The 57,671-nt window shown below is 41.5% G+C and carries 51 protein-coding genes and 1 tRNA gene (2 of these 52 cut by a window edge); 22 read left to right on the top strand and 30 right to left on the bottom strand.

Annotation, left to right across the window (positions count from 1 at the left end):
• From AB0756_RS36360 to AB0756_RS36345, 4 genes are all read left to right on the top strand, one after another.
• Window positions 1-533 carry the 3' portion of a Uma2 family endonuclease gene (locus AB0756_RS36360; RefSeq protein ID WP_038088780.1) on the top strand. It extends 46 nt beyond the left edge of the window, so 533 of the gene's 579 nt are visible here — the last part of the coding sequence; the start codon falls outside the window, past its left edge; its stop codon occupies window positions 531-533.
• Between the two features lie 103 nt (window positions 534-636).
• The gene (locus tag AB0756_RS36355) at window positions 637-1,479 is read left to right on the top strand and encodes a Uma2 family endonuclease (RefSeq protein ID WP_038088782.1); all 843 of its coding nucleotides are present in this window, start codon (window positions 637-639) and stop codon (window positions 1,477-1,479) included.
• 48 nt (window positions 1,480-1,527) lie between these two features.
• The gene (locus tag AB0756_RS36350) at window positions 1,528-2,355 is read left to right on the top strand and encodes a class I SAM-dependent methyltransferase (RefSeq protein WP_038088784.1); all 828 of its coding nucleotides are present in this window, start codon (window positions 1,528-1,530) and stop codon (window positions 2,353-2,355) included.
• A gap of 409 nt (window positions 2,356-2,764) precedes the next feature.
• Window positions 2,765-4,681, top strand: coding sequence for a transketolase C-terminal domain-containing protein (locus tag AB0756_RS36345; RefSeq protein WP_038088787.1), 1,917 nt, complete (start codon window positions 2,765-2,767; stop codon window positions 4,679-4,681).
• A 97-nt stretch (window positions 4,682-4,778) separates the two neighbouring features.
• Here AB0756_RS36345 and AB0756_RS36340 read toward each other — a convergent pair whose 3' ends face one another.
• Complete coding sequence (locus tag AB0756_RS36340) at window positions 4,779-5,042, bottom strand: UPF0175 family protein (RefSeq protein WP_038088790.1); 264 nt, start codon at window positions 5,040-5,042, stop codon at window positions 4,779-4,781.
• 704 nt (window positions 5,043-5,746) lie between these two features.
• A complete protein-coding gene (locus tag AB0756_RS36335) occupies window positions 5,747-6,664 on the bottom strand; it encodes a transposase family protein (protein WP_038093450.1) in 918 nt (305 codons plus the stop codon).
• Between the two features lie 116 nt (window positions 6,665-6,780).
• Between AB0756_RS36335 and AB0756_RS36330 the strand changes: the two genes are divergently transcribed.
• Entirely contained in the window at window positions 6,781-7,206 is a 426-nt protein-coding gene (locus tag AB0756_RS36330; protein ID WP_038081744.1) for an MAPEG family protein, read from the top strand.
• Between the two features lie 27 nt (window positions 7,207-7,233).
• On the opposite strand, the gene AB0756_RS36325 is transcribed toward AB0756_RS36330, so the two are convergent.
• From AB0756_RS36325 to AB0756_RS36315, 3 genes are all read right to left on the bottom strand, one after another.
• Complete coding sequence (locus AB0756_RS36325) at window positions 7,234-7,665, bottom strand: archease (protein ID WP_038081746.1); 432 nt, start codon at window positions 7,663-7,665, stop codon at window positions 7,234-7,236.
• 140 nt (window positions 7,666-7,805) lie between these two features.
• Window positions 7,806-8,690, bottom strand: a complete 885-nt coding sequence (locus AB0756_RS36320; RefSeq protein ID WP_038081748.1) for a CobW family GTP-binding protein — start codon at window positions 8,688-8,690, stop codon at window positions 7,806-7,808.
• Window positions 8,691-8,805: 115 nt separating this feature from the next.
• The gene (locus AB0756_RS36315; RefSeq protein WP_038081749.1) at window positions 8,806-10,266 is read right to left on the bottom strand and encodes an RtcB family protein; all 1,461 of its coding nucleotides are present in this window, start codon (window positions 10,264-10,266) and stop codon (window positions 8,806-8,808) included.
• A 373-nt stretch (window positions 10,267-10,639) separates the two neighbouring features.
• Between AB0756_RS36315 and AB0756_RS36310 the strand changes: the two genes are divergently transcribed.
• The 4 genes from AB0756_RS36310 to AB0756_RS36295 all read left to right on the top strand — a co-directional run bounded on the left by AB0756_RS36310 (window position 10,640) and on the right by AB0756_RS36295 (window position 14,331).
• Window positions 10,640-11,647: a hypothetical protein gene (locus AB0756_RS36310; protein WP_038081751.1), complete on the top strand. Its 1,008-nt coding sequence runs from the start codon at window positions 10,640-10,642 to the stop codon at window positions 11,645-11,647.
• 135 nt (window positions 11,648-11,782) lie between these two features.
• Window positions 11,783-12,019 (top strand): hypothetical protein, encoded by a 237-nt coding sequence (locus AB0756_RS36305; protein ID WP_038081752.1) that lies wholly within the window; start codon window positions 11,783-11,785, stop codon window positions 12,017-12,019.
• 45 nt (window positions 12,020-12,064) lie between these two features.
• Window positions 12,065-13,657: a polyamine aminopropyltransferase gene (locus AB0756_RS36300; RefSeq protein ID WP_038081753.1), complete on the top strand. Its 1,593-nt coding sequence runs from the start codon at window positions 12,065-12,067 to the stop codon at window positions 13,655-13,657.
• 83 nt (window positions 13,658-13,740) lie between these two features.
• A complete protein-coding gene (locus tag AB0756_RS36295) occupies window positions 13,741-14,331 on the top strand; it encodes a DUF4178 domain-containing protein (protein ID WP_050045296.1) in 591 nt (196 codons plus the stop codon).
• A gap of 616 nt (window positions 14,332-14,947) precedes the next feature.
• Here the strand turns inward: AB0756_RS36295 and AB0756_RS36290 are convergent.
• From AB0756_RS36290 to AB0756_RS36280, 3 genes are all read right to left on the bottom strand, one after another.
• On the bottom strand, window positions 14,948-15,082 hold the full coding sequence (locus AB0756_RS36290) for a hypothetical protein (RefSeq protein ID WP_272899754.1): 135 nt from the start codon (window positions 15,080-15,082) through the stop codon (window positions 14,948-14,950).
• A gap of 59 nt (window positions 15,083-15,141) precedes the next feature.
• Complete coding sequence (locus AB0756_RS36285) at window positions 15,142-16,161, bottom strand: NADP-dependent oxidoreductase (protein ID WP_038093120.1); 1,020 nt, start codon at window positions 16,159-16,161, stop codon at window positions 15,142-15,144.
• A gap of 389 nt (window positions 16,162-16,550) precedes the next feature.
• A complete protein-coding gene (locus AB0756_RS36280) occupies window positions 16,551-18,794 on the bottom strand; it encodes an NHLP family bacteriocin export ABC transporter peptidase/permease/ATPase subunit (protein ID WP_082051609.1) in 2,244 nt (747 codons plus the stop codon).
• Window positions 18,795-19,731: 937 nt separating this feature from the next.
• Between AB0756_RS36280 and AB0756_RS36275 the strand changes: the two genes are divergently transcribed.
• Together AB0756_RS36275 and AB0756_RS36270 are read left to right on the top strand one after the other, a co-directional pair.
• On the top strand, window positions 19,732-19,944 hold the full coding sequence (locus tag AB0756_RS36275; RefSeq protein WP_038093123.1) for a hypothetical protein: 213 nt from the start codon (window positions 19,732-19,734) through the stop codon (window positions 19,942-19,944).
• 687 nt (window positions 19,945-20,631) lie between these two features.
• A complete protein-coding gene (locus AB0756_RS36270; protein WP_038093125.1) occupies window positions 20,632-20,934 on the top strand; it encodes a hypothetical protein in 303 nt (100 codons plus the stop codon).
• 109 nt (window positions 20,935-21,043) lie between these two features.
• Here AB0756_RS36270 and AB0756_RS36265 read toward each other — a convergent pair whose 3' ends face one another.
• Window positions 21,044-22,651: an NHLP bacteriocin system secretion protein gene (locus AB0756_RS36265; protein WP_038093128.1), complete on the bottom strand. Its 1,608-nt coding sequence runs from the start codon at window positions 22,649-22,651 to the stop codon at window positions 21,044-21,046.
• 178 nt (window positions 22,652-22,829) lie between these two features.
• Window positions 22,830-25,562 (bottom strand): NHLP bacteriocin export ABC transporter permease/ATPase subunit, encoded by a 2,733-nt coding sequence (locus AB0756_RS36260; RefSeq protein WP_038093131.1) that lies wholly within the window; start codon window positions 25,560-25,562, stop codon window positions 22,830-22,832.
• A gap of 393 nt (window positions 25,563-25,955) precedes the next feature.
• Between AB0756_RS36260 and AB0756_RS36255 the strand changes: the two genes are divergently transcribed.
• The 3 genes from AB0756_RS36255 to AB0756_RS36245 all read left to right on the top strand — a co-directional run bounded on the left by AB0756_RS36255 (window position 25,956) and on the right by AB0756_RS36245 (window position 26,874).
• Window positions 25,956-26,231 (top strand): type II toxin-antitoxin system prevent-host-death family antitoxin, encoded by a 276-nt coding sequence (locus AB0756_RS36255; protein ID WP_038093134.1) that lies wholly within the window; start codon window positions 25,956-25,958, stop codon window positions 26,229-26,231.
• Between the two features lie 278 nt (window positions 26,232-26,509).
• On the top strand, window positions 26,510-26,647 hold the full coding sequence (locus AB0756_RS36250) for a hypothetical protein (RefSeq protein ID WP_336604379.1): 138 nt from the start codon (window positions 26,510-26,512) through the stop codon (window positions 26,645-26,647).
• Entirely contained in the window at window positions 26,644-26,874 is a 231-nt protein-coding gene (locus AB0756_RS36245) for a type II toxin-antitoxin system HicB family antitoxin (RefSeq protein WP_038093137.1), read from the top strand. The genes AB0756_RS36250 and AB0756_RS36245 overlap by 4 nt, the downstream gene beginning before the upstream one ends.
• 248 nt (window positions 26,875-27,122) lie before the next feature.
• Here the strand turns inward: AB0756_RS36245 and AB0756_RS36240 are convergent, their stop codons facing one another.
• Window positions 27,123-28,409: a dihydrolipoamide acetyltransferase family protein gene (locus AB0756_RS36240; RefSeq protein WP_038093199.1), complete on the bottom strand. Its 1,287-nt coding sequence runs from the start codon at window positions 28,407-28,409 to the stop codon at window positions 27,123-27,125.
• Window positions 28,410-28,674: 265 nt separating this feature from the next.
• Between AB0756_RS36240 and AB0756_RS36235 the strand changes: the two genes are divergently transcribed.
• Window positions 28,675-29,184, top strand: a complete 510-nt coding sequence (locus AB0756_RS36235; RefSeq protein ID WP_038093141.1) for a hypothetical protein — start codon at window positions 28,675-28,677, stop codon at window positions 29,182-29,184.
• A gap of 84 nt (window positions 29,185-29,268) precedes the next feature.
• Here AB0756_RS36235 and AB0756_RS36230 read toward each other — a convergent pair whose 3' ends face one another.
• From AB0756_RS36230 to AB0756_RS36210, 5 genes are all read right to left on the bottom strand, one after another.
• Window positions 29,269-29,718: a YlqD family protein gene (locus tag AB0756_RS36230; protein WP_038093144.1), complete on the bottom strand. Its 450-nt coding sequence runs from the start codon at window positions 29,716-29,718 to the stop codon at window positions 29,269-29,271.
• Window positions 29,719-29,759: 41 nt separating this feature from the next.
• Complete coding sequence (locus AB0756_RS36225; RefSeq protein WP_038093147.1) at window positions 29,760-31,748, bottom strand: AMP-dependent synthetase/ligase; 1,989 nt, start codon at window positions 31,746-31,748, stop codon at window positions 29,760-29,762.
• Between the two features lie 769 nt (window positions 31,749-32,517).
• Window positions 32,518-34,128, bottom strand: coding sequence for a glycosyltransferase family 39 protein (locus tag AB0756_RS36220; protein ID WP_038093151.1), 1,611 nt, complete (start codon window positions 34,126-34,128; stop codon window positions 32,518-32,520).
• Between the two features lie 4 nt (window positions 34,129-34,132).
• Window positions 34,133-35,509 (bottom strand): RNA-guided endonuclease IscB, encoded by a 1,377-nt coding sequence (iscB, locus tag AB0756_RS36215; RefSeq protein ID WP_237265923.1) that lies wholly within the window; start codon window positions 35,507-35,509, stop codon window positions 34,133-34,135.
• A gap of 262 nt (window positions 35,510-35,771) precedes the next feature.
• Window positions 35,772-37,373: a glycosyltransferase family 39 protein gene (locus AB0756_RS36210; RefSeq protein WP_038093154.1), complete on the bottom strand. Its 1,602-nt coding sequence runs from the start codon at window positions 37,371-37,373 to the stop codon at window positions 35,772-35,774.
• A gap of 612 nt (window positions 37,374-37,985) precedes the next feature.
• On the opposite strand from AB0756_RS36210, the gene AB0756_RS36205 reads away from it, so the two are divergent.
• The gene (locus AB0756_RS36205) at window positions 37,986-38,315 is read left to right on the top strand and encodes a hypothetical protein (protein ID WP_038093158.1); all 330 of its coding nucleotides are present in this window, start codon (window positions 37,986-37,988) and stop codon (window positions 38,313-38,315) included.
• 211 nt (window positions 38,316-38,526) lie between these two features.
• Here the strand turns inward: AB0756_RS36205 and urtE are convergent, their stop codons facing one another.
• From urtE to AB0756_RS36135, 14 genes are all read right to left on the bottom strand, one after another.
• Window positions 38,527-39,225 carry an urea ABC transporter ATP-binding subunit UrtE gene (gene urtE, locus AB0756_RS36200; protein WP_038093161.1) on the bottom strand — a complete coding sequence of 233 codons (699 nt, stop codon included), beginning with the start codon at window positions 39,223-39,225 and terminating at the stop codon, window positions 38,527-38,529.
• 40 nt (window positions 39,226-39,265) lie between these two features.
• A complete protein-coding gene (gene urtD / locus AB0756_RS36195) occupies window positions 39,266-40,015 on the bottom strand; it encodes an urea ABC transporter ATP-binding protein UrtD (protein WP_038093163.1) in 750 nt (249 codons plus the stop codon).
• Window positions 39,990-41,111 carry an urea ABC transporter permease subunit UrtC gene (gene urtC / locus AB0756_RS36190; protein ID WP_050045367.1) on the bottom strand — a complete coding sequence of 374 codons (1,122 nt, stop codon included), beginning with the start codon at window positions 41,109-41,111 and terminating at the stop codon, window positions 39,990-39,992. Before urtC ends, urtD begins: the two co-directional genes overlap by 26 nt.
• Window positions 41,112-41,180: 69 nt before the next feature.
• Window positions 41,181-42,341: an ABC transporter permease subunit gene (locus AB0756_RS36185; RefSeq protein WP_038093167.1), complete on the bottom strand. Its 1,161-nt coding sequence runs from the start codon at window positions 42,339-42,341 to the stop codon at window positions 41,181-41,183.
• 65 nt (window positions 42,342-42,406) lie between these two features.
• Window positions 42,407-43,723, bottom strand: coding sequence for an urea ABC transporter substrate-binding protein (gene urtA / locus AB0756_RS36180; RefSeq protein ID WP_038093170.1), 1,317 nt, complete (start codon window positions 43,721-43,723; stop codon window positions 42,407-42,409).
• Between the two features lie 582 nt (window positions 43,724-44,305).
• Window positions 44,306-45,229 (bottom strand): NAD(+) kinase, encoded by a 924-nt coding sequence (locus tag AB0756_RS36175; RefSeq protein ID WP_038093173.1) that lies wholly within the window; start codon window positions 45,227-45,229, stop codon window positions 44,306-44,308.
• A 4-nt stretch (window positions 45,230-45,233) separates the two neighbouring features.
• Window positions 45,234-45,539 (bottom strand): NADH-quinone oxidoreductase subunit NuoK, encoded by a 306-nt coding sequence (gene nuoK, locus AB0756_RS36170; protein WP_038093176.1) that lies wholly within the window; start codon window positions 45,537-45,539, stop codon window positions 45,234-45,236.
• 102 nt (window positions 45,540-45,641) lie between these two features.
• Window positions 45,642-46,253 carry an NADH-quinone oxidoreductase subunit J gene (locus tag AB0756_RS36165; RefSeq protein WP_038093180.1) on the bottom strand — a complete coding sequence of 204 codons (612 nt, stop codon included), beginning with the start codon at window positions 46,251-46,253 and terminating at the stop codon, window positions 45,642-45,644.
• 90 nt (window positions 46,254-46,343) lie between these two features.
• A complete protein-coding gene (gene ndhI / locus AB0756_RS36160; protein ID WP_038093183.1) occupies window positions 46,344-46,925 on the bottom strand; it encodes an NAD(P)H-quinone oxidoreductase subunit I in 582 nt (193 codons plus the stop codon).
• Window positions 46,926-47,020: 95 nt separating this feature from the next.
• Window positions 47,021-48,139, bottom strand: coding sequence for an NADH-quinone oxidoreductase subunit NuoH (gene nuoH / locus AB0756_RS36155; RefSeq protein WP_038093186.1), 1,119 nt, complete (start codon window positions 48,137-48,139; stop codon window positions 47,021-47,023).
• Window positions 48,140-48,507: 368 nt separating this feature from the next.
• Window positions 48,508-49,644: a citrate synthase gene (locus AB0756_RS36150; RefSeq protein WP_038093189.1), complete on the bottom strand. Its 1,137-nt coding sequence runs from the start codon at window positions 49,642-49,644 to the stop codon at window positions 48,508-48,510.
• A 113-nt stretch (window positions 49,645-49,757) separates the two neighbouring features.
• The gene (gene sixA / locus AB0756_RS36145; protein WP_038093192.1) at window positions 49,758-50,255 is read right to left on the bottom strand and encodes a phosphohistidine phosphatase SixA; all 498 of its coding nucleotides are present in this window, start codon (window positions 50,253-50,255) and stop codon (window positions 49,758-49,760) included.
• A 52-nt stretch (window positions 50,256-50,307) separates the two neighbouring features.
• Window positions 50,308-51,600 carry a DHH family phosphoesterase gene (locus AB0756_RS36140; RefSeq protein WP_050045292.1) on the bottom strand — a complete coding sequence of 431 codons (1,293 nt, stop codon included), beginning with the start codon at window positions 51,598-51,600 and terminating at the stop codon, window positions 50,308-50,310.
• 426 nt (window positions 51,601-52,026) lie between these two features.
• On the bottom strand, window positions 52,027-52,524 hold the full coding sequence (locus AB0756_RS36135; RefSeq protein ID WP_038108409.1) for an HNH endonuclease: 498 nt from the start codon (window positions 52,522-52,524) through the stop codon (window positions 52,027-52,029).
• Between the two features lie 400 nt (window positions 52,525-52,924).
• On the opposite strand from AB0756_RS36135, the gene alr reads away from it, so the two are divergent.
• From alr to AB0756_RS36105, 6 genes are all read left to right on the top strand, one after another.
• Window positions 52,925-54,115 (top strand): alanine racemase, encoded by a 1,191-nt coding sequence (gene alr / locus AB0756_RS36130; protein ID WP_038108408.1) that lies wholly within the window; start codon window positions 52,925-52,927, stop codon window positions 54,113-54,115.
• A 283-nt stretch (window positions 54,116-54,398) separates the two neighbouring features.
• A tRNA-Leu gene (locus tag AB0756_RS36125) sits at window positions 54,399-54,480 on the top strand.
• An 854-nt stretch (window positions 54,481-55,334) separates the two neighbouring features.
• On the top strand, window positions 55,335-56,411 hold the full coding sequence (locus tag AB0756_RS36120; protein WP_038089364.1) for a response regulator: 1,077 nt from the start codon (window positions 55,335-55,337) through the stop codon (window positions 56,409-56,411).
• Window positions 56,412-56,454: 43 nt separating this feature from the next.
• On the top strand, window positions 56,455-56,832 hold the full coding sequence (locus AB0756_RS36115) for a response regulator (protein ID WP_038089367.1): 378 nt from the start codon (window positions 56,455-56,457) through the stop codon (window positions 56,830-56,832).
• Window positions 56,833-56,837: 5 nt separating this feature from the next.
• Window positions 56,838-57,335 (top strand): chemotaxis protein CheW, encoded by a 498-nt coding sequence (locus AB0756_RS36110; RefSeq protein ID WP_038089370.1) that lies wholly within the window; start codon window positions 56,838-56,840, stop codon window positions 57,333-57,335.
• Between the two features lie 61 nt (window positions 57,336-57,396).
• A protein-coding gene (locus AB0756_RS36105) for a methyl-accepting chemotaxis protein (protein WP_038089371.1) crosses the window boundary here: on the top strand, window positions 57,397-57,671 show its beginning. The gene runs 2,557 nt beyond the window's last position; 275 of the gene's 2,832 nt are visible here — the first part of the coding sequence; the start codon lies at window positions 57,397-57,399; its stop codon lies off the right edge, out of view.

Here is a 57,671-nt window from a genome sequence, read left to right as displayed (position 1 = left end):
AACTGCCAGAAACAAAACCTGCAAGTGAGTACATTGATGGTGAAATTCTTCAAAAACCTATGCCCCAAGGCAAGCACAGCAAGTTACAAAGTAAACTAGTCACTACCATTAATAACATAGTAGAGGAGCAGAAAATTGCGCTTGCCTTACCAGAATTAAGATGTACCTTTGGTGGGCGAGCGATCGTTCCAGATGTAGTGGTATTTGCTTGGGAAAGAATTCCCCTTGATGAAAATGGGGATATTGCTAATGTATTCGCAGCTGCACCAGACTGGGTGATTGAGATTCTCTCACCAGAGCAAAGCCAAACTAAAGTGACTGGAAAGATATTACACTGCTTAAAATATGGCAGCAAATTAGGTTGGCTGGTCGATCCTGTTGAAAAGTCAGTGCTAGTTTATCCCCCAGGACAGCAACCGGAACTCTTAGAGCAACCAGAGGATGTTTTACCTGTTCCAGATTTAATGAAAGATGTCCACTTAACAGTGGGAAATCTGTTCGGATGGTTGAAATTAGACAAAGCTATTGCATAGTAGCTTGCAACTGTTTTACAGTTTCCGCTTTATCTTGGAGGAAGTACCTTCTAAGTTCGATGGTTGAATCCTTAAAATATAATGCAGGATATACATTAAGAATATGAGTGAAATATTTACTGAAATTGATATACCACCTCAGTTTCCCGATCATACTCAATTACCGGAGTCGGATGGTACGTTTGTGAAAAATTTCCAAGAACATCCTCAATGTCTGATTTTGACTGACTCCATAGCTCCTGTTCTGCAACAACTGCACCCAGATGGACAGTACTGCATTGGTCAAGACTGTGGTATATATTGGCGAGAGACTGAACCACCCGAAAAAGGAGCAGAAGCACCAGATTGGTTTTACGTACCCGGTGTACCGCCAATGCTTGATGGCATAATTCGTCGTTCCTACGTTTTATGGAGAGAATACATCCCCCCACTTATTGCGATAGAACTAGCGAGTGGCAATGGCGATGAGGAACGAGATACAACTCCTCTACTCCTCGCTCGTCAAGAAGGTACAAAGCCGGGTAAATTCTGGGTATATCAACAAATTATCAGAATTCCTTACTACGCTATTTATGAAATCAATAATGCCAAGCTGGAGGTTTATCACTTGGTAGATTTTTCATACCAAAAGCTGCAACCTAACGAGCAAGGAAGATACTTAATTCAACCTTTGGGGGTGGAACTGGGGTTATGGCGGGGAGTTTACCTGAATAATCCAGAGCAATTCTGGTTGCGCTGGTGGGAGACAAATGGTAACCTGTTGCTAATTGGTAATGAAGCTGCTGAGCAAGAAAGGCAGAGGACTGAGCAAGAAAGACAGAGGGCTGAGCAAGAAAGACAGAGGGCTGAGCAAGAAAGACAAAGATCTCTTGCTGCAGAGCGAAGAGCAGCACAACTTGCAGAACGGTTACGAGCAATGGGTATTGACCCAGATGAGGTAGGGTAAATTTAAAATTTAGCTGAAAATTTACAGGCAATTTGGAGAATTTTGCCAATGCTTGATAATACACAGTTAAATAAATACAAGCAGCAATTGGTTGCTGACTTCAATTCTCGAACTGATTATGACCGAGGTAGGTTCTATGCTCCTGTTGCCGATCGCTTGATTGAATTTGCCCGAGTTCAATCGGGACAAACTGTCTTGGATGTAGCCACGGGAACTGGTTTAGTTGCACTGGCTGCTGCTAAAAAAGTAGGTATTGAAGGGAAAGTCATTGGTGTGGATATTTCCACTGGAATGCTAGAGCAAGCAAGACAAAAGCAAATTAATTTGGGTTTACAAAATGTAGAATTTCTGGAAGCAGATGTAGAAATTGTAGAATTTAGCGATCGCTGTTTTGATGTTATATTTTGTTCTTTAGCAATTTGTTATTTAACTGACATTTCTGCTGCTTTAGAAAAATGGCACAGTTGGCTTAAACTCAATGGAACTTTAGCATTGAATGTTTGGGCTGAAAAAGCTTTTCCCCCATCAGTTTTGTTTAGAGAAGTCGCCAAAAGATATGGTATAAAAATTGCCAACCCTAACGAACCTCTTGGAACGCTAAAAAAGTGCTATTATTTCCTACATAAAGCGGGATTTCAAAATATTGAAGTGATACAAGAGCAGTTTGGTTGGTACTTCACCCCTGACTCTAACGCGGCTGAAGAATTATGGCAAATTAATTCCAAGAATGTTTTTGGCTATCAAGTTTTTGAACTTTCAGCAGATGAGTTAAATCGGTGCAAGGCGGAATATATTGCGGAAGTTCAGGCATTACCGACGACAGAACAAGGTACTTGGTGTGATGCTTCTATCTTTTTTGTCACAGCTATTCCCTAGAGCACAAGATTGAGGTACAATAGCATTCGCTCTACACAAGTTACAGGCAATTGCTGTGTTGAAGAACACAAATTTAAATTTTTTTTGCCATAGCTCTTGCCTATAATACAAATAAGCATTTATACTTATTTATAAATCGTTGCCATTCCATAGAAAAAGCTTTGCAGTGCTTAATGCTATTTAAAGCAGTCTTAAGATTGCTAACAATGGCTGAAGTTCTGTTGCAAAATATCAATGTGAGGAGCGAATTCCGAGAGTGTATTCGCGGTACACTCAAATAGGTTTCTTTGAGAGCAATCGCGAATAAAATTTTACCAAAATCCATCATAAACGTACTGTTCTCTTTCGCGGCGAACTGCGATCGATAACGGTTGCTTGTGTGAGTCACTAAAATTCAGGAATATTAACCATGACTACTGCTGTAGCTGCTAGCTTTCCCGTTAATCTTAGCGCGTACAAAAAAATAGCACTAGACCCAAGCAATCCTACCCTGACTGGCGAGCAACGAGAAACACTCAAAGCTAACATTCAGCTTTGTCGCGATGCAATTGTTTTCTTCACTGCTACAGGTGCTGCTAGAGGTGTAGGCGGACACACAGGTGGTGCTTACGATACAGTACCAGAAGTAGTCATTCTTGATGCCTTCTTCCGAGGCGCACCTGATAAATTTGTCCCTATCTTCTTTGATGAAGCAGGACACCGCGTTGCTACCCAATATCTGATGGCGGTTTTGCACGGCGAGTTGGATGCGGAAAGCCTCGTTCATTATCGCGAAGCTCATTCAAAATTGCCCGGACACCCCGAACTTGGCTTAACACCTGGTGTTAAATTTAGTTCCGGACGTTTGGGACACGTTTGGCCTTACATTAATGGTGTGGCATTAGCTAATCCCAACAAAGTTGTCGTCTGCTTGGGTTCAGATGGTTCGCAGCAGGAAGGCAATGATGCAGAAGCAGCACGTTTGGCAGTAGCTCAAAATCTGAACGTCAAACTCATTATTGATGATAATGATGTCACCATTGCCGGACATCCTTCAGATTATCTACCTGGTTTTAGCGTTGCTAAAACACTTGAAGGTCACGGCTTGAGTGTCAATGAGGGTGATGGGGAAGACTTAGACGATCTGTACCGCCGCCTTTGTGCAGCAGTAACACAGTCGGGACCTGTTGCTTTAGTCAACAAGCGGAAGATGGCAGTGGGAATTGAAGGTATCGAAGGCTCAACCCACGGTCATGATGTGATTCCTGTAGATAAAGCGATCGCGTACTTAGAAAAGCGTGGATTAACTGAAGCAGTCAACTACCTCAAGAGCATACCCAAGCCCAAGCAAAGCTACACATTCCTTGGAGTCAGCGACAAATGGGGTTCCAACCGGAACGTATTTGGTGAAGCAGTCGTTTCCGTTCTCAGCCGCTTGAGTGAAACTGAACGTAAGGAAAAGGTATTGTGTATCGATAGCGACCTTGAAGGTTCCTGCGGCTTGAAGAAGATTCACGATACATACCCAGAAATCTTCGTCAGTTCTGGAATTATGGAAAGAGGAAACTTCTCCGCCGCCGCCGGATTTGGGATGGCAAAAGGAAAGCAAGGTATCTTCGGTACCTTCAGCGCCTTTTTAGAAATGTGTATTTCCGAAATCACAATGGCGCGGTTGAACTATTCCAATGTTTTGTGTCACTTCTCCCACTCCGGAATCGATGACATGGCAGATAATACCTGTCACTTCGGCTTAAACAATATGTTTGCCGATAATGGATTGGATGATGGTTACGAAACACGACTTTACTTCCCTGCAGATGCTGCTCAAATGACGGCGTGTGTTAATGCAGTCTTTTTCGATCCGGGTTTGCGGTTTATCTTCTCCACCCGTTCCAAAGTTCCCCACATTCTTGATGCTAATGGCAAAGAGTTGTTTGGCGAAGGTTACACCTTTGTTCCTGGCAAAGATGAAGTTGTACGGGAAGGAACTGCAGGTTATATCGTCAGCTATGGCGATGGATTGTATCGCTCTCTTGATGCAGTGGAACGTCTCAAGCAGCAAGGAATTGATGTTGGTTTAATCAACAAACCCACACTCAATGTTGTAGATGAAGAAACCCTGGCAAAAATCGGTGCAGCACCTTTTGTACTGGTTGTAGAATCCATGAGCCGTCGCAACGGGTTGGGTATCCGCTTTGGAACTTGGTTGCTTGAGCGTGGATTTACACCCAAGTTCGCTCACCTCGGAACTCATCATGAGGGTTGCGGTGGTCTTTGGGAACAGTTCCCCCATCAAGGAATTGACCCCGATGGCATTATCAGTAAGGTCAAGTCATTGATAGGCTAAGTTTATACTTTTCACTTATGAAAAGTACTAATTTCTTTTGTGGGACGGGTATCTTGCCCGTCCCTTATTATACTATTTTGGCTTGAGAAAGCTGTGCTTAGACTGAACGTGACGCGAGTTTTACTTTTATCTCAAGATCTTGAGCTAAATCTGCTTCATTGTAATGACGTTCAATTTTGTTTTGGCCCAAAAGTTTCTGAAATTCCCATACAGACAAGTTAGCTAACTGACGTGCTTGACTGAAGGTAAAGATATTCTGTACGTACAGTTGTAAAGCTAATTCCTGGCGAATAGCTTGTTCGCCTTGATTTAACGAACTAGGTGATATTTGCAAGTTTATTGGTTGAATAAATTGACTCATTGATAATCAAACCTAAATAAATTTCAAAGCTTATACCATTTCTGTATAAAGATGCATCTAATTAGTCCTTGCCCAGCGTTTTTATAGTCCCACATTTCCAATGTGAGGGAATTTCAAGCGCAACCTCATATAGAATTGGTATCACACATTATTATAAGATTCTTATTTGGTTTTTGAAATACACATAGAGTAGGCATTGACCGCCATATAAGACTTTTGACTGGCAATGCTTAACGCCACGCCATACAATTGCAGGGGAAGCTGCTCGCGAGGGTTACTTCCCATACAGTCGTGAAAATTTTTTACAAATCATCTATAGTTCCTATAATACCAATTCTCCTTTTATATTTTCAATGGCAGTCAACGAGGGATTGCTCGTTTAGGTCTGTTGCGATCGCATATCGTGTTCGCTATGAGTTTCGTTGATAGCTTTAAAAAGAAGCTTTAAGAAACTTCTCATAGATTGATCCGTCCAAGTGTACCCGTTCGAGGTCTACAAGCATGGAAATGTCTAGTTTACATTATCTTTTACCTCACAAACAACTAGACATCTCCAAAAACTGCCCAAGTATCTCTATGACTAACTTATAGGGTGCGATCTCCAGTTTCGCAAGCCAGCTAGTTTATACGATAGAATAAGGTTTTGAGATATTTGTTGTTAATAATCAAACCAAAAAACGTAGTTAGGTGCATTCATTTTTAAATCAGGCGATCGCATATATTTCTGTTGGTAATACGAGGGCCCCAATTCGGAATCTTACTAGTCCACAAATTGTCAAAATTACTTGCTCATACTTTTTAGGATTTAACCGAAATCTTTCTTGGACAACTCGGAATATTTTTACCGAACGAATTCTGTGTTCAACAAATATTCTTTTGGAGGAAAACTCCTGGTTTTCTTTTTTCTGAGAAATAGTTAACTTTCCATTTCTCGGTGTTTTAATAGGTGTGTCAATTAAATCTTCTCCTTGATATCCTAAATCTCCCTTAAATTTTTGTTTTTGGTCAAAGTTATCACGATTTTCTCGAAACAAAGTTATATCACTTTTCGGTCCAGGTTCGCCAGCTACAACATCAACGATATCCCTTGCATCTGGCAAAATAATCATCTGACTTTTAAATGTATGTTTACTTGCCTTGCCAGAGTAATATTTTTCTTGCTCCTTATTGTCTTTAGGTCTTTCCCTCACTTGTTCATAGCTGTCTACAATTAATTCGTAATCTGTGAGAATTTCTTGAACTACCATCAAATCAGATTCGTTTTTTTTTACTTGTTCAATTAAACTGGATGGCAACAATTCCCTAAGTATTGGCAACCAATAATTAAATGTATCATTTGCTGTAGACTCACTCACTCCAAACTGGATGCCCAAAAGTTGAAAGGTTGTCAGATGCCTGAGATAGACCAAGGTTAAAATTATTTCTTCTTTCATGGATAGTTTGGGTTTACGACCTCCACCACTAGCAATAATTCTCACTTTTGTAGATTCTAATAACTCTTGTTTTTCGTGGTGTAATCTTTCGGCATTTTGAATTAATTGTTGTAACTGTTCGTACTCTAGACCAATTAACCGCTTTGTTTCTTTAGGATTCTCTTCAATATGGTTCAGTATATTGCTCATATTTCTGTGTCAGAAAAGCTCTCTAATGTTCTTATATCACAGAATATAACTATTTTGGAGATGTCTACTTGACTCGACAACAAGTTCAAAAATCTAATTCAGTTTGATTTGTAAAAATGACGCAAGATGCAATTTTCAGTCCATTCTTTGCAACAGTGTTTCTGACACTCTTCGTCTGGGTGTATATGTACATCCGTCGTATCAATTTTATCACCAGTAACAAGCTCAGTCAGAAGGAGCTTGCTACACCTAACACACTGGCGCAAATCTCCCCACCAAATGTATCCAATCCATCGGATAACTTAAAGAACCTGTTCGAGATTCCGGTACTTTTTTATGCGCTTGTCCTATACCTCTTCGTTACAAAGCAGGTGGATACAGTGTATGTGAACGCCGCGTGGATCTTCGTTGTGTTTCGCGTATTGCATAGTATTGTCCATTGCACATTCAATCTCATTATTCTTCGGTTCTACCTTTACCTATTTGCCACACTCGCGGTGTGGTTCATCGCAATCCGCGCCGCTCTCATGCACTTCACATAGAGTAGATAGACAGTTCTTTACGTCTCATTAAATATCCAAAATGACCATAGCAGTCCAGCCATCATTGGTTTTTTCCAATTGAAACCGATGTAATGTGACTGCTTTAACATCCACTCGCTGTTCGTGGCGATCGCGATCTAGTGTTTCTCCTTGAGTGACTGCAGTTAACTGATATTTATCATCTTTCTCTTCAAAGTCAATTTGCTGCGCTCGCAACAGCAGTAGCTCGCTATCTTTGTAGTAAACAAATTCTTGAAGAAAATTAAATAGTAAAAGGTCTAATGCGTCATCTTCTAAATGAAAGGTTCTTGTTTCCTTACGTTCTATGGAATCTAAATCTTCAATCATAGTATTGATTGTTGCATCACCGGCTGCTTTAAATACCTCCTGTAAATCTTTTCCCCAAGCACGAAAGGCAATATCAGCCGTAGCAATATCCTCAAGAAATTCATAAGGCATAGGATAAATATATCTCCAGTTCAAGTGTATTTTCAGTCTCCGTTAATTCGCAAGACATCATCCTTTAACTGTTGTCAAGGCTTTCTGGTACTCTTCTTCTGTTGTTATTGTTTTATTTAAATTGTAATGAAACATAACATTTACTGCTCGCATTTTTTCAAAAGTTCGATAATTTCTAATTTTTGTTCTTTTACCTGTTTGCCAATAAAAACTAACTCCGTTGCTTCTTGTTCAAAGCGTTCTAAATCCCATCTCCCAGCTACAAAATTAAATAAATAAATCCCGTCTGAAAACCGGACAAATCCTTTAGCTCTGTAAACATTTGGTTCCAAACTATTGACAAATTCCTCAAAACACGGACGATTGATAGTAGCAGAAGTGTTGTAACTAAACGATTCAAATTCCGGTTGATGAACGTGATGTGGGGGCGGTTGTACGCGCTCTCGACCGATACCAAAAAGCAGATCTAAATCTACCTTTCCCCGATGGCTACGTAAAATCGAGGCAATTTCATTGATGGAGTGTAACTTGTCCTCTACAACCTCTAACTCTTTTTCTGAAATCAAATCAATCTTGTTAAGAAGAATAATATCTGCTGCTTCTATTTGGATTCGGGTTGTGTGACCAACAGAAGGATATTTCACCAATGAATCGGCATCAATAACAGTAACAACCCCATCCAATCGCACTTTTGGTAAACTTTCTTGAATATCAAAAACCAGTGCATCTGGTTCTGCAACTCCTGTTGTTTCCACTATAAGATGTTCGGGGTCAACAGAAGCGATGATTTCATCAACGGCTGCTTCAAACTCACCAAGCAAGGAACAACATACGCAACCGCCACCCAAATCTGCTATTTGAACATTTTTGCCTTGAATGATTTTGGCATCAATCGCTATTTCTCCAAACTCATTCATGAGAATCGCAATTTTTTTAGGCACTGTTTCAAGAATATGACGCAACAGAGTTGTTTTGCCACTTCCAAGAGGTCCCGTGATAACCGTAAGCGGTGTGCGGATTTGCATATTATTTTGTGCGCTCAAATTTTTGAGTGACAATAGCTACTTTATGATTTAAATACAACAGTTGCAAACAAAGCTATGCGTCTATCTTAAGAATGAAGCCGGATTTTCATATCAATTATCCTTTAATATTCCCAATGGGAGTTAAACGTACTACCCGTTTGCTAATCCCAGCTAATTCAGCAGCTTCAATCACATCATCAATATCTTTATAAGCCGCACCTGCTTCTTCAGCTAACCCTGAGTAAGAGGTACTTCTCACATAAATACCCCGCTTTTGCATATCTTTTTGTAGTTGTTCTCCACGATAAATTTTTCTGGCTTTTGCCCGACTCATCGTGCGTCCGCTGCCATGAGCGGTACTGAAGAAAGTTTGGTCGCCAGTGGGTACTCCTACTAATAAATAAGAGCCAGTTTCCATACTGCCACCAATAATCACTGGCTGACCGATATCTTTATATTTTTCAGGAACATCTTGCATCTGCGGACCAAAAGCACGAGTGGCTCCCTTACGATGCACGAGGAGCGATCGCTCTTTTCCATCAACTATATGGCTTTCTAATTTAGCAGTATTGTGGGCAACATCATAAACCACGTGCATACCCATTTCTTCTGGCGAGTTCCCAAGAACTTCCGAAAATACCTCTCGAATGCGGTGCAGGATAACTTGACGGTTGGCAAAAGACATATTAATACCGCATTTCATTGCTGAAAAATAAGCCTGACCTTCAGGAGAATGAAAAGGCGCACAGGCTAATTCTCTGTCTAAAATTTTGATACCGTACTTGCTCTCCATGACTTTAAGAAAGACTTGCAGGTAGTCAGTAGCAACTTGATGACCGAATCCGCGACTGCCACAATGGAACATGACTACCACTTGATTGGGAATGGTAATTCCCATACGTGCAGCTAGCTCCTTATCGAAAATATTTTCCGGTCGAACCACTTGAATTTCTAAATAATGGTTACCAGAACCTAAAGTGCCAATTTGATTAAAACCTCGGTCAATTGCTTTGTCACTGATTTTGGAAGAGTCAGCGCCTTTCATACACCCTTGCTCTTCCATAAGTTCCAAGTCTTCTTCCCATCCGTAACCATTGCGAACGCACCACCGTGCGCCTTGCTCGACAACTTCACGAAATTCACTGCGTGAGAGTTTGACAAAGCCAGTACTTCCCACTCCTGCAGGAACTTTTTGATAAAGCTTATCTACTAGCTTTTTGATATCGTATTTTACTTCATCGTAGGTCAGGTTTGTAACCATCAAGCGCATCCCGCAATTGATATCAAAACCGATACCACCAGGAGAAATCACACCCCCTTCCTCTACATCCATCGCCGCTACGCCACCAATGGGAAAACCATAGCCAAAGTGTCCGTCAGGCATACATAAAGCATATTTACTTACCCCAGGAAGTGTTGCTACATTAGTGACCTGGTCGTAAACGGCTTCATCTAATTCCCGAATTAACTTCTCTGTTGCATATATTCGAGCAGGAACCCGCATCCCTTCTTTGTAGGACACGGGTATTTCCCACACTGTATCAGAAATCTTGTTTAAAAACTCTTTGATAGTCATTTTTACCGTATGTTTTTTTTGTAAAAATATCCATATACGATAAAAGCCTTTGTTTGTTACAACTTCTTCCTAAAGAAACGTTTTGCTGTTTCAGTTCTAAAGAGGGAAAGACTAACAAATACTTAACAAAACCTTTTCTGGAATCAGTTTGTAGGATAGTGATTTTACTTAAGTCGTTTCAATTAACTCGCTTAACAGAAAGGTTATGTGCAAAGTTAATGGCAAGGTAGACAGCAGAATTAAAATAATTCTCAATCTTATAGCCGTAGATGTATTGCAATTTATTGAAAATCAGTATAGCTCTCCTTGTCAAATATTCGAGTGAGGTTAATATATCAATCATACAGTTGTAAAAGTTACTCCAAAAACACTTATGCCAGTGACTGTTGATACTCAACGTACAGGGCGTTTTGTCCATTGGTGGCCTTACGTTGCTCTTGGTGCTTCTGCACTCGTATTTTTATCGTTAATAACCGCTCCATTTTTTAAGCAAACCCTTGTTCGTAAAGATGTACAAGTTAAACAAGAGGAGCCTTTCAAAATCAAATCACTCCAATTGGCACCTCAGCTAATAGGTGCATTGCGCGTTGATGTCAATGCGATCGTACCCGATAATCGTTGGGTGACCTACGAAATTCAGCTTTTGGACAAACAAGGCAAGGTTTTGGCGTCCGGAATTAAAGAAGCTTGGAAGGAATCAGGTTTTTGGTCTGAAGACGGAGAAACGGGGACGTGGTCTGAAGAAGACTTGACAGCTGGTTTAGATGTTCGGGCAAAGAAAAACGAAGAAGTCACTCTTGCCTTAGCAGTGTTGGGCTATGGAGAAACCAGTGGAAAAGAACTAGCTGAAGCTGTTCCTTTTACAATGACTGTCGAAAATGGAGTCATTGATACACGCCATCTTTGGCCTGGTTTAATTTGGTCTACTTTTTTCTCTGTCATGGCATTATTTGCCACACGCCGCATTGGTAAAAAAGCAATTACCGCAAAAATTCTCGACAGCGATCCAAATGGTCGCGAAACAGTTGGTGGAGCTAATCGTCTCGTGCGCGTTAATGTAGATATCCAATCTGATGAAACATCTCCCCCAGAACTAGAAGTCAACCTGTCTATTAATGATGCCTATGGCGAACAAGTTTATGCAGGCTCTTTTCCCGTAAAACTCTCCTTTACAAAAGAGAAAGGGAAAATTACAAAGGTGACAGGAAAGTTACAGAAATTTTTTATACTGAACGAGCGTGCTTCTTACGGTTTTCATGTAGAAGTTTTTCCCGATGAACCAGTCGATCGGACATCACTGATTGTTCGAGATGGTGCTCGTACCTTAAAACCAGTAGAGGTGATACACATCAGCGCTAACACGGCGACCAGCGACAAGTAAAAAAATTACCATTTCATGAGATTGAACTGGTACTAAAAAACTGACTGTTGTAAAGAATTCGCTGATTATCCGAACTTGGTATGGATAGTTGAGCACTCTAAATCTAAAGTTCAAAATCCAAAATCCTAGAGGCTTATGTTTGCAAAAATTTTTACCGGAATAGCAGTCTTACTTGCTCTCATTTCCATACTTGATAGCTACAGTCAAAAGTCAGCTTTTGTGCTGAGAGAAGAAAAACAAGAAAACTATTCTCCCCGATATGAAACTCAATTATCGGGTTCCTACGACAATCGGGGAGTTTGGATATATACCTCTACAACCCGAAGTTACTACAGTGACTTTCAAGGTGGAGGTCCTGGTAGTGGAAAGTAAAAATATTTCCACACTTAAGGCTGAACAATCAATGGTTAACAATAAATGGAACAAGAAATAGGAACATCTCTAGATTCACTAGATGCGGAAAATACTGAACATAATGGCAATTTCTTAAGCAGCAAGCAGCGCAAACTCTTGCTAGCAGCAGCAGCAATCTCTTCTGCATGCGGATTAGCTGTAGAACTTTTACTTGGAACCCTTGCAAGTTACTTAGTTGGGAACCAAGCCCTGTCCTACGGTATTGCGGTGGGGGGCTTTTTAGCAGCAATGGGTGCTGGTTCTTACTTGAGCAGATTTGTTGCAGCAAAAACAAAAGGGCGCTTTCTTCAAAATCAGTTACTACTTGCTTTTGTACAGGTGGAGTTGGCGATCGCACCACTCACAGCCCTGTTACCTTTAGGATTATTTGCCCTATTTGTGCTTGATGGTTCCATTTGGTTGGGATTAGTTCTCGTCACTCTTTTGCTGGGATTGCTAGCAGGTTTAGAAGTCCCACTCTTAACACGACTTGTAGAATCATCAGAAGGAGTTAGAGAAGCCCTAGCAGGAGTTTTAGCACTGGACTATCTAGGCGCACTTATTGGTTCACTCCTGTTTCCAGTACTCCTGTTACCCTGGTTGGGCATGTTTCCCACAGCTTTCATATTGGGTGCATTTCCCGCTTTTATGGTCTTCGCGATTGGAAAATCTTTTCCCCAACTGCGACGCTGGGCTTATTTAGGGTTAATGGTAGGCGTGCTGCTCTGTACCTTGGCACCAATTTCTCTACCTATTAGCAATAATCTAGAGAATAACTTATATAAAGCACCTGTTATTCAGCGTATTCAAACACCCTATCAACGTATTGTCCTGACAAGACAAGGGCAAGACGTGCGGCTGTTCCTGAATGGCGATCTACAATTTTCTACAATAGATGAATATCGCTATCACGAAGCACTCGTGCATCCAGCAATGAGTGCAACTCCTAACAGAAAACGAGTCCTCGTGTTGGGAGCTGGAGATGGTATGGCGGTGCGGGAAGTGTTGAAGTGGCGAGAGGTTGAGAAAGTCGTACTGATTGAACTCGACCCAGCAGTTGTTAAGTTAGCTACTCGTCATCCGCAACTCGTGCAAGTTAACAATAAAGCTTTAACAGACCCCCGCGTTGAAGTCATCAACGCTGATGCTTTTACCACAGCCCCAGGTCTGAAAGAAACCTTTGATGTTATTATCGCGGACTTTCCCGATCCAGATCAAGAAATCCTTGCCAAACTGTACTCAGATGGTTTTTACCGACGTTTGATGGGACGACTTGCAGACAGTGGGGTGTTAGTGACCCAAGCATCCAGTCCATTTTTTGCCCCCAAAGTGCTGAGTTGTATTACTGAAACTATTGCCCACACTGGGCTAAAAGTACATCCTTACGTAGTCGATGTTCCCAGTTTTGGTCCGTGGGGTTTTGTAATGGCTTCGCGGGCTGCTATTGAATCAGATAAACTTGAGCTTCCCGTATCAACACGCTTTCTGACTCCAAATATTCTGCATCATTTATTTGAATTACCTAAAGATGTGCTACTAGGAAATACTAAGGTGAACCGCTTATCCGATCCCGTAATTGTTCGTTACCAATTGGATTCTCGCTGGGTTTCATATTAATAATGGCTAATAGCTAATGGCTAATGGCTAATAGTGCAATTAGCCATTAGCCATTAGCTATTAGCAATTTCAAGAGGTTTGTTATGACATTCATTTGGCTGGGAATTTTTGTTGTTGGAACTGCTGCTGTTGTTTTGTTCGTACTTCAACAGCAAGGAAAAATTTTAATTGGTAGCAATCGCAAGGAACTACCATCGCTACACCGCACGGTATTTAATTTACAAATTGGCGATATCGTGCAACATATGGGTATTGACTGGGTTGTTGAAGGTCACCTAATTTACACTGTTGGTGAATTTACTTGGTCTGAATATATGTTGCAGGATGGCGATCGCATTCATTGGTTGTCTGTGGAGGAAGACGATCGCGTGGAGGTTGCCTTGTTAGAACCTACAAATCAATTAGATATTAGCGACGAACCGCCAAAGCAGTTAAACTTTGCGGGCGAAACTTTTCGATGTGTTGACTCCGGTACAGCTAGAATGACTCGCAAAGGTACAATTAGAAAACCTGTAGCTTCCCGTTGTCAATATTTTGACTATCAAGGTTCAAATAACAAAGTGCTTTCAGTAGAAATTTGGGATGGAGAGGTGGAAGTGACTGTTGGAGAACTTATTAATCCTAGGTCGTTGTTGATACTACCAGGTGATGGAAAGAGAGTTTATAATGAGTAAATCGCTTTTGCCTATTTTTTAGTTGCTACAATTGAAATAGGCATTCATGTATTTACTCATTCATTGGCAGGCGGATAAAAAACTCACTGCCTTGACCTAATTGAGATTGTACCTCCAGGCTACCATGATGTTTATCGACCAGCCATGACTCTGCAAGAACGGTAAACTGTTTTGACTCTCAAAATCATTAATTTGCCTTGCTCGGCTCTAGAGTTGAGAAGAGTTTGCGTTGCTAAACTCAAAATCTTGATAGCGCTTCAAATCACCAATAACCACATCTTAATTCTCAAATTTTATGAGTATCAATAAACTCAAAAATCACCAAGCCTTTTTAAAGATTGATGGCGCTTTCAGGAGAAAGAAACTAGCTTCACCTCTCCTAAGTGTTTTAAAAGTTGAACGGCAGCCTCTTCCAAGTTGCTCTGTTTGTGAAGCTTAGAAATGCGATCGCAAACTATATTGGTGTGGAAGAAGGGTAAGGAGACATATATAACTTTTAGAGAAATAAGTATTTTTATTTACTAATTCCTTGAATCTGCAATTTAAGAAAACTCTTGCGATCGCTCTTTCGCCTGAGAACTCATAAAGCGATCTGCAAATAACACAAGGGAACTATTCATTGCGGTTCTTCCCGACCAATACCAAGGAAGAGTAATTTACTTTTCAAGTCTTGCGGTTCAGTTCCACAGTAATAATACCTTTTATAAGGTTGCAGCATTGTACGGGTATTAAAAGCGATCGCATCTATCATTGCTGATTCTAATTGTCAGTCTCTTGCCTGTCTTCGGGCAACTTGTTTGTAAAGCAGACTTATCGTGTTGGATCGTCACTGACTTTAACAATCAGCTTGCCGAAGTTTTTCCCTTGTAGTAAACCTATAAAGGCATGCGGGGCTCGATCCAATCTCTCTACAACATCTTCCTTATACTTGAGTTTACCTTCTCGCAACCACTCAGAAACATCTTTGACGAATTCTGCCTGACGATGCTGGTAATCTCCAACAAGAAAACCCTGAATGAGAGCGCGTTTAACCAACAGTGGCATTAAATTAGGACCGGGAGGGGCATTTTCTGCATTATATTGCGAGATTAAACCAACCAATGGTATTCTTGCCCCAAGATTAATCTGCTGCAACACGGCTTCTAAAATTGGACCTGCCGTATTGTCAAAGTAAACATCAATTCCGTCAGGACAAGCAGCTTTTAGGTCCGAACTCAGGTCTTGAGTTTTACGGTTAATACAAGCATCAAACCCTAATTCTTTCACCACGTAATCGCATTTGCTATCGCTCCCTGCAACTCCCACCACCCGACAGCCTTTGATTTTAGCAATTTGACCTGCTACAGAACCGACCGCACCAGAAGCAGCAGAAACAACAACCGTTTCGCCTGCCTTAGGTTGACCAATATCAAGCAAAGCAAAATACGCAGTCATACCGGGCATTCCCGTTACGCCCAACGCATAGGAGATAGGAGCTTGCTTGGGGTCAAGCTTACGCAACGTTTCGCCTTTTGATATGCCATAAGTTTGCCAACCATCATAACCGAGTACAAAATCTCCGGTTGAGAATTGGGGATGGTTAGATTTTATGACTTGGCTAACTGTACCACCTACCATCACAGACCCTAACTCCACCGGAGCAGCATAAGACTCGCGATCGCTCATGCGACCGCGCATATAGGGGTCGAGGGACAGGTAGATCGTGCGGTTGAGGATTTCGCCTTCCCCTGGTTCTGGGATTGGAGTTTCAACAAAGACAAAATCGCGCTCTTTTGGTTCTCCAACCGGACGGCTTTTAAGTAAGATTTGTTGATTAATCGGATCAGTCATAGCTTACACACATCAAATATAGTAGATGCTACGCTCTGTTGGGATAGCTTAATAATAGCTAATAGCTAATAGCTAATGGCTAATAGCTAATGGCTAATGGAAGACTGGTGAGTCCAGAGAAAGCACGCGGTGAGACCAGTGCTGTAGGCGGGTTTCCCACACCCTGGCAACTGGCGTATAGCCAGCCCTGGCGGGCATAGCCCAAAGGCATCGCGGAGCGTGTGCCTTACACATAGCATCTGTGCTCCTGAGATACAAGGGAGGGCTAATGGCTCATAGTCAAAACACAATTAGCAATTAGCAATTAGCAATTAGCAATTAGCAATTAGCAATTTAAAGAGAGAGTTAGTCAATTAAGCGCAGACTCGTATTCAGAACTCAAAAAATTATTAACTTTCCGTGCGGAGTAAGGTAGTATATTTACCCCCTGAGAGCCACAACTCCTCATGCGTACCCCTCTGCACCACTTTCCCTTGCTCCAGTACAATAATTTCATCACAATCGCGAATCGTACTGAGTCGGTGAGCAATAATAATACAAGAGCAACCGCGTCGCCGCAAATTCCTATCAATAATCAATTCTGTTTGAGCATCCAACGCAGAAGTCGCTTCATCCATAACTAATACTGAGGGATTCCTGACTAAAGCACGGGCAATTTCTAATCGTTGGCGCTGTCCGCCACTCATGTTCATTCCCCCTTCAATCAACTTGGCATCATATCCCCCAGGCATAGAAACAATCAAATTATGAATGTCGGCGTCAGAGCAAGCCTGCACTAAGTCGGTTTGTGGTACTGTCGAATCCCATAAAGTAACATTTTCCCGAACTGTCCCAGCAAATAGAAAAATATCCTGTTCTACCATTGCCAAAAAGTTTGCCAAAACAGTGCGAGGAATCTGAGTTCTGGGTACACCATCAAAGCAAATTTCCCCTTGCCAAGGTTTGTATAAACCGCAAACTAGTTTCGCAATTGTAGACTTACCAGAACCACTCCCTCCTACTATTGCTACTCGTTGTCCCGGCTTGAGACACAGGTTAAAGTTCTCAATTAAGGGATTTTCCACTCGGCTGTAGCCAAAAGTGATATTTCGTAACTCAACGTAGCCCTGTAGTTGGACGGGAATTGAGAATTGGGTATGGGGCATAGGGTATGGAGCATTGGCTATTTTCTCAAGCTCCATGCTCCTCTGTGCTTCTGCATCCACAGAATTCTGTAATACGTCATCTAAACGGTTGAAGTCAGCTTCTAAATCTTGCAGCGTACTACCGAAATTGACTAGACTGCCGATCGGTTCTAAGAAACTGGCTGTTAAACTCTGATACGCAACCAGCATCCCAATACTAAGGCTACCATTCATTACCCGAAAACTGCCGATAATTAAAATAGCAGTTGTAGTGAGTGCTGTTAAAAGGGTGGGTAATATTGTGAGAATTTGAGTTTGTAAAGCTAGCTCCTGCTGGGCGTTGAGCGCTTTGGCATAATACCCAGCGAATTTAGCAAATGAATCAGACTCAAGCCCGTTCGCTTTGATTGTTTCTATAGTTTGAATGCCTGCGATCGCCACTCCATTGACCTTACCAGATTCGATCGCCAGCTTCATATTGGCATCAACACGAGTCTGCGATAGAAACTGGAGGGCAAAAAAGTTGAGCGCGGCAAAACTAATAGCGATCGCACTCAGTACAAGGTCGTATTGAACCATAATTAAAAAGTAAAAGACCATCATCACTGTGTCGATAACGGTGGTTGCAAGGCGACCTGAGAGTATCTCTGCTACTTTATCGTTAAGTAACATCCGACTGCTGATTTCACCTGCAAAGCGTTGGGCATAAAATCCAATTGGCAACCGGAGAATATGCCAAAGAAACTGCCCTGACATCGTAACTGACAACTTCAGCATCAGCAAGCGCAGGTAGGTAAGCCGCAGTCTGGCAACTAGTGCTCGCAGTACACTAGTTATAGCCATTCCTAATACCAACGGTCGTATCCACTCTTGCCGATCGGTAATGAGAATTTCATCAACAAATATTTGAGTAAAACCGGGCACTGCTAACCGAGCAATTGTCAGTAATAGTCCTGCAAAAAAGCAGAACAAAATGGTATTGCGTGAGTGTTGCAAACGCGAGGCTAAAGCAGTAAAAATGTTACTTTTTTGACCACTAGTTTGAAATTCCGGTCCTGGTTCCATCACCAAGACGACGCCTGTATAAGCACGATTAAACTCTTCTAGGGAAACTGTCCGGCGTCCTGTAGCGGGATCGTTGAGGTAGACGCGGTTTTTGCCGAACCCCTCCACCACTAAAAAATGGTTGAAATTCCAAAAGACAATGTAGGGAGGACTCAAAGTGTTGAGGTTTTCCAACAACCTCTTCAAACCTTTGGCGTTTAAGCCATAGTTCCGGGCTGCTTTAACGATATTAAAAGCGCTGCTCCCATCTCGGGAAACACCGCACTCGCGCCGCAGTTCTGCTAACGGGACAATGCGCGAGTAATAGCCGAGAATAATTCCGAGGGCAGCAGCGCCGCATTCGGTTGCTTCAATTTGCAGCAGTGTGGGGGTTCTGACACGAGTCGTGTGTGCTGGCTGTAGAATACTTCTAATAAAAGTAAGTGGCTTAACCTTAAAAAACATTAAATCTACCTTAACAAGTCAAAGATTGCGAGGAGCAGCACTGGTATTCAGAATGCAAAAACCATATAGAGTTCTTGCTTCTTGTAACAAAATATGCTTTTTAAGTATTAGATAAACAAATATATCTAACTATTTATATACCTCTAATGATGCAGAGATGAAAATAGATACCGAAAAAAACATCAAAAATTCCCAAATATCGGAATGACGTGGAGTATTTTGATATGTTACTTCTCATTGATTTAAGTCTTTCTCAAACAAAGATACGTGAGTATCTTAATACTCTTTCCACAAAATAGTTATCACAGAGTGAGGAGTGATAAAACTATAGATTTTCATATTTCTCCCCTTTCTAAGGAGAGGCTAAGAGGAGACTAAGGGGGCAAATCTAACCTATGTGTACAAGCAGTAGCTAAAAGGGGCGAAATACTCTTAACGCCATCTTTTTTACGGAGATTTGGAGGGAGTTAAAGTTATAAATACCTCAGTCACCACTGTTAAAATACCCTCTTAGCTACGTATACGTACAATATTTAATTATTTTTCTTACAAGCTTATAAGGAAAATTTTAAATATAAGATAAACAAATATACTATACTACAGACATACGTCTAATTGCATAGAAGCAGTAAAAAGACTAAAAAATTAATCAAACTTTTCAAAAAAAAAGAAAATACTTAAAGTAATTTTAGTATCTTAACTTCTCTTATCAATCTTATTCTATGTGAAATAAAAATACGAGAATATCTCAAAACCCTTGCTAAAAGCCAATTACGAGAGATGAAGAATTGGTAAATTGCTTGATAATTTTTTTTTATATGGATGATTGCTAGCTTATTTGCAACATCGAACACGTGTATCTAAAGATATATATACAAAAATTTGTAAACCTTTTATAAAAATAAGTGTAATCACTCAATAGAAAGAGAAAAGCGAAATGATTAATAATGAAGCTGTAACCAAAGTTACTCAAGAAGTAAAGGAATGGGAAGGAGAACTGGATGATGCTGATTTAGCAGCTATATCTGGTGGTGGACCTGTAGGACAACTCGTTGGGGGCGTAGTACAAGTTGTCGGTGGTACAGTAGGGGTTGTAGGGGGAGCAGTAGCGGCTGCAGGCGGGTATATTGCTGAAAATCTTCCTCTGTAGAGGTATTGCTAGGCAATGTAGGTTTTCAAGTTACAGGTTTCTGCGAACAGGTGAATAAACTTGTGCTTTAATTGCACTCACAATATCACTGAATTTTGGTGAATTTTTGTACCATCTCTGGTACTTTAGGCACTCCGATACTTAACTCTCTTCAATCGATTTGGAAAGAGGAAAACGCTATAACCTCTTTTGAATAATAGACATAATCAAGCTTTAAGCGCTTTTATCCCCTTCATTATTATTTGACTCTCTTTGTTGTGAAAGTTCATAGTGGTAATAGTGGTAGATTATACTCCAACAAAAGAGATAAAAGAGAACTAAAAATACTTAGCTAAGTATCAAGGAATGCAATAAGTATTCACGCATTGCTTAATTTACCATAGCTTTTTGTGCAGCTAGCAAGTTGTACTCCTCCTGTTTTGCACCATTGCCGTACTGCAAAAATAAAAGCTCGGAAATCTGATTATTTGCTGGGGTGGGCAGCGCCCACCTTACCCCTCTACTTGAAGGCGCAAGATGTCAGCCTCCGACTAGCCGTGAAAATCGCCGCTAGTAATATATGAAAGACGCACATTTTTTTCATTTTCTGAAAGCCTTGCTATATAAGGGTTATAAAATGTGCATCTTAGGAGATACTGTGAGCATCGCTTCAAACAGTGAAAACACGAAAAATTAGGGTAGTGAAAAATGGAAGCACATCAAACAAACGTACCTAAAACAGCAGTCAACATCTCAGTATCCAAAGAACAAAAATTAAACAATACAAATTTTGGGGATTGGGAATTGTCAGACGAACTAGACGATGCTGATTTAGAAGCAATTCGTGGAGGGTTTTTGTTGAACGGACCTTTATTTAGTATTGGAGAGATTAATATACTGAGTGGAATTGGAAGCCAGAATGGAGGTTATAATACAACCTCTAATACCCAAACTGCGTATACTTCAGTCAACAATACAAATACTAATAATACAAATACAATCGGGAACTAAATAAGGTCAATTTTAGGTATAAGAAGGAACTGTTGCACGATCGCCTGCACTTGATATGACTAAAGTATCTGTGTGGATGGTTATACGTGCAATAGCCTTAACCACCAAATTAATAAATACCAGTCAAAGAGCGGAATAGAGGAATAACGTAGGAGATAGGTGCTACTTCTCCTATTTTGACCCGGACCTCCGCAGTCGTACCGGATGAAATTTGTAATTCTGGACCTTTGGAAGAAGACCATTTGTAACCACTGATAGTGGAAGGATCTTTTTCCAGTTGGATCTGAACTTGCACGCGAGCTGCGTTACTATTGGCAAGGCTACGAGCTAAGTCTTCGTTACCAACTTGCGCTATAATATCCTGGGTCGTCACGGGAAAGGGAGAAACGTTCGTTACTACTCCAATAATTCCACCAAAGCGATCGCGCTTGACAACGCTGGGTGTTACTTGTACTGTCATGCCTGGTTTTATCTGTTTACCATCCTTATCAGCAAAGTAAACAAGACTTGACAGTTTTGTGTTAGGGTCTTCAACTTCAATCGTTGCAATCCGGGTACCGGAGCTAACAACTTGACCGGGGAGTGTACCAACTGACAAGACGCGACCATCAAATTTGCTAACAATTTGGCTCGACTGATTTAATTGCAGTTTTAACGAGGAAATTTTGCGTCGTACTTCCTGAATTTGATTTAATTTGTTGACTGACTTTTCCAAATCTTGTTGAATGAGTTTGGTTTTTTGAGCTTCAATATCTTTAATTTTAGTTTTAATGTCGTCAAGTTTATTCAGATTTTGCAGGTAATCCCGGTTTGCATTAGTTTTTTGAACTTGAATTTCTTGAATATTATTTTTGATATCATCAATTCTGCTCAGGTTTTGTAGGTATTCCCGTTCGCTCGACGTTTTTTGAACATCAAGGTCTTTAAGTTGTGTTTGAATATCGTCAAGTTGCGTCTGTTGGTTCAACAAGTCCTGCTGGGCTTGAAGCACTACATCCTGGCTAATAACTTTTTCCTGAAATAAACTCCGACGAGCTTCAACTCGTTGTTGTAAAGTTTGCAATAATGAGCTAATTTTTTGCTTTCTCTCTAAAAGACTTTTACGTTTTTCTGCTATTGCGGTAAGAGTTTGGTTGTACAGTGTGGGTACGACTTGTTGTCTTAACAGGCTTTGCTCCAAGCTTTGTCGTTTTTGCTCTAACGCTTTTAAAGTTTCAGAGTGTAGCGTTGGTGCTACTGATTCTCGACGCAGGCTTTCTTCAAGGTCTTTTTGCTGCTGCTCCAATGTTCTTTGTGACAAGGCGATCTGTTGTTTTTGCAGTCTCTCAGTGTCCCGGTTTTGCTCTTGCAACTGGATAAATTTCGCGTTTTCTTGCTGTAGTTGTTGCTTAATATTAGATTGATCTACGATCGCGAGTATTTGATTCTGCCTAACGACATCTCCTGGCTTGATGTTCAAGGCTAACAATTGACCGCCACCAAGTGACTGAATTTGTACCACATGACGGGGTCGGATCAACACGCCAGAACCCGTAACTGTGAGTGGAATTCGCCCAACTATACTCCAAGTACCAGCAACGAAGACCAAAAAGCCCATAGAAACTAAGGGTAGCCAAGCTTGGCGGCTTGTTAAGAGCATCAGTTTGTCAAGTTGCTCTGGAGAGTTTAAGCGTAAGAGCGCTTCTTCACGGAAGAGTTTTTTCGCGTTATTGGGCATCTTGTATATTTTTCTTTTGAATTTACTCTACACTCAGACAGAATGCCGTGCCAGACATATACTGTTGCGTTTCCAGGCTTGACACTTATATCATATTATACTTTAAAATTGCTCGTTTTTGAACAAAAAAGTTTCGCCCAGTCCCCACCTAAAAATATTATGAGTTTGTCTCTTTTTATTAATTTGATTCCATTTGTCGGGCTACTAGTTGAGCAAATAACCCCTCAGTATTAACCAGTTTCTCAAATGTACCTACTTGCACCACGCGACCCGCTTCGATGGCATAAATTCGGTCAGCATTGCGAATTGTGCTCAGTCGATGAGCAATAACTATCCGAGTCGCATTCAACTTTTCTAAACTCTGAGAAACGATCGCTTGGGTACGGTTATCCAAAGAACTGGTAGCCTCATCCATCAAGATAATTTTTGGCTGATTCACAAGCGCTCTTGCAATTAACAATCTCTGGCGTTGTCCCCCTGAAAGATTAGTACCGCCTTCACTGACAATTGTATGCAATCCCATAGGCATTTGTGCGATATCATCAGCCAAACCTGCCATTTGCGCCGCTTCTTGAGCTTGAGCTTGGGAAATTAATCCTCCGGCAGCGATATTCTGAAAAATTGAACCCGTGCCAATGCGACCATTCTGTAGCACTACTCCCAATTGCCTCCGCACCGCTTCAAGATTGAGTTCTGCTAAGTCAAAGCGATCGTAGAACACCGTTCCCGATTGTGGAGTTTCAAACCCCAACAACAACCTCAATATGGTTGATTTCCCACTGCCGGAAGGTCCCACTATCGCTACAAATTCCCCAGGTTCTGCATGGAGACTCACCCGGTCGAGAATCGGCAACCCATCGTCACGGTAGCGAAAGGTAACGTTGTCTAAAGCTACGCGACCCATCAAGTCGCCTGGGTTTGCCTTGGTAGGATCGTACTCCGGCTGTGCTTGCAAAATTGGTTTTGCCCTCTCCCACAAAGGCACAATTGCCAAAATATCAGTCAGTGTGTTGCTCAGGCTAGTTACACCTCCAATAAAAATCCCCAACGCAGCATTAAAAGCCAAAAACTTACCAGCAGTCAGCCCGTCGCCTGTTGTCTGAGCCATCTGTATCGATGAAATCGCAAACCAATATAACAGCGCTGAAGTCACAAGCGGTAGAACCTCGTTAAACACAGAAACCCGATCTACAATTCGTTGGAAACTAGCCTTGAGCATCATTTGCTGGCTGTACTGCTCCGCCCAAGCAGCAAATGCGCGATCTTCCGCCATCGCCACCCGCAGCTTAGCTACCCCGTTAATGAGTTGTACTGTCAGTCCATTAATCTCGCCAATCAGTTGTTGCTGGCGGCGCAATTTGCGTATTAATACCAAGCTAGCAACAGTAGTGACAACAGTTGTTAGAAGGGCTATACCTACACCCACTAGAGCGAGTTGCCAACTGTAAACAAACATCAGTACCAAGTTTAGTAGAGCAAACAGTGCGCTTAAAAGAGTGCGTTGCGTTCCTCCTGACAATTTCTGACGAATTTGGTTCACCGATAAAACGCGGTTTACCAAGTCACCAGAGGAATAGTTGCGAAAAAATGCCGGACTTAATCTCAGCAGTCGATCCCAAATTGCAGGCTGCAATGCGCTATCAGCAGCGTTTTCGATTCGCAGCGAAATTATGCCTTGGGACATAGCAAATACTGTTCTTCCCATAAGAAGTGCAAACAACGCTAGCCCTATTTGCCCTAACAAGCCGCGATCGCTATCTGGAATGGCATTATCGAGCAACAGCGCTGTTGCCTGTGGCACAACCATTCCTAGCGCCGAGGCAACAACCCCAGTTGCCAAAACTAAAATTATGTCTTTTTGATAACCCTTGACGCCAAACTGAAACAATTGTATTGCATTGTTGACGACGTTGGGTAATGGTCGGTAAAATTGGTGAGCCTGTGTTGCAAGTGTTGCCGCTACTCTTTGATTTACAACAGTGCGAGTCTGCGTTGTGGGGTCAAACAAAATATAACGGTTGCCCGCTGGTAACAAAGCTACTGGAAGGTTTTCTTCTTGGGTGTAAGCTAATAACGGACCATGCTCGTGAAGCCACCAGTTATCCTCAAGCACTACGCAACGGGTGCGAATTTGGGAGGAGCGTGCTAGAGCTTCTATCGGCTCTTGAACTCGACTGAGATCCTCTGACTGCGTCGGCGGACTAATCGTTATACCCATTGCTCGTGCAACTGCTCCCGCTGCTACCAGCAACGGCGTTCCTGGCTGATGAAAAAATGCAGTTTCTTGCTGCGGTTGCACTACAGCAGCTAACTTAGAAAGTGCAGAGCTAACTACCTGATGATTGAGTTGCTCTCGTTCCATAAAAGAGCGGCTCGCTGCTTCTGTTTCCTTTATTAACAAATTCAAAGAATGGAAGAAATCAGTATGTAAATCAGCTAGAATATTTGGCAGTTTGGTTGCTAATTCTTGCTCGGTCAATAATTTGTAGCGCTCTTTATTTGTCGTTCTATTGGCGTTAGTGAATATGCGATCGAGATGATTTACCCAATTTTCTACCAAGGCTATTGTACTAGCTTTTCCTAAAGCTATTTGTGCTGCTAAATCCGTTATTGTAATTTGAAATAATTCTGTTGGCTCAATTGCTACCGCTAAAAAGGATTTTGGATTATCGATTGCTGCACCAAACAACGCTTCACCAGATCTTGTATTGAACAGATAGCGATGATGTTTGGCAAAATCTTGCCCTACCTCTACGCGCAAAGCGGCTTGTCTCGCTCGCTCGCTTAAATCATCCTCATCTCTGACTTCTGTTACAAACAATGACATGGCACCAGATTTAATAATCCATACCTTTTCTGGGTCATTCAGCAGTAATGATTCATTTCCTTGGAGGCGATACAAGACTTCCATATTACGCAATACACAACAGTCAATGCCAACGATTTTAATGAATCGCTACTGCCTTTGGGAGTGTGGCAGTTTGTAAACGCTTAGCGATCGTTTGTTTTTTTATACTTATATACTTAACAGTATTATTCCGTAGTTTTGTTTCAAAGTCAAAAAATAATTATACTTCATACGAAAGTTTCTATTAACTGGGTGAGTATTTGTGCTGAACTTAACTCAAGCTAATTTCATAACCAGCTAGCAGCTTGCTTCCCCCGTGTAAGACTTACTAGCAAATTTTCCCACATGGTGAAAAACCTTTACTGCCAGTGAATTTACTTAGTCTGAATGTATGTTACAGGATGGCGATCGCATAATAGTAAAATGTAGTTAAAAGTCATTGGAAAAGTTGAAACAATGCAGCGTTTTTCTGTTACAGAGATCCAAAATACTCATACTGAGGTTTTAAACCAAGCCTCTGTCGAGCCTGTTTTGCTGACAGAGGAATCACAACCTAACTATGTCATTATGTCAATTGAAAACTACGAGCAATTGATGAATCGACTAACTCGATTGGAAGATTCGATCGTAGGTCAACAAGCAGAAGCTGCACTCTCCAAGTCGCGGATGGTTGGTACAGAAACTTTTACAGCAGAACTCAAGCGGTTGGTAACGCTTGATGATAACAGCTGATTGTATGGCAAAACTTGATGGTCTTGAGACGGTTCTTGATTTTCTCAAAGGTTACAGCCTAATGCGGATTTGGTTGAGGTAATTTTGGTGGGAAAGCGTAATGATGACGAAGTATATAAGCAAATGAAGCGTTTACTAGTCTGAGAGAATAACACTTAAGTTAGCGGTAAGAGGTAATGCCAAAGAAAATCAGAGAACTGAAGGCAATGGTAGCAAAAGTAGGATATGTTCTTCAACCAGGTCGAGGGAAAGGCAGTCATAGTTATTAGAAACATCCTTTGCTACCTGAAGAACCGCTAACTATCCCAGGAAAAGATGGAGATGATTCTCCGTTATATTTAGAAAGAAATATTCAACGAGTGCTGAAAAAGTTAGAAGAACTAGAAAAACTGGAAAACAAGGAAGGCGAAGAATGAGCTACCACTACAGCATGGTGATTCAATGGTCTCAAGAAGATCGACTTTTCTTAGTTCACTTGCCTGAGTTTCCCTGGCAGCAGTTTCATACACATGGTAGAACTTATGAAGAAGCAGCCAAAAATGGTCAGGAAGTGATTGAGGCTTTCGTTGAGATGCTGACTGAAGAAGATAAACCACTACCAGAACCTAGAATGCTTCCCACAAAGCCGTTGTTGATTGCTTAAGGTTCCACTCATAGCCAAATCACGCCAAAGAACGGGCGAGGACACCCATCCCACAAGATGGATAATTGATTTCTTGGAAATCCCCTAAATCGGTTTCATGCTTGCGACATTACCAACCAATGTAACCGTTTCACCAATTATCGACTACTCGCATTTACTTGATAGCTCAAATGATAATCTGATGATAATAATTAAACCTCGTTCCCAAGCTCTGCTTGAGAACGAGCAGTCAAGAGAAACTAGAGTTTTTACAGCACCAAGGAATCAGCCTTAGTTTCGATTAACTGTGCCAATTCTTGCAAGAATGCTGCAGCATGAGCACCGTAAATAATCCGATGGTCGGAAGTAATATTCACCTGCATTTGTTGTTTGATACCAAACAAACCGTCTTTTGTTGCAACGACTTGCGGGCGGGATGCGCCAATTGCCAAAATCGAACCCTGTCCGGGAGGCAAAATCGCGTCAAATTTATCGACACCAAACATTCCCAAGTTGGATACTGTGAAAGTTCCACTGTTATACTCTTCTGGTTGCAATTGTTTTGCTCTAGCACGATCCACCAAAGATTTCCAATTGCGTGACAGAGAATAAATATCCACAGAGTCGGCATTTTGTAAGACTGGTGTAATCAATCCTCCATCATCCATTGCGACTGCAACAGCAATGTTAATGCTGGAATGGTACACAATACCCTGTTCCGAGTAGCTGGCATTCAGTAGCGGATGTTTTTTTAATGTTACAGCCACGGCTTTTGCAAGCAGGGCTGTCATTGTTACGCCTTTAGACTTAATTTGTTTGTATAATTTGTCGAGGGCATCAGTGGTAATTGTGTAACCAACATGGAATACGGGTACCGCAAGGCTGGCTTCCATATTCCGCACCACAGCTTTTTGCAACGTTGTCAAAGGTGTGATTTGACCGGGAACGGCTGCAACAACTGGCGCGGGTACAGGCGCAGTGGGTCTTGCTGGTGTGGGTGCTGCTACAGTCGGTGTTGGTACTGATGGAATTTGTGTAACGGGGGTAACTTTTGTCGGTGGAGTACTAGATCTTCCCACCGCTGCTTCAACATCTTCAGCGACAATACGACCGTAGGGACCACTACCAGAAATACCACTTAAATCAACTTTGAGTTCCTTCGCTAACTTCCGGGCGCGAGGAGATGCAACAGTCCGTCCATTCTGGCGAGCAGGGCTGCCATTTTGTGATTCGGTTGCTCTTTCGGCAACACTCGTTGCCTCTGCAAGTTGTTTGCTGGATAAGGTAGCAGCTACAACTTCTTTGCTTTGAGTACCGGAAGATTGGGCTTGAGCAATGGCAGTTTCGATTTCAGCTTCGGTTTCTGCTAACAGGGCAATCGCTGCTCCTACGGGAGCGGCGTCACCAGCTTGCACTATGATATGAGCCAGATACCCTTCGTAAAAGGATTCCACATCCATATCAGCCTTATCTGACTCGACAACCACCACTGTTTCGCCTTTTTCCACTTTGTCACCTGGTGATTTTACCCAAGAGACGATCTTTCCCTCGGTCATGGTGGAACTAAGCGCCGGCATGAATACTTCGTGAATGCTCATAGGTGAGGTTTGGCGAGTTTAAACTAGCTTGTGCCAGATCGAATTGTAACTTGACCTCGGACGTGAGGAACTATATTAAGCCCAATATGTCTATTAATTTGTATTTCTCATCACGGCTGGGAAAAATCCCAATCTCTACTCAAAAGCTAGAAGAGGAATAGTGACACCTCAATTTAAAATTCAGAATTGACGACTAACTTGAGTTTAATTCACTTTAAATTTTATGTCGGCAAAGTTAAAATTGTTACTCATTGTGGTTTTCAGTATCTTTGCCACTGCTGCTACTGGCATCTACATTACCCAACGCCAGCCATCAGCAGCAGTTTCTAAAACGAGCAACGAGCAACCACAGCGTTTCGTTACCACTAGCCAACAGGGGATAGTAGGGCACCCCGAACGGGCTAATTATCAAGAAATTCCTTTAGAAAGTCTCAACTCATCCCTCAAAGGGAGTGACCCTACCGATCTTGCTCTCAATGCCTTCGAGCGAGACCTTGCATTACGCAAAGGAGCCAAAAAGATAGAGGTCTCTTACCCGCAACCGAATCGGGTACTGGTCACAATTACACAAACCAAGCAGGAAAACAATTCAGCCAAAACTGCCAAATACCGAGTTGAACTGACTACTTTTGGCCGATCGCTTTTTGTCAGTTCACCTCAGATGTGGCAAATTGTTTGGGCTGGTTCGCAAGAATGTTTTGCTAACAGTTCTCAGAAGAACTGCCATAGCTAATGGCTAATAGCTAATGGCTAATAGCTAATGGAAATAACAATTAGCTTTTTAGCGATTAACAATTAGCAATTAGCTTTTTAGCAATTAAATATCACCGCGAATTTCTTCGACAACTCCGTCACGCAAGACGACTTCAACTTGCAACTTGCTAATCAGGTTATCCCCTGGTTCCACGCGGAAAAAACCTTCCATTTGAAATTGGTTGACTTCCTGATCTAATTCTAAAAACTGGACCTGTTGGAGGTTTTGTAAACTCTGATTTTTCTGTTCTAAGAGCTCGCTCTTCTTTTGGTTAATCTGACCCTGAATATTATCGATTTGTTGCAGTGTCTGAGGACCGGGAGGTTGTAGACTCTGCTTTTGAATTTCGGCGACCGCTCTTTGTCCTTGAACGTCCAACTGTTGCAACTGCTGGTCAATTTGATTGATTTGGGTTTGCAGTTGCTGCTGAACTTCGTCTTTCCAAAGGGGGGTCACAATGGCTTTGACGTTGATAACGCGTTTTAGAAGCAATTGAGGTTTGGAGACATCCATAAATGTTTCACGTTCACTCTAGTCATTTTTACTGGGAATTATCAGGCAAACATCCCGTCAATAATATCGCGATAGTGTTCCATCACGACGTGTCGTTTCGTTTTTAGTGTTTGCGTCATCATTCCGTTTTCTGTTGAAAACGGTTCTAGAATCAGCTTGAATGGACCAATACGGTCATCAGCTCGGTAGCCAGGACGGTTTTGCACTTCCCGATTCAATTCTTGCCGAAATAAATCCTGAACCATTTTACTCTCTAGATCTACTTCCGCAGCCACTGTATTACTGAGGGTTTCGGCGGTGGCTTCTCCCGGTAGAGACAGAAGGAGATTTTGAGAATGTGCCCATTTCTGCAAGGTTTCTAGATTGGGAACAATCAAAGCACCGATACTGCGTTGGTCTTGTCCTACAAGCATAATTTGATCTATGTAGGGCGATCGCAAACAAGCATCTTCTATCGGTTGCGGCTCGATATTTTCTCCATTTGTTAATACGATAGTATCTTTGGCTCGTCCGGTGAGTACCAAATCATTTTGTGGTGTTAGCCAACCCAAATCCCCACTATCAAACCAACCTTCAGTATCTATTGCTTTGGCTGTGGCTTCAGGATTTTGATAGTAACCTTCCATCACTTGCGGTCCCCGCAGCAACACCAATCCTCTTTCCCCCGTAGGTAATGGCTTGCGAGTTTCTGGATCGACTATTTTTGTTTCTGTTCCGGGTATTGCTTGACCTGCTGAACCCCGTAAATTACGCCAAGGACGTCGCGCATGGGTTACGGGTGCAGTTTCTGTTAACCCGTAACCTACCAAAATTTCCACACCGATAATCTCAAAAAAGTCGTCGATATGCTTGGGTAGCGCACCACCACCGCTAATCATTTGCTTGATTTTACCTCCTGTTGCTTCCCTTACCTTGGAATAAACGATTCGTTCTCCTAGAGCATGAAGGGGATACAAAGCTGAAGCTTGGGCGCTGGCTGCTAGTTGCTCAAATCTTGAAGGTTTTAAATTTTCCAAATCTAACCCTTGAGCAATTCGCCTTGCTTTAATAAATTTTTCGCTGATTTCAAGAAAGAAATTAATCAGACGTTGCTTGTTCTCTGGTTGTTCGCGAAACTGTTTCTGCACTGCTTCATAAATCGATTCCCACAACCGGGGTACGCCGATTGTAAATCGGGGTTGGAATTTTTTTAAATCCCGTTTGATCGACCGGAGGTTGGTATAAACTTGCGTACAGCCCTGAGAAAGTAAAAAGTATTCGCCACTGCGTTCGTAACTGTGCCAGGTAGGCAAAATACTCAGTACAGTGTCCTCCGGTTGTGGTTGCACCACTGACCTCAGCACTAAAACTTGATGTAGTAAATTACCGTGAGTTAGCATTACCCCTTTCGGTTTACCTGTGGTTCCAGAGGTGTAAATTAAAGTTGCTAGAGTTTCCCTCGTTCGTTTTATGGGTGTGAGCGTATGCTTTGCTCCAATTTCCATCAATTGGGAAAAGTTCAAGACCTTCAAGTTGTTGTTGGCTGGTGGTGTTTCCTCTGTCAGCAAAACAATGAGTTGAATTGGTAACTCCAAAAGACGTGCTTGCAGCTTATTGAGTGTCTTTAGATCTTCAACCACTAGAGCCGTGCTGCCGCTATTTGCTATTATGTATAAAACTTCTTCCCGTTCTGCTTGGGAACTACGCACTGCATTAGCAGCCCCAGCGGTCATAATCCCTTGGTCTGCAATTAACCACCGGGGACAATTATCTGCAATCAGCGAGACGCGATCGCCTTCTTTCACACCCAATGCTTGCAAACCCGCAGCAAATTGTTGAATCTGTTGTGATAGTTGAGTATAAGTGATAACTTCTTCTGGTTGCGAGTGTGGGTTATGCAGGGCAACAGTACTACCAAATTCCTTTGCTGCCAACGGCCAAATTTCTGGTATTGACTCTATATTGGAATAATTAACGATGGAATTTAATGCCTGACGCTCTCGCTCGGTAATATTAAATAGGTAAGAAGAGTTCTCGTATTTTTTTGACATAGCACCTCATCCATAAAAAATCCATTGTACTTAACTACAGAATATACAGTGACCGATGAATCTCTGTACTTCAATGTAGGGGATTTGAACACTCAATTAATTGTCTTGTTTTTTCATATTCGATCCAAGCACAGCTTGAGAAGTTCTCAGTATTTACATTAATTTATTGTTATTATTAAGTAGTGTGAATAAATCTAAATAGATTGGATTTCGATTTCTTTAAAGATGCTGTTGGCGAATTATGGGTTTGACTTTCACGTCGTTCCCAGTCAAAAGCTTGGAACAAGAGACGAAAGATGGGAAAATGAAAGGTGTTAATACCATAGATAGGTTGTATTCTTCAAGAAGTTAGAAATTTCAAATCAATCATTCTTTCTATAGCAAGAGTCAGAAACTTCTATATTTAATTTATCTTATGTATGTAAAAAGAAATTTAAATTCTTATTTTAAGTCATAAGAGAAATTTTGCTTCACAATAGTATTTTATGGTCTCATAATAAAAAGGAACATTCCCTATGAGCTTAATAGATGGTTTGCTTCTAACTCTTGTGAATACAATCGCTTGTCTTGTTTTTCCGAAGCTAGTGTCTGTAATTCTTGTAAAGAAAACTAAATCCACTGCATCCACTCCAGCTAATGCAGCTGCAAATGGAACAAGTTCCGAAGTACCTAGTTTTTCTTAGGTATCTTAAAACAGTAAATTGTTCCATATGCGCCCAATAATTTCAATTCAACTAGTGACCGGATGCATTTGCTTCTTACCTATCGGTCACTGGTTCTTTAGCTTCCACAGTCTTCCTGGTTTCAAGGCTTCTACTAACTGACTTTGCTCTGGCTTGAGGGTTTTGATAAATTGACCGGAGGGTCGAAACACAAAAGGTTCTGTGTTTCCCGATAGTAGAGATTTGACATTTTCCAATTGCGGGGGTTGACTCAATAGCACCAGCGATACATCTTCTTTCAATAAATAGCTTAAAGAAATTAAGTCACCTGTATTTGTGAAATCATCGCCAATCTCGCTGATAACTTTTGGAGAAGACGAAGCGTTAACATATCGCGCAACTTCAGCGTTATGGTAGCTTAAGTCTTTGTTCCACCATGTATCAGAATAAGAACTGACCGTACAGGATGCGATCGCACCCGCACTCAGAAGTACCAGAATACCCCGCCACAGCTTGTGTCCTTGTAAAATCTGAGTCCCCAATAAGTATGCAACCGCGAGTTGTATTCCAGGGTAGCAAGAAATGAGGTAGCGGCTAACAGCAGAACGTTTTCCGCCTAATAGTAAATCTGGTAGAACCAATAGCAAGAAAGGTACAAAAATTGTAGTGATGATAAATAACCAAGTTGCTTTGGGAGTCCGACAGCAAACTTGATAAATTCCTACACCAGTAATGGCAATAACGATCGCTCTAGTTATGTAAGTCCAAACATTATCAAATCCAAAGTCTAAGTCTAGCAATAACGAACTAAAACTAAGAATCCAAAGTTTAACTAGGTAGAGAAACTCTACTTGAGCTTTAGTCCAATCTGTCGTAGCAGCCGCACGTTGGTAATTAGAGAGCAACACGACTATCCAAGGACTAAATAACACTAGAGAGCAGGCGATCGCAAGGAAAAATTGTCTAATACTTTTGTAGTCTACACGATAGAACTTCCTTTCTTCTGATGAAGAACTCTGAGGTGATTTCTGAAACGATACTTTTAGTAACAATACATAAACTGCGTGAGCAACAGTTGTTAACCCAAAAAAGGGATGAGTGTAAAAGCCCAGCGCACTAGATAAAGCGTACAGACCCCAATTGACTCGTGTTGGTAAGCGCAAAGCTTGTAGAAGTGTAAAACTACTACCAATAACAAGAGTTGTTAGCAAACTGTATTGTCTGGCTGTTTGAGCAAACAGTACATCAAAAGGGGATAGAGCCAACAGTACTGTTGCTAGTATTGCCACTATTGGTGAGGCAAAAAGTTCTAGACCTAAAGCATACATCAAAGGTAATCCTATCAAGCTAAATAGCACTGGTAAAACACGCGAAGCTGTTAAGGAACTACCAAAAATTTGCATCCAAAACCGGGCTATCAAAAAGTATAAGGGGGGATGCTGCGGGTCTTCAATTGCTAGAGATTTAATTGTGTCTTCTGCGGTACTTTCTAATTTAGGGCGTTGATACTTCTGCAAGTCTACAGCCCGAAGTATGCGATTTTGAAAAAGTTCTTTGTCAATTTCATCACGAGTGAAGCCAGCAGCCCTCATGGACGTATAAACTTCATCATGCCAGTAAACTTTCTTATGAAGATTAAAAAAGTGGAAGAAAACACCCACCACCAACATGGCGATCGCAAAAAACTTCAACCATTTTGGAGTTGTATGATTTGTCATACCATTAGATAGGCTTTAAACGTAGTAAATCTTGGTCAATCGTAGTAAAACTGTATTCATAACCATCGGAGCGATGAATAAGTTTAATATGTTGTTGGTCAATTGCAATCCGATGCCCGCTAATTAGTACCTCTACTCCTCTATTTGTAGGCGTTTTGACTCTAGCACGATAAATTCCCGCTAAAGTATGTTTGCGATCTTTGAGCAGATTACAAATCACATAATCACCAGCCCTGAGGTGAGTATATTTTTGATTTTTGGCTACTAACTTAACTTCTTTTTTACCAGTTACGGGATTCTTTTTGATGCTAGCGATTGCAGGAAAGCCACTGGCATTAACTCTTTGGACTTGTCTTGTCCCGTGTCCCTTACAGGTAACACGCAATGGTTGACAGATACGCAATTTAACAATTTGGTCTGTTCCTACACAAGCACTATCAATCCAGTGTGCTTTTGGCAATCCGCTTTGAATACGAATCATTTTAGTAGATGCACCGTTTCCACTGATTACTCTTAATCCGAAGTGTTGTGCCATTTGAAATATAGCTTTCCGGGTAGAGTTAACAGCAGCTGCATCACTTAATGATTCCTTTTGGTGTGCTTTAATTTTTTGGAGAATTTCGCCTTTGTTTTTGAGAAATTGCTCTACTGGCTTATTCCCTTTTTTCTGATTGCATTTTTCACAAGATAAAGTGAGATTTGAGAATCGGTCACTACCTCCCTTGCTACGTGCATTAATGTGCTCAATCTGTAAGGGGACATCCGTTTGACCGCAATACACACACTCTCTTCCCCAGTGTTCTAAGAGTGCTTCACGTAGAGTATAGCCGAATAACGTACCTTGCTGATATTCAATACCTTCGATATCAGGTGTCTCCATCTTTTGCAAGTCAAATTTCACCGATTCAATTGCAATTGATTTAATTGGTGCTATTTTCAGCAATCGTTTGATCCAGCTTTCAGTAGTTAACAGACGATGGCGTAAACTAGGTGCTAACCAACCATCTGGCTTTTTGCGGTCAAATCTCTTTTTTCGGTAACGAAGTCTTCTGGATCTCCTAGCGCGTCGAACACTTGCTCTAGTAATCATCTCCATCTTAATTGCTAATCCCCGATGCTCTAATTCCATTGCCCAGACGGCTTCATTCTTATTTAAATCCACTAGACAAATCCCTGTATAGCGGCTTCCGGGGTCAATTCTCATTTCTAAATACGGTTCTATATTTTCGTCAACGTCCTTATCCAGAATTAAAGTAAATGGGAATAACTTGAGTTTTTTAGCTTTGCCAACAGACTGTAAAATCCTCGCTCTAGCTGGTGTTGTTGGTTTTAGGATTAAGCCATTCTTATTTAAAACAAATACTGAGTTGGTAATCATCATTTGATGAATCTCCCGATTGGGGTATGGTTTGCCTCGACACTGCTTTTAAACTTCTCAAAAAGGTTCGGTGTTGCACTGGTGCAAAGCAGCCATGTTCCTCCCTCGACGCTTGAGACTGGCTAATCTCCCGCACGTCATGATTTAAAAGCGGACTTAAACTCTTGCGAGTAACGTAGAATAAACAGTTCTACGCTCTTGTCTGGTGAAGTCAATAGATCGAATTACTCCGATTTACTCCGGATTTCTCCGTTTTGCATACTTCTCATCTGTCGTTAAATTTCGATAATTTCCAAAATGTGTAAGATTTATAGCTATATAATTTACGAGTTTTGGTATTATACTTTTTTTCTATTGCCTTACGTAAGCTTGTTGAAGGATTGAGCAAAAAAATATCAGTAAATCCTTTAGGCTGTTTGGGAAGAGCTTTACCTCTTACCAACAGAAAGCGGACTTTTGGTTGAACGAGATAGCTCAGAGAAAAGGTATTTCCGGAATGACTGCTAGAAGCATGGCTGATTAACAGCGGACGATAAGATTGATTAATAATTTTAGCAATTTGTAGATTACCATAACTTACACTTTTACTCCATAAAGTTTCTTTTTGAGAAATGACCGCACAGGAGATCGCACCACTCAAAATAACTACAATCAAAATCATTTCCCATATTTTCCGGCGTAAAATATTGCCATTGTAAAGTTGAGTAGCCAACGCATATGCAACAGCTAGCTCTATACCCAAGTAAGAAGGCATGAAATATTGTTCCCCAGTTGACCGTATTCCTCCAAACATTAAGTCTGGAAGTATGAGGGGTATTGCTGGTACAGCAATTAACAGTACAATAAATAACCAGATTTTTGGATGGGTTGTCAGACAAAGAAGATAAATTGAGTATCCTGTTCCTATTAAAAATATTAAAGCGCTCAAATAAGTGAATGGATTTTCGATTTCAAAACCTAAATCAAAAAAAATCCGACTCAATTGAATGAGCCAAGCTTGGAAGAGAGCAAACAGAGGTAATTTAGATGATGTCCCATTTGTTGTTTGATGAAATTGAAAGAAATTTGTAAGTATAATTAATATCCAAGGAATAAAGCTGCAAAATCCTGCTAGCGATGCAAGGGTGTAGGCTTTGACTGTTTTATTCCAACGAAAATCTGCTGTTGCAGTGACATAAATTCCATGAGCAACTGCAAGAAATCCACTTAACAAAGATGTATAAAAGCTAAGTGTTAAGGTGACTGTATAGATTCCCCAGACATAAATGCGATCTTCCTTGTGTTCTCCTGTAGTTTCCAGTCGCAAAGCTCTCAGTAGCGCTCCACTAGATATTACAATTGTGACCAGCCATAAAATATATTCTTGTGCTTCTTGAGCGTACACAAGATGAATTGGGGAAATGGTTGTGAGTGCGATCGCAACGTAGGGAACCGATAGCGGTACAATAAATAATTCCCGGCAAAGCCAATAAAGACTGGGAAAGACTAGTAAACTCACGATCGCAGAAAAACTTCGGATTGCTGTTACCGAAGTGCCAAAAAGTTGAACCCATATTCGTATGAGTAAGTAATACAAGGGCGGGCGTTGAGGGTCTTCGATTGCTAAAGACATAAGTGTATCCCCCAAGCCTTTTTCATAATTGAGGCTTTGAAACTTATCAAAAGCTTCCTTTTTGAGGGTACGACTGTTAAAAATTTGTCGTTGAACTTCTAGAGATGTGTATCCAGAAATACGTAATGACGTATGGGTTTCATCCTGAGAGTAAACCTTGGTATCAAGATTATAGAAACGAAAGAATACACCAAGCGCAAACACTGTAATAATTAGAAACCGCAACCAATAAGGAGCAAGTTTGATTTGCCGCATAAACAGCTTCTTGATGAATTTGCGTAATGTGATGAGAGTGAAAAATCCGAGTAAATTGCAATTGTCATAAGCTAGGTACAGCTTGCGCCGAAGCGATCGACAAAGCTTAACGGAAGACAGTCGTATCGCCAATACTACTTTTAAAATATGTAGATATGGTAATTTGACGATAGTTGTTTCACTATTATCTTTATAAAGATTTTTGCAAAGTTTTGTAAAAATCCTAACTCAATCTTTAGACTTAAGCTTTGCATGAGCTTTTAGGGGTTTGCACCTTTTACTTCAACGCTCATAAAAATCTGAAATACCTCGATCCGACACGGTAACTTTTAAGTTCGGAGATGATTGAGCGAAAGACTCAAGAAGCCATTGATTTGATTTTGGCTGGAATCAAAGCTTAATGCAACACTAGATAAGTTTAAAATACAGATGCCTTCAAAATTCATTCATGGTATATTACACTTCCCCGATCTGGTAACAGAACATTAAACCTGCATAACTATGACAAGATTAGAATTAAAATTCGTTAACTTTGGCAAGATTTAACTGAAATATTAGAAAATTTAGATGTTAAGATTCCCGAAAATTTAAGTTTTCTTGAAATAATTTTATATGTTTGAATGTCAAGTAGAGCTTCTTTCCCTTATAGAAGAGGATGGAGAAACAATTTATTTTTTGGTAGGTCAGTACAGTTTCGATCCAGGATTACAAATTGGTGAAGAAGTTTGGATTAATTGTGAAGTAGGAGGTGAAATTTTTTCTCTCAAAACTAAAGTAAGAGAACGCAAAAAAGAAATTTATCCCAAGGGTTCTCATTCACGAAATATCAATGAAAGTCTTTTTTTGCTAAGAATTTTTGTTGAAGCCGAAGATAGGGAAAGAATACTTGCGATTCAAGACTTTTTAGAACGTGTTTGCGAATTTACAACTAGAGGTGAATAGATATTTCACTGAAATGTTGATGGAGCTAACTTTCACGATCTCTTAAGGAAATAGATAAAAATCTATTTCTGAATATTTGAGAATATGCTCCCAGCAGAAATGTCGTTCGGAAAAATTTGATAAAAATAGCCCAAAATATGTTAATACAGAATATTTCTATTAACATACTGATTTGACAGACAACACTTTCTTAAGGTAAGGCATTGTTCCATCAAACAGCTAAAAACCTTTGAATCACATCCTGACTCAATTCATTAGTAAAACCCGAAGCAACGATACCGCCTTTTTGCATTGCGTAATAGTAATCGGCTTGGCGGACAAAATGTAAGTGTTGCTCTACTAACAAAACAGAAATACCAGTGGTAGCAACTATACCACGAACTGCTGCTTCAATTTCCAAGATAATTGAAGGTTGAATACCTTCAGTAGGTTCATCTAATAAAAGTAATTGGGGTTGACCCATTAAAGCACGAGCAATAGCTAGTTGTTGTTGCTGTCCGCCACTCAAGTCACCGCCCATTCGTGAAAGCATTGATTTCAACACGGGAAATAGGCTAAAAATTTCTTCAGGAATTTCTTGATTTTTTCTCCTGGCGGGTCTCGCTTCTAATCCCAGCAAGAGATTTTCTTTGACTGTCAGACGGGGAATAATTTCTCGTCCTTGGGGAACGTAACCAATTCCGAGCTTTGCTCTTCGATCTGGAGATTTTGAATTTATTAATTCTCCTGCAAAAGTGACTGTACCATTGCGGGGTTTGAGTAACCCTATAATTGTTTTCAGGAGGGTTGTTTTACCTACACCGTTACGTCCAATTAAGCAAACCATTTGCCCCATTGGTACGCTTAAATCTACATTACGTAGAATGTGGCTTTCACCGTAATAAACATCAAGATTAGAGATTTGTAACATTAAAAAGATTTGTGTATTGTGTTTGTTAATAAAATTTATGTCAATTTAGGATAACCTGTCCTAAATAAACTTCAATAACACGCTTGTCATTTTGTACTTCTTCGATAGTACCTTCACATAACACTGACCCTTCGTGCAAGACCGTTACTTTCCGAGCAATTTGACGTACAAATTCCATGTCATGTTCAATGACTAAAATTGAATGACTTTGTGATAGTGCTAAAAGAAGTTCTCCTATATTATATGTTTCTTCGTCTGTTAAACCAGCGACAGGTTCGTCAACAAGTAAGAGATCCGGAGATTGTGCGACTAACATCCCAATTTCTAAGCGTTGCTTTTCTCCGTGAGACAGAGAACTCGCTCGTCTGTCTGCTTTATCAGCTAAACCTATGGTTTCCAATAACCCTATAATGGTCTTCCTTTCAGCAGTAGTGGGATACTCGAACAAAGTAGAAAACACATTTTTATTGCGGTTACTGCTCAGTTCCAAGTTCTCGTAAGGTGTTAGGTTGAGATAGATGCGAGGAGTTTGGAATTTACGTCCGATTCCCCGTCTAGATATTTGATGTTCTGATAAAGAATACAAACTTTTGCCTTTGAAAAAAACTCTTCCCTCGGTTGGTTTCACTTTACCTGTAATAACATCAAGAAATGTCGTTTTTCCAGCGCCGTTGGGACCAATAACGACCCGTAATTCACCCGCCTCCATGCTAAAGTTTAGCTGATTGAGTGCCTTAAAGCCGTCAAAACTAACTGTGAGGTTTTTAGTTTCTAAAATTTTGGCGTTCATGCTGCACCTCAGAATTTTCTTCTATGCTGGGATAAGTGGCAATTTGCTGACGGCGTTGGAAAAGCTGAATTCCTTGAGTGCGAAACCACCCTACTACCCCATCAGGAAGAACAGTGACAACTATCAAAAATAACGCCCCTTGGAAAAGCAACCAAATTTCGGCAAATTGTTCGCTTAAAAAAGCACGAGCATAGTTGACTAACAAAGCTCCTAAAATGGCTCCGATTAAAGTAGCACGTCCTCCTACTGCTACCCAAATCACCATTTCAATGGAAAAGGCAATGTCCATTGCTCTCGGTGAGACAGAACCGCTTTGCAAAGCGTACAATGCTCCAGCTATACCCGCGATCGCTCCCGAAACTGCAAATACTAAAACTTTAAAATCTATTGGATTGTAACCAGAAAAACGCACTCGACTTTCATCATCACGAATTGCTATTAATAATCTTCCAAAGCGTCCGCTTGTCAACCAACGACAGAGTGCATAGCTAGCTGCAAGAAACAATACCGTGAGGCTGTAGAAAACAAATTGGGTGTTTGTATCGCTAACGGTTGCTCCAAATAAAGTTGTAAAATCGATCAACCCATTTGTACCGTTAAATAGCCCTTGCTGACCGTTAAAGAAGTTAAAAAATATAATTGTTGCGGCTTGAGTCAATATAGAAAAATACACTCCGCGAATTCGATTGCGAAATACCAAGTATCCGAGTAATCCTGCAAGTATTGCGGGAACCATCGCAACAGCTATAACTGCAAAAGGGAATGAGTAGAAAGGAGTCCAAAACCAGGGGAGTTCCGTAACACCATAAAGCTCCATGAAATCAGGTAACTCCCCTGGAGGAACTTGCAATTTCAGATGCATGGCAATTGCATAGCCACCCAAACCAAAGAAAATTCCGTGTCCCAAACTGAGTAACCCGGTGTAACCCCAAATCAAATCAATCCCCAAAGCAACAATAGCTAGGGACAAAAACCGCCCCAACAAATTCAGCCGAAACCCTGAAAGCAGGACTGGTACGATCGAGATGAGGATGAGAGCGATCGCCACTACCACCCCCACCTCAATTAAAATTAACCTTCTTCCCTTCCACCTCATCAAGTTGCGTTCATACATTGTACTTTCCCCCTTGTCTCCGTTGTCTCCCCCCTCTCCCTTGTCTCCCTATTACACATCAACACTACGACCTTTTTGAGGAAAAATTCCTCCAGGCTTTACCTGTAAAAACACGATAATCAGCGCAAACACCGTTGCTTTTGCCATACTCGTTGTTGCAAAGAACGCGAATAAATCAGCCAGGGGTTTAACAGGAGTCAACAACGAAGCCAAAGTTGCAGAACCAATCAAGTAATTCGCCGTACCAATTCCCAATGCAGCCACAATAGTTCCCACCAGATTACCCACACCACCTACAACAACAACCATAAAAGTATCGATAATGTAGTTTTGCCCTGTATTTGGTCCCACCGAACCGAGTAAAGCGATCGCACAACCAGCTACGCCAGCCAATCCCGAACCCAGTGCAAAAGTGATTGCATCAACTTTTTGAGTCGGGATGCCCAAACAAGCACTCATGTTTCGATTTTGCGTGACAGCGCGAATTCTTAATCCCCAATGAGAGCGTTGCAAAAATAGGTAAATGCCCGTTACGCATAGAATTGTTAAAGCAATAATAAATAATCTGGGGTAAGGCAATTGGACACCTGCTAAAGATATGCCATCTTGCAACCAACTAGGAGCAGTGACATCCAAATTTTGAGCGCCAAACCAAGGTTGAGTCATTGCTAACTTATAAGTTTCGCTCAAAAATTTACCTGTTGAGATTGCCACTCCTACTGACAGGAACAAAATCGCTGCTACAATCCAGTTCTGAACTCTGCCAAAATCCGTGCGCCTTTTTAAAATCCACAAACCGCCCAAAAACAACAGGCAAAACAGGGCAATTCCAATGACAAGCACCGAATTTACACTCCGAACAAACTGCTGCAAAATCAAACTCACGCCCCAAGTAGCCAGCAGAGTTTCTAAGGGACGCCCGTAGAGATATCGAATCACGCCCCGTTCTAGCAGCCATCCTACAGCCGCCGATATCGCAAAAGCGACAATCAGGGCAAAAAAGATATAAATTTCAAACCATACTCCGCCTAGTTGTTTGCAAGCATTTTGCACGACAAATGTTGCGTATGCTCCCAGCATCATCAACTCGCCATGCGCCATGTTGATAACGCCCATAAGTCCAAAGACAATAGCTAATCCTAGCGCTGCCATCAATAATACAGCACCAATACTAATGCCATTAAATACTGCTTCCAAAAACTCTGCGAACACGTTCTCCTCCCTAGTGGTTAGTAGTTAGTAGTTATTAGAACAACTAACTACTAACAACCAACAATTTACACCTTCTTATACTTACCGCCCTTCGCTGGATCTGACCAATCGCAAGAAAATGCTTTGGTCTCTTTCACAAATTGATTCCAAGGAATTGGTTCAACAGGAGCAGGAGTCGCATAGACAATATCAAATAAACCATCATCTCTCACCTGACCGATCCGCACAATTTTTGATAGGTGATGATTGGCATTCATGCTAACTTTGCCTGAAGGAGCATCCAAAGTTTGACCGTATGCTGCCAAACGTACCTTGGCTATATCGGTCGTCCCAGCTTTTTCTACTGCTTGTTTCCACAAATAAACACCCGTGTAAGCTGCTTCCATTGGATCGTTTGTCACCCGTTCTGTACCGTATGCTTTCTTAAAAGCTTCAACAAATTTCTTATTAGCAGGAGTGTCTACTGTTTGGAAATAGTTCCAGGCTGCGTAGTGACCTTTGAGATACTGCACGCCAATTGCTTTTACTTCTTCTTCAGCAATACTGACAGACATGGAAGGATATTTATCTGCTGTTAATCCCGCTGCTTTTAATTGTTTGAAAAAAGCGACGTTGCTATCACCATTTAGCGTATTGTAAATCACTCCACCATTTGGTAACGCTTGCTTGATTTTAGTAATAATAGGTGTTACCTCTGTGTTACCCAGTGGTAAGTAATCTTCTCCAACAGTTTTACCACCAAGTGCTTCTAGCTGAGATTTAATAATTTTGTTGGCTGTACGGGGAAAAACGTAATCAGAGCCGACTAAGAAGAATTCTTTGCCCTTATTTTTTAGCAACCAATCAATTGATGGTTCGATTTGCTGATTGGGAGCAGCACCAGTATAGAAGATATTTCGGGAACATTCTTGACCTTCATACTGCACTGGATACCAGAGCATATGGTCTTTGCTTTCAAATACTGATTTAACATTCTTACGGCTTGCAGAAGTCCAACAACCAAAAACAACGCTAACTTTATCTTGGTCGATTAATTTGGTAGCTTTTTCCCTAAAAGTGTCCCAGTTAGAAGCACCATCTTCAACAATAACTTCAATTTGCTTGCCTAAAATACCACCATCGGCGTTAATTTCTTTAATTGCTAATTTTTCAGCATCTACAACGCTTGTTTCACTAATTGCCATGGTGCCACTGAGGGAATGCAAAATTCCTACTTTGATCGTATTTCCAGTATTAGAAGCACTGACAGAAGAAGCCGCAGGCACTGAACTTTCTATATTATTATTTGAGCCATTGTTAGCACAACCTTTTAATAAAAGACTTGCACCAAAGGAAGCGGAACCGTAGACTAAAAACTTACGTCGATTAAATTGTTTTGTCATATCTAAATAATTTGGTTTTAAATGAATCAGCTAAATATGTATGCAGCTGATATAGCAATCCTGTTGGCTTTATGAAGTACATATAGGTTGGGCATTGGCGCATCAAACCCTTATGTAATGGGTAATACCAGCCCTACAGTACTAAAATTTTTCATGAATGAGTTAGGATTGCTATGTTGTTATTCATCGAATTGAAATCTTAGTGTTATATTTATCTGATAAAAAGTATATTTTGTTACTTTTTAAAAAATATTAAAACTTAATTAACCCGTATCGCTAACCACGAGCGATGATGGGGTGAAAAAGCCCCTTCTCCCCTTGGGAAAGGTTTGTGGTAGATCTGAGGCGGAGCCTGGAAAAGATAAGTAACGTGAGTTCGACGAACTCACGTTAAAGTAGGGTGGGCAAGGAAGAAAAAGCCCCTCTTTTCCCCTTATGGGAGAGGGGGTTAGGGGTGAAGGAGTTTCCAGTGGCAAAGCCACCGGGGCGAGAAGATAGCAAGAAGGTGGGTATTGCCCACCTAACATGAGGTTTTTACACGATGAAGTTGCAACTTTTTGATGCTGATGAAGTCGCAACAGATCAATTTGCGTGATTATTACTGCTGTAGTGAATCCTTGTACCAGCCCACAGCAATTTTTCTCGTAACGTCTGATAGTACGAGTTGTTTTCTCGTAGAATAATAAACTTAGCCCGAGAATCTGCCATGCGTATATCAACACGATGTCCGGGCCAAATGGAAGTCGCCAAAACCCCATCAGTCCATAGTTTGGTGCTGAGATCGTAATCACCTAAAGGCCAAACGCTGACAACGGAACCTGGGGGTAAAATCAGGGGGCGACTTGAAAGACTCATCGGACAAATAGGAGTGATGGTAATTGCTTCCATACCATCATGCACGATTGGACCGTTGGCAGAAACAGTGTAACCTGTTGAACCAGTGGGTGTAGAGATTATTAACCCATCGCCCTGATACTGATCCACAACCTCACCATCAATTTCCATTTCCAAAATTGAGGTGATCATGCGATCGGCAGAAGCGGGTTTGACACACATCTCATTTAAAGCAAAAAAGCGATCGCTCACTGGTTCTGAATTAGTACTGTTACCCTCAAACACTGCGGCTTGTAACATCATCCGACGTTGGATAGCGTAGCGATCTTCCAACAATCTTTCCCAAACTTTCTCAGTGTCTTTAAACTCTTCTGGTGATTCAGTAAGAAACCCCAGATGACCTCCCACATTAACAGCTAATATTGGGATGCCAGCTGAGGCTAAATGTCGCGCACCAGTTAAAACAGTACCGTCACCACCAAGTATCAAAGCCATGTCAATTGGCTGACCGGCAGAAGCCAAAAATACTGGATAAGGATTATCTTTTGGTCCGCTTGGTCCCATTAAAACTTGGCATTGGCGACTTTCTAGTTGCTTGGCACAAATTTCTGCCCAACGTTTGCTCTGGGGGTCTCGTGCTTTATAAGCAATAATTACCTGCTTGAGATCCACGAATTTACCACTTTAGGAGATTGAACTGCTCCATATCGACAGTATCGCGGTTGCGATAGATGGCAAGTACAATAGCCAAACCTACCGCTGCTTCTGCTGCCGCTACGGTGATCACAAAGATAGTGAATACCTGACCCTTAATTGCAGTTGAGTCTAGGTAGTTAGAAAAAGCCATTAAGTTCAAATTAACAGCATTGAGCAACAGCTCAATAGACATCAGGACTCGCACGGCATTACGGCTATTAATCAAACCGTAAATACCGATGCAAAACAAAGCTGCTGCTAGTAACAAAAAGTACTGGATTTGCATGAATCTTAATACCCCGATTGGCTAATTACTAATTCCCAGTTACTAAAAAGCTAATTGCTAATTGCCCTAATACCATTAGCTATTAGCCATTAGCCATCAGCACTACTGTATATTCCGACTTGCTTCGCCTACCGATACTAGTTCTCTAGGACGTTCTGGCAAAGTCAAAACGGTTTGCCGATCTTCAGAGAGAGTTTGCTCTGGCAAAAACTCGCGACGCGCCAAAATAATTGCGCCTACCATTGCCATTAACAGCAAAACAGACGCTAGTTCAAAAGGCAGTAAAAAGTCACTGAAGAAATGCTCGCCAATGAGAACAATAGAGTTTGCCACAGGTTGAGCGTTAGACAATGACCAAGGGGTTGCCAAAATCATCGTGCTTAAAAGCGCAAACAATCCCACGCTGACGACTGCTGTTAGTGCTTTACGTATCCAAGCCGTAGGAAAGGGTACAAAAGCTTGCCGCTTGTTTACTAACATAATGGCAAACAAAATCAACACGTTGACTGCACCAACATAAATGAGTAATTGTGCTGCTGCTACAAAATCAGCATTCAGCAACAGGTACAGACCAGCAATGCTGACAAATACACCTCCAAGTAAAAAGGCGGAGTAAACGATGTTCTCGATCAGGACAACACCCAATGCTGCCCCAATTAACATCACTGCTAATAGGCTAAAAGAAACAAACTGTACTCCTGCTGCTAGATTCACTTTTTTATTCCTTTGCTAATTGCTAAAAAGCTAATTGCTAATAGCTAATAGCTAATTGTTTCATGACTATTAGCTATTAACTCTTAGCGATTAGCCCTCTTTTTCCACAATATCTTCTGGGCGAGCACCAGGGCGAGGTGCATCTGCGGGTAGATCGTGGGGGTCCATGACACCTTTGGGTAGGTAAACCAGTTCGCGCAAAGGTGTCACCATGGGGTCAAGGGTGACTTTGTAAGGCAAACGACCTAATGCCACGCTGTCATAATTCAATTCATGACGGTCGTAGGTGGAAAGTTCGTAATCTTCTGTCATTGATAAGCAGTTAGTTGGACAATATTCCACACAGTTACCGCAGAAGATACAAACTCCGAAGTCAATGCTATAGTGTTTGAGCTTTTTCTTTTTGCTTCCTTTATCAAATTCCCAATCCACCACGGGTAGGTTGATGGGACACACTCGAACACAGACTTCGCAGGCAATGCACTTATCAAACTCAAAGTGAATCCTACCGCGAAACCGTTCGCTGGGAATCAGTTTTTCGTATGGGTATTGTACAGTTACCGGACGCCGCCGCATGTGGTCAAAAGTTACAGCTAACCCCTGACCGATATAGCGACCTGCTTGCACGGTTTCTTTGGCGTAATCACCAACTTGTTTCAGGAATTTCAACATTTTTGTGTCTCTCTCTTCAGAATTTTGGATTTTGGATTTTGGATTTTAGATTTCAGATCCAATCCAAAATCTAAAATCTCAAATCTAAAATTCGTTTATCCGCCAAAAGCGACGGGGAAAGCTATTTTCAGGGCTGCAGTTAGTAGCAAGTTAACCAAGCCTACTGGTAGCAGGAACTTCCATCCTAAATCTAGCAATTGGTCAATGCGAACTCGAGGCACCGTCCAACGTACTAATACCGCTAGAAAGACAAGGAAGTATGCTTTAAGTACGGTCATGGTAATTCCCAATGAGGCAGTTACAACCTGTAAAATGGGATTTGTTTCACTGACTCCAAATACATTAGCTAACAAATTTAGGGGAATGGGGAAATCCCAACCACCCAAGTACAAAACTGCAAACAGCAGGGCAGAAAGGACTAGGTTAACGTAAGAACTCAGGTAGAATAAACCAAATTTCATCCCGGAGTACTCAGTCTGATAACCTGCTACGAGTTCTTCTTCTGCTTCAGGTAAGTCAAAGGGCAAGCGTTCGCATTCAGCAAGGGCGGCGATCCAAAAGATGATGAAGCCAACTGGTTGCCGCCAGATGTTCCAGCCAAGAATGCCATAACCAGATTGCTGATTGACAATGTCAATGGTGCTGAGGCTGTTGGACATCATAGCTATTGCTAGCACCGAGAGTGCTAAGGGAATTTCATAGCTAATTGATTGTGCTGCTGCCCGCAAGCCCCCTAACAGAGAGTATTTGTTATTGGATGAGTAACCAGCCATTAACAAACCAATAGGCGCAACGCTAGACAGGGCAATCCATAAGAAAACCCCAAGCGAAACATCTGTAATGACTAGGTTCTGTCCGAAAGGCACAATCAAATAAGACAAAAACACCGGAATTGTCACAATGATTGGGCCGAGGGTAAACAGTATTCGATCGGACTTGGCTGGCACCACATCTTCTTTAAAAACCAGCTTAAGACCATCTGCTACAGGTGCGAGCAAACCAAAAGGACCTATGTACTCAGGACCAATTCTCTGCTGTGCTGCTGCTGAAATCTTTCGTTCCAGCCAAACGCAGACTAGTACTCCTACCGTGGCACCAATTATCATTAGTATCATCGGTAGTGGCATCCAAATGGCTTTAGCGGCATCGGCAGGCAGCCCTAACTCCATGAGAGATTCAATAAATGTTCCTTGCAGATCAATTCCTGAATTCATGTTCTACCAAGTTTATGAAGTATGAAGTGTGAAGTACGAAGTGTGAAGTATCAGGTATGAAGTATGGTATTTTACCCTTTATCCTTCATCCTTTACCCTTTATCCTTCATCCTTTCCTTTACCCTTGTATGTTAATAACTGTAAATTCACCTCTTACTATTTCTTTCTAAATCATGCAAAATTTAAGATCTTTTGCAATTCCCATGCCTAGTATACCGTTGGAGTGTTTGAGTCCCTTACTGAGCGGACAAGAAATTCTACCTATGGTATGAATTAGGATTTACTTATGGCGTTGGGGGATGCGGGGATGGGGAGACTGGGGAAAGGCACTTACAAACGCTCTGGCCAATCCCCCATCCCCAAGTCTCCTACCTCTTCTCAATTGGAGTGTAAGAAATAGAATGCTTGCCGTTATAAACTTGGGTGGGGCGATAAATCCGGTTTTCTTCTAGTTGTTCTTTCCAATGGGCTAACCAACCGGCAACACGGGCGATCGCAAATATTGGTGTAAACAAGTCTGTAGGGATTCCCAATTTTCTATACACCAAGCCGGAATAAAAGTCAACATTGGGATAAATACCTTTATGTCCCAATTTTTCCTCTACGACTCGTTCCATTTCTTGAGCGATGTCATAGTATTTATCCGGACCAAATTTATCAAACAGTTGCTCTGCCATATTCTGCAGAATGGTGGCACGCGGATCTTTTACCTTGTACACGCGATGACCAAACCCCATAATCTTGGCTTTGCGTTCGAGGCAATCCTCAATAAAAGGACGGACATTTTCTACAGTACCGATCGCCTCCAACATCTGAATCACTTCTTCATTTGCCCCTCCGTGTAGCGGTCCCCCTAAGGTTCCTACGGCACTAGCAACGACAGCATATGGATCTGTTAGGGTAGAGGCTGTGACTCTAGCACTGAATGTAGAAGCATTCATTGTATGTTCGGCGTGAAGTATCAAGCAAATATCAAATATTCGCGCCGCCAGTGCATCGGGTGCTTGCTCGTTGAGCATATACAAGAAATTAGCGGAATAATCCAAATCATCTCGAGGACGTACCGCATCATTACCGTTTCGCATCAATTGGAAAGCCGCCACCATTGTGGGAATCTTGGCTATGAGGCGAACAACAGCATCACGAATGTAGATTGGATTGTTCAAATCCCGACGCGAATAAAATAACCCCAATGCAGCCGCAGAGGCTTGTAAAGCATCCATTGGGTGACCGCTTTCGGGAAAGCATTTCATCATGTCGCTAATGCGATATTTGATCCGCCTGTGATTGCGAACCTCAGACTCAAATGCTGCCAATTCTTCGGATGTGGGCAATTCGCCCCAGATTAAGAGATAAGCAGTTTCTAAAAATGTACTCTTTTCTGCTAGTTCCTCAATCCGAATGCCACGGTATTCTAATATTCCCAAATGCCCATCAACACTGCTAATACTGGATTGGGCGGCGGGAATGCCATCCAGCCCAGGCTTGAATTCGCACACCATCATGGCAACACCATCTGTTTCGTAAAATATTTCTAAGAAAGCAACATCCCAGAAATTCTTATCACCATAACAGTATCCGTTTCCTTGGAATTTCTTTCAAAAACGTTGCACTACTGCTAAAGCAAGTACTTGGGTGGCGTCAACCAAAACATTTGACTGCAACCCAGAGGAGATCCCTTTTCTGGTAGTTTTACCCCGATCATACCTGCTTTTTTCAGGACTAAGGATGCTTTGTCTTGCCCCCAAACCAGAATTTCTGCCCAAGCGCTTAAATTTGGTTCGTGTCCCACCAATGCGAGTTGGGTGTCAGGCGCGTAATTTCTCGGTTCTAGCCATTGGGTCACCCAATTGTAGATCTGCCCTTGAGGAGCAAGATAGGTACATTCTTCAAGTTGAGAGCTCAGTCCCTCTGCTATAAGTATTTCTGCTGTTTGACGCGCTCTCACCAAGGGACTTGTAGCAATTAAATCAAAATGGAACCCCATTTGCTTGAGCCGATGGGCGACTTTCTCTGTTTTTTGCTTTCCCTCTTTTGTAAGACTTCGCTCTTCATCTTTTTTGATTTCTGGTTGTTTCTCTTCGGCTATGCCGTGACGGATTAAATATAGTTCCATTTTTTTATTGCTAATAGCTAATAGCTAATGGCTAATAGCCATTAGCCAATCGCTATTCCGACTGAATCGGATTATCTTTAGGGTTTACCAATCTCAAAAGCTTTTGCTTTATTTGAGCATCAAAAACTTCCCATTTCATTTTCGCATAAGCAGAATTCTCATTGCTGCCCGATAAGAAACCCATGGGAATCTCAAATCCACCTGCGCTTGTTCTCCCACCACCAAAAAAGCGCCCGCTACTATCTTGTCCAAAGGCTTCTTTGATAAATTCATCGGGGTCGAGCGTTAGCTTGGTGGTTCTGAGGGAACCAATCACAACTTCTAATTCTTCATCTTCATCATGAACTATGCCGTACACTACGGCAGTATGAACGTTTTCTTCTGTGACTAGAAAATCAGCCGCTTGAGGAATGGCATCACGGTCATCGTAGCGGAGGTAACCAACACCCGCAATGGAAAAATTATTTTGCACAATGCGGTTTTTTAGCGATCGCTCTATAACATCCATCACTCGTTTAGAACGATTCGCCTGCAGTACCGCATTTAGCAGTTGTGCGTCATAAAATCTACTCAGATACGCTGCTGCCATAAAATCATCTTCCTGTGCTTGCATCAGTCTATTGGTATCCGATCGCAAGCCATGCATCAAGGCTGTCGCGCATTTTACGTGTTGGTTAATACTACTATCAAGCGATAGCAATCCTGCCTGCAAGTACTGAGTAAAAATTGTTGCTGTTGCTCTGACAGAAGGTCGAATATCAACAAAGTCTGATTTGATATCGCTTTGCAAACTGTGATGGTCAATAATTGCTACCAAAGGAATACCCGCATTCTCTACCACAGGCATAAGCTGAGAAGTGGTTCCTTGATTATCTATCAGTACAAAACCTTGATAGGATGAGGGCAAATCTTTGCCTTTTAGTGTTTGCAACGTCCAACGCTGGGCGGGTAAATTCGTGAGCTTTACCAAAGCGATGTTTTCTTGATGGCTCAAAGCTCCCGCGTATACAATATCACACTTGATGTCGTATTGCTGTGCAATGAGTTGGTATGTCCAAGCAGAAGACAAAGCATCAGGATCGGGAAAATCTTGCAAGACGATCAAATGTCGTTCCTGTCGGTGGGCTAGAAGCATAGCACGCAGTTCTTCCGCTTTGCGATCGCTTGCTCCACCGTTACGCTGATTTAAAGAATTTCCTGACTCATTAGTCAACGTTGTTGTACTTGATTGTCGATTGAGCGGAACTTCAATTGAGTCTTTATCGTCTACCTCACCATCCTCTGATGTTGAATCTGTTAGTACTGGAAAATTTTCAAACTGGGTTAGGGAAGAATTCACTTGCATATCTAAGGTCTTTAAGAGTGTGGGGCTTCCTGTTCTTCGCTAAGAAATATTACAGGTTGTAATTTGCTACTTCAGCCACACATCTACAATCTTCGCAGAATTATTCCAGACTGGCACTATATTTGTCAGTCTATATCTTAAGTATTTTTTCACTCAACTTGATATTATTGGGTTGCTGAACTCTGGCAAAATACGTTGTGTCGCCCAAACTTGGCAAATTCTTAGCGTACCCTGGTTGCCTTTTCGCCAATCCATGTTATATTAACAAAGTTGCTTGAAAGGATGCAAAAAATTTTGCAGCCTCATCTGTCAACTTCAGACGTTTGCGTCTGGGTTAAAGTCACAGATCGACAAAGCTTCACCAAGCTAGGGCAACAACGCGATGGCTGACAATGCGCCGCCGTTCTCAGATAGGAACAAGGTATGTCAGAGTCCGATAACGTATTTTTGCCATTCTTTGTGCAATCCACTCTTGAGATGTTTGCTGACCTCGAAATAGAGACTGCTGTAAGGTCTTCGGGGATGATGGCGTAACATCATGTGAGCTTCACTCGGTGTACGATTTCCCTTTTTGACATTACAGCGAACGCAGGCTGTCACTATGTTTTCCCAAGTATCGCCGCCCCCACGCGATCGCGGTACAACATGGTCTAGCGTCAAGTCATCTCCCGTGTAACCGCAGTATTGGCACGTATGACCGTCCCGATGCAGGAGATTCCGTCGAGTGAGAGGAATTTCCTTATAGGGAACGCGAACGTAATGTCGTAACCTAATAACGGTCGGAAGTGGAAAGCCAGAATAGAGTTGCTTGTTATTGATTTCAACCCTTTCAGCTTTGCCTTTTATCAACAAGACCACGGCTCGCCGCCAGCTCGTGATATTGAGCGGTTCGTAAGAGGCGTTTAGAACTAAAACCTTCCCCATTGATAAGCGCTCAAGCTATTAATTTTACATATATTAACACAAATCTATCCTCCTATGGTGATGAGGATAAATTATACTTCCTACAAAAGCAGGAATTGAGGAAATAGTCAAGGGTTAGTGGTTGGTGGTGAGTCTAGTCCTGTAGGTGCGGTTCCCGCTGCCTAGGGACTAGCGTATAGCCCTTGCGGGCATAGCTTCGTCGCATCGTATAGCGTGTGCTTTGCACATAGGACATTTCTCCTTCATCTTCCTACTCCCTACCTCCCCTCAGTCTCTACTCCTCACTCAAGTTGTGAGATTTTTACAAAGAAGGTTAAACTTTCCGATTATCGAGAAAGATTGCGAGTATTGGGAATAATACTTACAACTAAAAAGTGGTGTGATAGGAGAATAAGCAAAAATGCTAAGCCACGAGAAAAATCATCTTACCTTCGATCGGCAGAATCATAGCTATGCCTGGATGTCCCAACGTGCTTGGGTAGAAATCGATTTAGAAGCACTGTCCCATAATGTGCGTCAACTGATAAAGTTACTGTCGCCAAGTACCCAACTTATGGCGGTCGTGAAAGCTGATGCTTACGGACATGGAGCGATCGTTGTGGCTCAAACAGCTTTAGAAGCAGGTGCAAGTTTGCTTGGAGTTGCTACAGTCCCAGAGGGAATTCAATTAAGAGAAGCAGGTATTAAAAGTCCAATTTTGATTCTAGGAGCAACCCACACGCCAGAACAAATCCAAGCTATTGCACATTGGAAACTTCAACCAACACTGACAAGCCCCAAACAAGCTTTAGTATTTTCCAATACTCTAGAAGAGATTAACTGTGATTCTCCCTTACCCGTACATATTAAGTTAGATACGGGAATGTCAAGGTTGGGAACAAATTGGCAAGAAGCTAGTGAGTTTGTTCAGCTAGTGCAGCGTTTGCCACATCTTGCTATTAAGAGCATTTATTCTCACCTTGCAACAGCCGATAGCCCGGACACTACTGTGATGAAACAGCAACAGCAGAGGTTTGAAAATGCGATCGCTCAAATTAAAGCTTTGGGGATAGAACCTCCTTGTTTGCATCTAGCAAACTCAGCAGCCACTCTAAGCGATAAGTCATTACATTACGACATGGTGCGTGCGGGTTTAGCACTCTACGGTCTTTACCCAGCTATTCATTTAGAATCTAGCATCGATCTCAAGCCAGTCATGCAAGTAAAAGCCCGAGTTACCCAAGTAAAAACTATTGCTCCCGGAACGGGCGTCAGCTACGGTCATCATTTTATAGCACCGCAAGAACTCCGCTTAGCCGTAGTGGGAATTGGTTATGCTGACGGCATACCTCGCAATCTTTCCAATAAAATGCAAGTGTTGATTCGAGGTCAGCGAGTGCCGCAAATTGGTGCAATTACAATGGATCAGTTGATGCTAGATATCAGTGCATTACCAGATATACAAGAAGGCGAAGTTGTGACTTTACTGGGGAAAGAAGGAGAAGAACAAATTTCTGCTGAAGATTGGGCAAATCAGCTAAATACAATTTCTTGGGAAATTCTGTGTGGCTTTAAGCATCGCTTACCGCGTGTAGCATTGGGGAATGGCTAATGGCTAATGGCTAATGGCTAATGGCTAATGGCTAATGGCTAATGGTGAGTCCAGAGAAAGCAGGCGGTGAGACCAGTGCTGTAGGCGGGTCTCCCGCGACCACCGGGACTGGCGAACAAGGGAGGGCGAACAAGGGAGGGGTTTCCCGCGATCACCGGGACTGGCGAACAAGGGAGGGCTAATGGCTGATGGTTAATTAACAATTAGCTATTAGCTATTAGCCATTAGCAACCAAAAACTTACTTGCTACAATTAATTTCTTGTGATAGTATAGACTACTAATGCGGATGTGGCGGAATTGGCAGACGCGCTAGATTTAGGTTCTAGTACCGCAAGGTGTGAAGGTTCAAGTCCTTTCATCCGCATAGCAATTATTTAATACCTATTTAAAGAGAGATACCAGTTAAGGTTTCCAGAACCTTAAGGACTGGTGTATCTTGCTATGCCTGTAAAGTTTTTTTTCGTATAAAATAAACATATTTTCTTCAGTATTGCAGCCTCTGTCTTCTACCTTTCTTAACTCAAATTTTTCTGTCTTCTACGTGCAAGGATAGAGTGCTTTCTGAAAACCTTTTGATACCCTGTAAGGTTAACTAAAAGTTATCCGGAAGTTTTTTGACAATTATGCTGTTAAATTTTGTTTCGTATAAAGTTCAACTACACGATTTTCATTCGTACAGTTAATATCATAGCTGGCAAATGTACCTGAGAGGGTATATAACAGACAGTGGCACTATTCTATGGTGAGGGCATTTTTATGTTTGGTTTACATATTTTGCAAGTAAAAATACTGATGATAGGGTAAATAACCCCTGAAACATTATCTTGTCCTGAGAAACCGTACTATACTGAAAGATAAGTACTTAAAATAGCAGGTTCGCCCTTGCAAGTCAAAGTCACTCATCTACAGTATTACTTCGGTTGCTGTCAAACAAGTTCTCTTTAGGTAGATGATTTCATCTAGTCTTTACACTTTTTTTACTTGCCGTGTAAAAATGTCTGCTAATCTCAGTATCATTAGTAAATTTCATGGCTATTGACGCGTTAACTGAGATTTTTCATCTTAAAAGAAGGGTGCTACCACTGAGTTTCCTGCAAGCCTCAAAGTCACAATTTTGTATTCTTTGCAACAAAGATTTTAGCAAATTCTATTGACTTGTAGGGAAACTCTGTAACAGATAAGCTCACACCTAATTGAATTTAGCCAAAAACAGCACTCATGAGCACAACTCCTATAGGTAGCTACAAGTTTTTTCAAAAACTACATCCGCTATCTCTATTAGCACAACTGACTAGTCGGCGTGCTACAGGCTGCTTACAAGTATTCACAGAGTCAGTGTCTTGGTCAATCTATCTAGAAGACGGTAAACTTATTTATGCGTCCTCAGATAAAATGTTTGACCGACTTGAGAATCATGCTTCTCGCCTAAGTCAGCAATTGCCCACGCTCAACAGTACAATTATGATGCAGGTACGGCTGATATTTGAAGCAAACGGCGACGATGGCTCCATACCTGTACCAGATTATCAAGCTATTTGCTGGTTGGTAAATGAGGAATATATAACTCCTCCTCAAGCAGCCATATTGATTGATGAAATGGCTAAGGAAGTACTGGAGGCATTTCTTGCTATTAAACAAGGGAACTACGAATTCAATGGAGAATCTCCCTTGAATCAAATGCCTAGATTTTGCCGATTGGATTTGCGATTGCTTGTGGAACACTGCCAAAAGCAACTTCGCAATCGACAAAATCCTCAAGCGACGGTTACCGCACAAGCTCATGCTCCTGCTTACTATTCAACACCTGTTTCACAGACCCAAGTTCAGCCATCATCTCAACTGAAACTAGGGGAACAATTGCAGAATACGAACCATTTTGAAAATTCTCATTTCAATGGTAGTAAATACCAACAACAAAGTAGTAAAAACACTTACACCGTTGCTTGTATTGACGACAGCCCAACGGTACTAAATTCTATCAAACACTTTTTAGACGAAAGCGCGTTTTCAGTAGTGACGATTAACGATCCGGTGAAAGCGCTCATGCAAATACTACGTAGCAAGCCGGATATCATATTACTAGATGTTGAGATGCCTAACCTGGATGGTTACGAGCTATGCTCTTTGTTACGAAGGCATTCGGCTTTTAAAAATACTCCCATCATTATGGTGACTGGCAGAACGGGATTTATAGACCGAGCCAAAGCAAAAATGGTCAGAGCATCGGGGTATTTAACAAAGCCGTTTTCCCAGTCAGATTTGCTAAAAATGGTGTTTAAGCACATTGGCACTTAAGTAACAAACAGGAAAATTTCATCATTTATTAGGAGAGTTAGGAGTGAGTATTACTTTGTTAGGCACAATTTTGATTGTTGAAGATTCTCCCAGTGAATTGGAGTTAATGAGCCATTATCTTAAAGAAAGTGGTTACAACGTAATTAAAGCGGCTGGCGCAAAAGAAGCTTTAGAAAAAGCTCAATCACACAACCCGGATGTGATAGTCACAGATGTTGTTATGCCGGGAATGAGTGGTTTTGAACTGTGTCGTTCCTTGAAAAGAAATCCGAGCACACAAAAAGTTCCAATCGTGATATGTAGTTCTAAAAACCAGGAAATTGACCGATTATGGGCAATGCGACAAGGAGCTGATGCTTATGTAACAAAACCTTACACTCGCGAACAGCTCCTCCGGGCTATTAAATCTGTGGCGATTTAATTCTAATGAACAGTTCTAAAATTACTCTTTCGACAAAACTTACTCAAAATAACTTGGGAGATGGTTATCTCAAGTTTCAGTTAAACAGACAAACGTCCGCCGTGTTGCCGATGAGGCACACGCAAGAAGCAATTATCGTGCCGATTGAAGCCATAACATCAATGCCCAATATGCCCGGTTGCGTATTGGGGTTAATGAATTGGCGGAGCCGGATAGTTTGGGCTATTGATTTGCCAAGAATGTTCAATTTGGAATATCTTGACAATCGGTTGCGACAGTATAACGTAATTATTATTCGGGTGGATACATTACTTTTGGGCTTGGTTGTACAAGAAATACAAGGTACAACTAAGTTTATGCCGGATGATATACGCTCTCCTGTAGGACAAGTGGCATCTAGTTTGATTCCCTATTTACGCGGGTGTGTTGTTCAACAAAAAGAAATTTTACTGGTGTTAGATGCACAGGCTATTGTGCAATCTTCTATTCTCCGCAGTGATTAGGGTGTACTACTAAGAAAAACTGTTTTAAGTATGTTTATTCATCACCTCAGGAGAATTCCCTATGTTTAATAAAACTAATGATGCTAAAGATAGCTTGGATGCAGAAAAAAATGGAGTAGCTGATAATTCTTCAAAAAGAAAAGATAGCAATTTTGTAGAAATAGAGAGAGAGCGAAATACTGAGTTAACTGTTGATTCTAGCCTAAATAGGTTATCAGCACCGTTGAAGCGGTTGAGTTTGGGAACTAAAGCTGCATTACTTGCGATCGCAATTGGCACAATTCCCGTGTTAGCAATTGGCACGTTAGCTTATCATGTAGCTAGTATGGCAACGGG

The sequence above is a fragment of the Tolypothrix campylonemoides VB511288_2 genome (assembly GCF_045999855.1).
GTDB classification, from domain to species: domain Bacteria; phylum Cyanobacteriota; class Cyanobacteriia; order Cyanobacteriales; family Nostocaceae; genus Scytonema; species Scytonema bouteillei_A.
This window is presented reverse-complemented; position numbering and strand designations above follow the sequence as displayed.

Excerpts from the sequence above, each read along its gene's own strand:
- AB0756_RS36345 (WP_038088787.1), top strand. The coding sequence starts at position 2,765 with ATGACTACTGCTGTAGCTGCTAGCTTTCCCGTTAATCTTAGCGCGTAC.
- iscB (WP_237265923.1), bottom strand. The coding sequence starts at position 35,509 with ATGATGATTACCAACTCAGTATTTGTTTTAAATAAGAATGGCTTAATC.
- AB0756_RS36350 (WP_038088784.1), top strand. The coding sequence starts at position 1,528 with ATGCTTGATAATACACAGTTAAATAAATACAAGCAGCAATTGGTTGCT.
- nuoH (WP_038093186.1), bottom strand. The coding sequence starts at position 48,139 with ATGAATTCAGGAATTGATCTGCAAGGAACATTTATTGAATCTCTCATG.
- AB0756_RS36280 (WP_082051609.1), bottom strand. The coding sequence starts at position 18,794 with ATGTTTTTTAAGGTTAAGCCACTTACTTTTATTAGAAGTATTCTACAG.
- AB0756_RS36310 (WP_038081751.1), top strand. The coding sequence starts at position 10,640 with ATGCCAGTGACTGTTGATACTCAACGTACAGGGCGTTTTGTCCATTGG.
- AB0756_RS36235 (WP_038093141.1), top strand. The coding sequence starts at position 28,675 with ATGTCGGCAAAGTTAAAATTGTTACTCATTGTGGTTTTCAGTATCTTT.
- AB0756_RS36355 (WP_038088782.1), top strand. The coding sequence starts at position 637 with ATGAGTGAAATATTTACTGAAATTGATATACCACCTCAGTTTCCCGAT.
- urtC (WP_050045367.1), bottom strand. The coding sequence starts at position 41,111 with ATGAGGTGGAAGGGAAGAAGGTTAATTTTAATTGAGGTGGGGGTGGTA.
- urtD (WP_038093163.1), bottom strand. The coding sequence starts at position 40,015 with ATGAACGCCAAAATTTTAGAAACTAAAAACCTCACAGTTAGTTTTGAC.
- AB0756_RS36300 (WP_038081753.1), top strand. The coding sequence starts at position 12,065 with ATGGAACAAGAAATAGGAACATCTCTAGATTCACTAGATGCGGAAAAT.
- AB0756_RS36230 (WP_038093144.1), bottom strand. The coding sequence starts at position 29,718 with ATGGATGTCTCCAAACCTCAATTGCTTCTAAAACGCGTTATCAACGTC.
- AB0756_RS36275 (WP_038093123.1), top strand. The coding sequence starts at position 19,732 with ATGATTAATAATGAAGCTGTAACCAAAGTTACTCAAGAAGTAAAGGAA.
- AB0756_RS36295 (WP_050045296.1), top strand. The coding sequence starts at position 13,741 with ATGACATTCATTTGGCTGGGAATTTTTGTTGTTGGAACTGCTGCTGTT.
- AB0756_RS36205 (WP_038093158.1), top strand. The coding sequence starts at position 37,986 with ATGTTTGAATGTCAAGTAGAGCTTCTTTCCCTTATAGAAGAGGATGGA.
- AB0756_RS36150 (WP_038093189.1), bottom strand. The coding sequence starts at position 49,644 with ATGATGGTGTGCGAATTCAAGCCTGGGCTGGATGGCATTCCCGCCGCC.
- AB0756_RS36260 (WP_038093131.1), bottom strand. The coding sequence starts at position 25,562 with ATGGAAGTCTTGTATCGCCTCCAAGGAAATGAATCATTACTGCTGAAT.
- sixA (WP_038093192.1), bottom strand. The coding sequence starts at position 50,255 with ATGGAACTATATTTAATCCGTCACGGCATAGCCGAAGAGAAACAACCA.
- AB0756_RS36340 (WP_038088790.1), bottom strand. The coding sequence starts at position 5,042 with ATGAGTCAATTTATTCAACCAATAAACTTGCAAATATCACCTAGTTCG.
- AB0756_RS36140 (WP_050045292.1), bottom strand. The coding sequence starts at position 51,600 with ATGCAAGTGAATTCTTCCCTAACCCAGTTTGAAAATTTTCCAGTACTA.
- AB0756_RS36335 (WP_038093450.1), bottom strand. The coding sequence starts at position 6,664 with ATGAGCAATATACTGAACCATATTGAAGAGAATCCTAAAGAAACAAAG.
- AB0756_RS36290 (WP_272899754.1), bottom strand. The coding sequence starts at position 15,082 with ATGATAGATGCGATCGCTTTTAATACCCGTACAATGCTGCAACCTTAT.
- AB0756_RS36110 (WP_038089370.1), top strand. The coding sequence starts at position 56,838 with ATGAACAGTTCTAAAATTACTCTTTCGACAAAACTTACTCAAAATAAC.
- nuoK (WP_038093176.1), bottom strand. The coding sequence starts at position 45,539 with ATGCAAATCCAGTACTTTTTGTTACTAGCAGCAGCTTTGTTTTGCATC.
- AB0756_RS36305 (WP_038081752.1), top strand. The coding sequence starts at position 11,783 with ATGTTTGCAAAAATTTTTACCGGAATAGCAGTCTTACTTGCTCTCATT.
- AB0756_RS36315 (WP_038081749.1), bottom strand. The coding sequence starts at position 10,266 with ATGACTATCAAAGAGTTTTTAAACAAGATTTCTGATACAGTGTGGGAA.
- ndhI (WP_038093183.1), bottom strand. The coding sequence starts at position 46,925 with ATGTTGAAATTCCTGAAACAAGTTGGTGATTACGCCAAAGAAACCGTG.
- AB0756_RS36240 (WP_038093199.1), bottom strand. The coding sequence starts at position 28,409 with ATGACCGAGGGAAAGATCGTCTCTTGGGTAAAATCACCAGGTGACAAA.
- AB0756_RS36135 (WP_038108409.1), bottom strand. The coding sequence starts at position 52,524 with ATGGGGAAGGTTTTAGTTCTAAACGCCTCTTACGAACCGCTCAATATC.
- AB0756_RS36285 (WP_038093120.1), bottom strand. The coding sequence starts at position 16,161 with ATGACTGATCCGATTAATCAACAAATCTTACTTAAAAGCCGTCCGGTT.
- AB0756_RS36220 (WP_038093151.1), bottom strand. The coding sequence starts at position 34,128 with ATGACAAATCATACAACTCCAAAATGGTTGAAGTTTTTTGCGATCGCC.
- AB0756_RS36325 (WP_038081746.1), bottom strand. The coding sequence starts at position 7,665 with ATGCCTTATGAATTTCTTGAGGATATTGCTACGGCTGATATTGCCTTT.
- AB0756_RS36265 (WP_038093128.1), bottom strand. The coding sequence starts at position 22,651 with ATGCCCAATAACGCGAAAAAACTCTTCCGTGAAGAAGCGCTCTTACGC.
- alr (WP_038108408.1), top strand. The coding sequence starts at position 52,925 with ATGCTAAGCCACGAGAAAAATCATCTTACCTTCGATCGGCAGAATCAT.
- AB0756_RS36210 (WP_038093154.1), bottom strand. The coding sequence starts at position 37,373 with ATGCGGCAAATCAAACTTGCTCCTTATTGGTTGCGGTTTCTAATTATT.
- AB0756_RS36255 (WP_038093134.1), top strand. The coding sequence starts at position 25,956 with ATGCAGCGTTTTTCTGTTACAGAGATCCAAAATACTCATACTGAGGTT.
- urtA (WP_038093170.1), bottom strand. The coding sequence starts at position 43,723 with ATGACAAAACAATTTAATCGACGTAAGTTTTTAGTCTACGGTTCCGCT.
- urtE (WP_038093161.1), bottom strand. The coding sequence starts at position 39,225 with ATGTTACAAATCTCTAATCTTGATGTTTATTACGGTGAAAGCCACATT.
- AB0756_RS36330 (WP_038081744.1), top strand. The coding sequence starts at position 6,781 with ATGACGCAAGATGCAATTTTCAGTCCATTCTTTGCAACAGTGTTTCTG.
- AB0756_RS36320 (WP_038081748.1), bottom strand. The coding sequence starts at position 8,690 with ATGCAAATCCGCACACCGCTTACGGTTATCACGGGACCTCTTGGAAGT.
- AB0756_RS36245 (WP_038093137.1), top strand. The coding sequence starts at position 26,644 with ATGAGCTACCACTACAGCATGGTGATTCAATGGTCTCAAGAAGATCGA.
- AB0756_RS36270 (WP_038093125.1), top strand. The coding sequence starts at position 20,632 with ATGGAAGCACATCAAACAAACGTACCTAAAACAGCAGTCAACATCTCA.
- AB0756_RS36225 (WP_038093147.1), bottom strand. The coding sequence starts at position 31,748 with ATGTCAAAAAAATACGAGAACTCTTCTTACCTATTTAATATTACCGAG.
- AB0756_RS36120 (WP_038089364.1), top strand. The coding sequence starts at position 55,335 with ATGAGCACAACTCCTATAGGTAGCTACAAGTTTTTTCAAAAACTACAT.